General features: G+C 63.5%; 53 protein-coding genes and 1 pseudogene (2 of these 54 only partly in view). 23 read left to right on the top strand and 31 right to left on the bottom strand.

The features are described 5' to 3' along the window. The 3 genes in view from BTN82_RS01860 to BTN82_RS01850 are tightly spaced (each overlapping or abutting the next) and all read right to left on the bottom strand, a layout consistent with a single transcriptional unit that may run on beyond the window. Nucleotides 1-35, bottom strand: the start of a protein-coding gene (locus BTN82_RS01860; protein ID WP_075117478.1) for a type 4a pilus biogenesis protein PilO. Its footprint begins 583 nt before the window's first position; the window shows 35 of its 618 coding nt (coding positions 1-35); it begins with the start codon at nt 33-35; its stop codon lies beyond the left edge, outside the window. Next, nucleotides 32-598 (bottom strand): PilN domain-containing protein, encoded by a 567-nt coding sequence (locus BTN82_RS01855; protein ID WP_075117477.1) that lies wholly within the window; start codon nt 596-598, stop codon nt 32-34. Before BTN82_RS01855 ends, BTN82_RS01860 begins: the two co-directional genes overlap by 4 nt. After that, nucleotides 598-1650 carry a pilus assembly protein PilM gene (locus tag BTN82_RS01850; protein ID WP_075117476.1) on the bottom strand — a complete coding sequence of 351 codons (1053 nt, stop codon included), beginning with the start codon at nt 1648-1650 and terminating at the stop codon, nt 598-600. Before BTN82_RS01850 ends, BTN82_RS01855 begins: the two co-directional genes overlap by 1 nt. 216 nt (nt 1651-1866) lie before the next feature. On the opposite strand from BTN82_RS01850, the gene BTN82_RS01845 reads away from it, so the two are divergent. Beyond that, nucleotides 1867-4302, top strand: a complete 2436-nt coding sequence (locus BTN82_RS01845) for a penicillin-binding protein 1A (protein WP_186828345.1) — start codon at nt 1867-1869, stop codon at nt 4300-4302. A gap of 124 nt (nt 4303-4426) precedes the next feature. Here the strand turns inward: BTN82_RS01845 and BTN82_RS01840 are convergent, their stop codons facing one another. The 3 genes from BTN82_RS01840 to rpmE all read right to left on the bottom strand — a co-directional run bounded on the left by BTN82_RS01840 (nt 4427) and on the right by rpmE (nt 6923). Next, nucleotides 4427-5695 (bottom strand): malic enzyme-like NAD(P)-binding protein, encoded by a 1269-nt coding sequence (locus BTN82_RS01840; protein WP_075117474.1) that lies wholly within the window; start codon nt 5693-5695, stop codon nt 4427-4429. A 185-nt stretch (nt 5696-5880) separates the two neighbouring features. Further along, nucleotides 5881-6663: a thermonuclease family protein gene (locus BTN82_RS01835; protein WP_075117473.1), complete on the bottom strand. Its 783-nt coding sequence runs from the start codon at nt 6661-6663 to the stop codon at nt 5881-5883. Nucleotides 6664-6704: 41 nt separating this feature from the next. Further along, a complete protein-coding gene (gene rpmE / locus BTN82_RS01830) occupies nt 6705-6923 on the bottom strand; it encodes a 50S ribosomal protein L31 (protein WP_075117472.1) in 219 nt (72 codons plus the stop codon). A gap of 169 nt (nt 6924-7092) precedes the next feature. Here rpmE and BTN82_RS01825 point away from each other — a divergent pair, with 169 nt between their 5' ends. The 10 genes from BTN82_RS01825 (at nt 7093) to BTN82_RS01780 (ending at nt 19986) form a co-directional block, all read left to right on the top strand. Then, nucleotides 7093-9312 carry a primosomal protein N' gene (locus BTN82_RS01825; RefSeq protein ID WP_075117471.1) on the top strand — a complete coding sequence of 740 codons (2220 nt, stop codon included), beginning with the start codon at nt 7093-7095 and terminating at the stop codon, nt 9310-9312. 180 nt (nt 9313-9492) lie between these two features. Then, entirely contained in the window at nt 9493-11229 is a 1737-nt protein-coding gene (gene argS / locus BTN82_RS01820) for an arginine--tRNA ligase (RefSeq protein ID WP_075117470.1), read from the top strand. 1 nt (nt 11230) lies between these two features. Further along, nucleotides 11231-11950: an SPOR domain-containing protein gene (locus BTN82_RS01815; RefSeq protein WP_075117469.1), complete on the top strand. Its 720-nt coding sequence runs from the start codon at nt 11231-11233 to the stop codon at nt 11948-11950. A gap of 209 nt (nt 11951-12159) precedes the next feature. Further along, nucleotides 12160-12690: an ATP-dependent protease subunit HslV gene (hslV, locus tag BTN82_RS01810; RefSeq protein ID WP_003186641.1), complete on the top strand. Its 531-nt coding sequence runs from the start codon at nt 12160-12162 to the stop codon at nt 12688-12690. 49 nt (nt 12691-12739) lie between these two features. Beyond that, complete coding sequence (gene hslU / locus BTN82_RS01805) at nt 12740-14080, top strand: ATP-dependent protease ATPase subunit HslU (RefSeq protein WP_075117468.1); 1341 nt, start codon at nt 12740-12742, stop codon at nt 14078-14080. Nucleotides 14081-14228: 148 nt separating this feature from the next. Further along, nucleotides 14229-14609 (top strand): gamma-butyrobetaine hydroxylase-like domain-containing protein, encoded by a 381-nt coding sequence (locus BTN82_RS01800; RefSeq protein ID WP_075117467.1) that lies wholly within the window; start codon nt 14229-14231, stop codon nt 14607-14609. A gap of 257 nt (nt 14610-14866) precedes the next feature. Further along, on the top strand, nt 14867-16546 hold the full coding sequence (gene phaC, locus BTN82_RS01795) for a class II poly(R)-hydroxyalkanoic acid synthase (RefSeq protein ID WP_075117466.1): 1680 nt from the start codon (nt 14867-14869) through the stop codon (nt 16544-16546). 115 nt (nt 16547-16661) lie between these two features. Beyond that, complete coding sequence (gene phaZ / locus BTN82_RS01790) at nt 16662-17519, top strand: poly(3-hydroxyalkanoate) depolymerase (protein WP_075117465.1); 858 nt, start codon at nt 16662-16664, stop codon at nt 17517-17519. A gap of 107 nt (nt 17520-17626) precedes the next feature. Next, entirely contained in the window at nt 17627-19309 is a 1683-nt protein-coding gene (phaC, locus tag BTN82_RS01785; protein ID WP_075117464.1) for a class II poly(R)-hydroxyalkanoic acid synthase, read from the top strand. A 56-nt stretch (nt 19310-19365) separates the two neighbouring features. Further along, nucleotides 19366-19986, top strand: a complete 621-nt coding sequence (locus BTN82_RS01780) for a TetR/AcrR family transcriptional regulator (RefSeq protein ID WP_075117463.1) — start codon at nt 19366-19368, stop codon at nt 19984-19986. 72 nt (nt 19987-20058) lie between these two features. On the opposite strand, the gene BTN82_RS01775 is transcribed toward BTN82_RS01780, so the two are convergent. The 3 genes from BTN82_RS01775 to BTN82_RS01765 form a co-directional block, all read right to left on the bottom strand. Next, nucleotides 20059-20925, bottom strand: a complete 867-nt coding sequence (locus BTN82_RS01775; RefSeq protein ID WP_075117462.1) for a phasin family protein — start codon at nt 20923-20925, stop codon at nt 20059-20061. 10 nt (nt 20926-20935) lie between these two features. Beyond that, a complete protein-coding gene (locus tag BTN82_RS01770) occupies nt 20936-21358 on the bottom strand; it encodes a phasin family protein (RefSeq protein ID WP_075117461.1) in 423 nt (140 codons plus the stop codon). 206 nt (nt 21359-21564) lie between these two features. Then, entirely contained in the window at nt 21565-21840 is a 276-nt protein-coding gene (locus BTN82_RS01765) for a polyhydroxyalkanoic acid system family protein (RefSeq protein WP_075117460.1), read from the bottom strand. A 155-nt stretch (nt 21841-21995) separates the two neighbouring features. On the opposite strand from BTN82_RS01765, the gene ubiE reads away from it, so the two are divergent. The 11 genes and pseudogenes from ubiE (at nt 21996) to BTN82_RS31750 (ending at nt 30109) form a co-directional block, all read left to right on the top strand. After that, on the top strand, nt 21996-22766 hold the full coding sequence (gene ubiE, locus BTN82_RS01760) for a bifunctional demethylmenaquinone methyltransferase/2-methoxy-6-polyprenyl-1,4-benzoquinol methylase UbiE (RefSeq protein ID WP_075117459.1): 771 nt from the start codon (nt 21996-21998) through the stop codon (nt 22764-22766). Continuing rightward, nucleotides 22766-23389 (top strand): SCP2 domain-containing protein, encoded by a 624-nt coding sequence (locus BTN82_RS01755; RefSeq protein ID WP_075117458.1) that lies wholly within the window; start codon nt 22766-22768, stop codon nt 23387-23389. The genes ubiE and BTN82_RS01755 overlap by 1 nt, the downstream gene beginning before the upstream one ends. Beyond that, a complete protein-coding gene (gene ubiB, locus BTN82_RS01750; protein WP_075117457.1) occupies nt 23386-24990 on the top strand; it encodes a ubiquinone biosynthesis regulatory protein kinase UbiB in 1605 nt (534 codons plus the stop codon). Before BTN82_RS01755 ends, ubiB begins: the two co-directional genes overlap by 4 nt. 81 nt (nt 24991-25071) lie before the next feature. Beyond that, nucleotides 25072-25464, top strand: a complete 393-nt coding sequence (gene hisI, locus BTN82_RS01745; RefSeq protein ID WP_007925882.1) for a phosphoribosyl-AMP cyclohydrolase — start codon at nt 25072-25074, stop codon at nt 25462-25464. 2 nt (nt 25465-25466) lie between these two features. Further along, nucleotides 25467-25799, top strand: a complete 333-nt coding sequence (locus BTN82_RS01740) for a phosphoribosyl-ATP diphosphatase (RefSeq protein WP_044460753.1) — start codon at nt 25467-25469, stop codon at nt 25797-25799. Nucleotides 25800-25824: 25 nt separating this feature from the next. Then, nucleotides 25825-26103 carry a twin-arginine translocase TatA/TatE family subunit gene (locus BTN82_RS01735; RefSeq protein ID WP_075117456.1) on the top strand — a complete coding sequence of 93 codons (279 nt, stop codon included), beginning with the start codon at nt 25825-25827 and terminating at the stop codon, nt 26101-26103. Nucleotides 26104-26113: 10 nt separating this feature from the next. Next, on the top strand, nt 26114-26539 hold the full coding sequence (tatB, locus tag BTN82_RS01730) for a Sec-independent protein translocase protein TatB (RefSeq protein ID WP_075117455.1): 426 nt from the start codon (nt 26114-26116) through the stop codon (nt 26537-26539). Next, nucleotides 26536-27330, top strand: a complete 795-nt coding sequence (tatC, locus tag BTN82_RS01725) for a twin-arginine translocase subunit TatC (RefSeq protein ID WP_075117454.1) — start codon at nt 26536-26538, stop codon at nt 27328-27330. The genes tatB and tatC overlap by 4 nt, the downstream gene beginning before the upstream one ends. Next, nucleotides 27327-28034, top strand: a complete 708-nt coding sequence (locus tag BTN82_RS01720) for a 16S rRNA (uracil(1498)-N(3))-methyltransferase (RefSeq protein ID WP_075117453.1) — start codon at nt 27327-27329, stop codon at nt 28032-28034. The genes tatC and BTN82_RS01720 overlap by 4 nt, the downstream gene beginning before the upstream one ends. Before the next feature lie 158 nt (nt 28035-28192). Beyond that, nucleotides 28193-29206 (top strand): annotated as a pseudogene (locus tag BTN82_RS31755) (methyl-accepting chemotaxis protein); the annotation flags it as partial. Nucleotides 29207-29236: 30 nt separating this feature from the next. Beyond that, nucleotides 29237-30109 carry a methyl-accepting chemotaxis protein gene (locus BTN82_RS31750; RefSeq protein WP_410002779.1) on the top strand — a complete coding sequence of 291 codons (873 nt, stop codon included), beginning with the start codon at nt 29237-29239 and terminating at the stop codon, nt 30107-30109. A 123-nt stretch (nt 30110-30232) separates the two neighbouring features. On the opposite strand, the gene BTN82_RS01710 is transcribed toward BTN82_RS31750, so the two are convergent. The 19 genes from BTN82_RS01710 to hutC form a co-directional block, all read right to left on the bottom strand. Next, on the bottom strand, nt 30233-30967 hold the full coding sequence (locus tag BTN82_RS01710) for an amino acid ABC transporter ATP-binding protein (protein WP_075117451.1): 735 nt from the start codon (nt 30965-30967) through the stop codon (nt 30233-30235). Then, nucleotides 30960-31919, bottom strand: a complete 960-nt coding sequence (locus tag BTN82_RS01705; RefSeq protein ID WP_410002778.1) for an amino acid ABC transporter permease — start codon at nt 31917-31919, stop codon at nt 30960-30962. Before BTN82_RS01705 ends, BTN82_RS01710 begins: the two co-directional genes overlap by 8 nt. A gap of 135 nt (nt 31920-32054) precedes the next feature. Beyond that, nucleotides 32055-32852, bottom strand: coding sequence for a transporter substrate-binding domain-containing protein (locus BTN82_RS01700; protein ID WP_075117449.1), 798 nt, complete (start codon nt 32850-32852; stop codon nt 32055-32057). Nucleotides 32853-33207: 355 nt separating this feature from the next. After that, nucleotides 33208-35778 (bottom strand): glucans biosynthesis glucosyltransferase MdoH, encoded by a 2571-nt coding sequence (gene mdoH / locus BTN82_RS01695; RefSeq protein WP_075117448.1) that lies wholly within the window; start codon nt 35776-35778, stop codon nt 33208-33210. Continuing rightward, nucleotides 35771-37561 carry a glucan biosynthesis protein G gene (locus BTN82_RS01690; protein WP_075117497.1) on the bottom strand — a complete coding sequence of 597 codons (1791 nt, stop codon included), beginning with the start codon at nt 37559-37561 and terminating at the stop codon, nt 35771-35773. The genes mdoH and BTN82_RS01690 overlap by 8 nt, the downstream gene beginning before the upstream one ends. A 277-nt stretch (nt 37562-37838) precedes the next feature. Next, nucleotides 37839-38276: a D-aminoacyl-tRNA deacylase gene (dtd, locus tag BTN82_RS01685; protein ID WP_075117447.1), complete on the bottom strand. Its 438-nt coding sequence runs from the start codon at nt 38274-38276 to the stop codon at nt 37839-37841. Further along, nucleotides 38273-39244, bottom strand: a complete 972-nt coding sequence (gene pip, locus BTN82_RS01680; protein WP_075117446.1) for a prolyl aminopeptidase — start codon at nt 39242-39244, stop codon at nt 38273-38275. Before pip ends, dtd begins: the two co-directional genes overlap by 4 nt. A gap of 260 nt (nt 39245-39504) precedes the next feature. Continuing rightward, nucleotides 39505-40308, bottom strand: coding sequence for an N-formylglutamate deformylase (gene hutG / locus BTN82_RS01675; protein ID WP_075117445.1), 804 nt, complete (start codon nt 40306-40308; stop codon nt 39505-39507). 10 nt (nt 40309-40318) lie between these two features. After that, complete coding sequence (hutI, locus tag BTN82_RS01670; RefSeq protein ID WP_075117444.1) at nt 40319-41524, bottom strand: imidazolonepropionase; 1206 nt, start codon at nt 41522-41524, stop codon at nt 40319-40321. Between the two features lie 15 nt (nt 41525-41539). Further along, entirely contained in the window at nt 41540-42949 is a 1410-nt protein-coding gene (locus tag BTN82_RS01665) for an amino acid permease (protein WP_075117443.1), read from the bottom strand. Nucleotides 42950-43104: 155 nt separating this feature from the next. After that, nucleotides 43105-44643, bottom strand: a complete 1539-nt coding sequence (hutH, locus tag BTN82_RS01660; protein ID WP_148169438.1) for a histidine ammonia-lyase — start codon at nt 44641-44643, stop codon at nt 43105-43107. 147 nt (nt 44644-44790) lie between these two features. Next, the gene (gene hutH / locus BTN82_RS01655) at nt 44791-46314 is read right to left on the bottom strand and encodes a histidine ammonia-lyase (RefSeq protein ID WP_075117442.1); all 1524 of its coding nucleotides are present in this window, start codon (nt 46312-46314) and stop codon (nt 44791-44793) included. A 139-nt stretch (nt 46315-46453) separates the two neighbouring features. After that, complete coding sequence (locus BTN82_RS01650; RefSeq protein WP_075117441.1) at nt 46454-47284, bottom strand: glycine betaine/L-proline ABC transporter ATP-binding protein; 831 nt, start codon at nt 47282-47284, stop codon at nt 46454-46456. Then, nucleotides 47281-48132, bottom strand: a complete 852-nt coding sequence (locus tag BTN82_RS01645) for an ABC transporter permease (protein WP_075117440.1) — start codon at nt 48130-48132, stop codon at nt 47281-47283. Before BTN82_RS01645 ends, BTN82_RS01650 begins: the two co-directional genes overlap by 4 nt. A gap of 70 nt (nt 48133-48202) precedes the next feature. Then, the gene (locus tag BTN82_RS01640) at nt 48203-49171 is read right to left on the bottom strand and encodes an ABC transporter substrate-binding protein (RefSeq protein ID WP_075117439.1); all 969 of its coding nucleotides are present in this window, start codon (nt 49169-49171) and stop codon (nt 48203-48205) included. Between the two features lie 75 nt (nt 49172-49246). Next, the gene (locus BTN82_RS01635) at nt 49247-50716 is read right to left on the bottom strand and encodes a purine-cytosine permease family protein (RefSeq protein WP_075117438.1); all 1470 of its coding nucleotides are present in this window, start codon (nt 50714-50716) and stop codon (nt 49247-49249) included. Between the two features lie 156 nt (nt 50717-50872). Further along, a complete protein-coding gene (gene hutU, locus BTN82_RS01630) occupies nt 50873-52555 on the bottom strand; it encodes a urocanate hydratase (protein ID WP_075117437.1) in 1683 nt (560 codons plus the stop codon). A gap of 465 nt (nt 52556-53020) precedes the next feature. Then, nucleotides 53021-53593 carry a HutD family protein gene (locus BTN82_RS01625; RefSeq protein ID WP_075117436.1) on the bottom strand — a complete coding sequence of 191 codons (573 nt, stop codon included), beginning with the start codon at nt 53591-53593 and terminating at the stop codon, nt 53021-53023. Between the two features lie 9 nt (nt 53594-53602). Continuing rightward, nucleotides 53603-54271 (bottom strand): histidine utilization repressor, encoded by a 669-nt coding sequence (gene hutC / locus BTN82_RS01620; RefSeq protein WP_238437480.1) that lies wholly within the window; start codon nt 54269-54271, stop codon nt 53603-53605. A 188-nt stretch (nt 54272-54459) separates the two neighbouring features. On the opposite strand from hutC, the gene BTN82_RS01615 reads away from it, so the two are divergent. Next, entirely contained in the window at nt 54460-55824 is a 1365-nt protein-coding gene (locus tag BTN82_RS01615) for a formimidoylglutamate deiminase (protein WP_075117435.1), read from the top strand. Nucleotides 55825-55915: 91 nt separating this feature from the next. Here BTN82_RS01615 and BTN82_RS01610 read toward each other — a convergent pair whose 3' ends face one another. From BTN82_RS01610 to BTN82_RS01600, 3 genes are all read right to left on the bottom strand, one after another. Continuing rightward, nucleotides 55916-56485 carry a lipocalin family protein gene (locus BTN82_RS01610; RefSeq protein WP_075117434.1) on the bottom strand — a complete coding sequence of 190 codons (570 nt, stop codon included), beginning with the start codon at nt 56483-56485 and terminating at the stop codon, nt 55916-55918. Between the two features lie 37 nt (nt 56486-56522). Further along, nucleotides 56523-56777, bottom strand: coding sequence for a lipoprotein (locus tag BTN82_RS01605; RefSeq protein ID WP_020299511.1), 255 nt, complete (start codon nt 56775-56777; stop codon nt 56523-56525). A gap of 341 nt (nt 56778-57118) precedes the next feature. Further along, nucleotides 57119-57201: the 3' portion of a DUF924 family protein gene (locus BTN82_RS01600; RefSeq protein ID WP_075117433.1), read on the bottom strand. Its footprint extends 520 nt past the window's final position; the window shows 83 of its 603 coding nt (coding positions 521-603); its start codon lies beyond the right edge, outside the window — the gene reads right to left on this strand; it ends in the stop codon at nt 57119-57121.

Genomic DNA, 57201 nt, shown 5'->3' with positions numbered 1-57201 from the left:
CGGCGTAGGTGCGTCCAGCCACCAGACAGATTCATAACCCGTCCTCGTCCATGGCGGGCCGGGTCTGATGGACGGTCAGCTGAAACAGATTGCGCTGATCGGCGCTGTCCGCCGCGGCCGCCTTGACCTCCGTCAGGCTCGGCGCATCGAACCAGTAGGAGGCGTCCAGATTGCGCATCAGCTCGGAAACCCGGCGGTTCGACTCGGCCGCCCCGGTAATGGAGAGGGTCTTGCCGCTCATCCTGACCTCAGTGAAATACACCCCGTCCGGCAAGGTGCGGGCCAACTGGTCGAACACTCGCGCGCTGGTGGAACGGTTGCCCTGCAAGTCCTGGATGATCTTCATCCGTTCCACCAACTGCTCGCGGTGCAACTTCAGTTCGCCGATCTTGGCGATCCGCTGATCGAGCAGGCTGATCTGCGCGCCGACATGGTTGTTGCGCGCCAGCTGCCTGTCGATTGCCCGGCCGATGATCCGGTCACCCGCCAACACCGCCGCCAATGCCAGCGCCACGGCCGCCACCAGGATCAGGACAAAGTGCCGACGCCGCCGCTCGCGCCGCTCGTCGCGCCAGGGAAGAAGATTGATCCGCGCCATCAGTCGAAACTCCGCAAAGCCAGCCCGCAGGCAATCATCAGGGCCGGCGCATCGTTGGTCAGCGCGGCAGCATCGACCTTGGCGCCAAGGCTCATGCCCGCGAACGGGTTGGCGATCAGGACAGGCACCCCCAGGCGCCGCTCGAGCAAAGGAGCAAGCCCCGGCACCGAAGCGCTCCCCCCTGCCAGCAAGAGCGAATCGACCGGACGCTGCGGCGCCAAGGTCCGATAAAACTGCAACGCCCGCGCCACCTGCTCGGCGAGTGCATCCAGGAAAGGTTGCAACACCTCGCTGGCATAGTCGTCCGGCAAACCGACCTGCCTTTTCGCCAGGCCGGCCTCCTCCGCCGACAGCCCGTAACGACGCTGGATCTGCTCGGTAAGCTGCTGACCGCCAAACAGCTGCTCGCGGGAATAGACGACCTGCCCTTCCTGCATGACGTTCAGGGTGGTCAGGGTGGCGCCGATATCGACCAGCGCCACGCCTGCCGAGGCCGTCGAACCGGCCGCCAGGGCGAACGAGCGCTCCAGCGCGCCGACTTCCAGGTCCACTACCCGGGCATTCAGCCCGGCAAGTTCGAGCGCTGCCTGGCGCACCTCGATGTGTTCCTTGCGGCAAGCCGCCAACAGCACGTCAACGCGCTCGGGGTTGCGCGCCGAATAGCCGAGGACGTCGAAATCGATGGCGGCCTCGTCCAGCGGATAGGGGATGTACTGGTCGGCGTCGACCTTGAGCAGGCTTTCGCGATCGTCGTCGGACAGCCCGGCCTCCATCTCGATGACCTTGCTGATCACCGCGGAGCCGGCCAGCGCCAGCGCCGCGCTCCTCGTGCCCGGCCGGACCCTGGCCAGCAGACGGGACAGAGCGTGCCCCACCCCATCGGGCTCGACGATATTCTTTTCGACCACGGCGTTGACCGGCAGCGCCTCCACCCCATGGGCCTCGACCCGAAACCGGTTGCCGGAACGGCTCAGTTCGAGAAGTTTGATCGAGGTGGAACCGATATCGATCCCGAGAAGGGAACTCGCCTTTTTGCTGAAGAGTCCTAGCACTACCAATTCCCTATGACTATCCGTGACTTACGGACTCTGTAATGTCCATTGCGTTCAATCACCACGTCTTGACAGACGGGCAAATGATGCCCTTGGCGGAAAAGTGCTTATAATGCCCGGCGATTTTTCCGCTTTTTTCTGCCGCGTGGGCCACTCTCCGACCGTGAATGCCCTGACGCCAAATTCATTCCTTTCTCTGGAAATCCAAAAGCCTTGATTCGTCTGCTGAAGTTTTTCGGGTGGTCCATCGTCGCTGTGTTCTGCGGGCTGCTCCTCGCGCTCTCCGGCGCGTTTCTCTATCTTAGCCCTGGCTTGCCGTCGGTAGAGGCGCTCAGAAGTATCCAGTTGCAGATTCCCCTGCGGGTGTACAGCAGCGACGGCAAGTTGATTGCAGAATTCGGCGAAATGCGCCGTACTCCGATCCGTTTCGCCGACATTCCCCCCAACTTCATTAATGCGTTACTAAGTGCTGAAGACGACAACTTCGCCAATCACTACGGCGTCGATCCCAGCAGCCTGATGCGCGCCGCGACCCAGCTGGTCAAAAGCGGGCACATCCAGTCCGGCGGCAGCACCATCACCATGCAGGTGGCGAAAAACTTCTTCCTGAGCAGCGAACGCAGCTTCTCGCGCAAGACCACCGAGATCCTCCTGGCCTTGCAGATCGAACGCCAGCTGACCAAGGACGAGATCCTCGAGCTGTACGTCAACAAGATCTACCTGGGCAACCGCGCCTACGGCATCGAGGCCGCGGCCCAGGTGTACTACGGCAAGTCGATTCGCGATGTCAGCCTGGCGCAGATGGCCATGATCGCCGGCCTGCCCAAGGCCCCGTCGCGTTTCAACCCGCTGGCCAACCCGGCGCGCAGCAAGGAGCGCCGCGACTGGATCCTCGGGCGCATGTACAAGCTCGGCAAGATCAGCGAGACCGACTATCAGGCCGCCATCGCCGAACCGCTGAACGCCAGCTATCACGTACCGACGCCGGAAGTGAACGCACCGTACGTCGCTGAAATGGCCCGCGCCGAAATGGTCGGTCGTTATGGCAGCGACGCCTACACCGAAGGCTTCCGTGTCACCACCACGGTACCAAGCGACCTGCAGGAGCTGGCCAATACCGCCGTCCACGAAGGCCTGATCACCTACGACCAGCGCCATGGCTATCGCGGCCCCGAGTCGCGCCTGCCGGGCAAGACCCGCGCCGCCTGGGCCACCGAGCTGACCAAGCAACGCGCCATCAGCGGCCTGGAGCCGGCGATCGTCACCCAGGTCGACAAGAACGGGCTGCAGGTACTGACCCGCACCGGCGAAGAACACGTGGGCTGGGACAGCATGAAATGGGCGCGCCCGTTCCTGAACACCAACAGCATGGGCCCCGCGCCCAAGCAGCCGAGCGATGTCGCCCAGGTCGGCGACCTGATCCGCGTGCAGCGCCAGGCGGACAACTCGCTCAAGTTCCGCCAGATCCCGGTGGTCCAGGGCGCGCTGGTATCCCTCGACCCGCAAAACGGTGCCATTCGTTCGCTGGTGGGCGGTTTCGCTTTCGAGCAAAGCAACTACAACCGCGCGATGCAGGCCAAGCGCCAGCCGGGCTCGAGCTTCAAGCCGTTCGTTTATAGCGCCGCGCTGGACAATGGCTACACCGCCGCCAGCCTGGTGAACGATGCACCGATCGTGTTCGTCGACGAGTACCTGGACAAGGTCTGGCGTCCGAAGAACGACACCAACACCTTCCTCGGCCCGATCCGCATGCGCGAGGCGCTGTACAAGTCACGCAACCTGGTGTCGATCCGCCTCCTGCAAAGCCTGGGCGTGGACCGCACCATCGACTACATCAGCAAGTTTGGCTTCAACAAGCAGGACCTGCCGCGCAACCTGTCGCTGGCCCTGGGCACCGCGACCCTGACACCGATGGAAATCGCCACCGGCTGGAGCGTGTTCGCCAACGGCGGCTACAAGGTCACGCCGTACATCATCGACAAGATCGAAAGCCGCAACGGCGAAACCCTGTTCACCGCCAACCCGCCGAGCGTACCGGCCGGCGACATGGCCAGCAGCGGGATCGCCGCACCGGCGCAACCGGGCTTCACCGTGGACAGCGTCCCTGGCGAAACCCCGGGCCAGGCCCCGGTACAGGCGCCTGCGGTGGCCGAACGGATTATCGACGGTCGCACCACCTACATCCTCAACAGCATGCTGCAAGACGTGATCAAGCTCGGCACCGGGCGTCGCGCCCTGGCCCTGGGCCGCACCGACCTTGCCGGCAAGACCGGGACCACCAACGAGTCCAAGGACGCCTGGTTCTCCGGCTACAACGCCGACTACGTGACCACCGTCTGGGCCGGTTTCGACCAGCCGGAAAGCCTGGGGCGCCGCGAGTACGGCGGCACCGTGGCCCTGCCGATCTGGATGAGCTACATGGGCGCCGCCCTCAAGGACAAGCCAGCCCACACCCAGGCAGAACCGGAAGGCATTCTCAGCCTGCGGGTGGACCCGGTCAGCGGTCGCGCCGCGACGCCGGGCACGCCGAACGCCTATTTCGAACTGTTCAAGAGCGAAGACACCCCGCCTTCGGTCAACGAACTGGGCAACGGCTACGCCCCGGGCAGCCCGCTGCCGGCGGACGAAGCGGCGCCGATCGATCTGTTCTGATGCAAGGGCCGCCCCTGGCGGCCTTATCGCGAGCTCCCGACCGACACTGCCCCACAAAAAAGCCCCGGCTCTCGCGAGCTGGGGCTTTTTGTTTAACGCGACTGCCCGTCAGGGCAGCGACGGCTTAACCGTTGAACACGTCGTCCACGCTTTTCAGCGGGTAGTTCTTCGGATACGGCAGGGTCGCCACGCCGGTCTCGATCGCGGCCTTGGCCACGGCATCGGAAACCACGGTGATCAGACGAGCGTCCATCGGCTTCGGAATGATGTACTCACGGCCGAATTCCAGGGAGTCGACGCCGTAGGCTGCGCACACTTCCTTCGGCACTGGCAGCTTGGCCAGGTCTTTCAGGGCGTTGGCGGCGGCCACTTTCATTTCTTCGTTGATGCGCTTGGCGCGAACATCCAGGGCACCGCGGAAGATGAACGGGAAGCCCAGTACGTTGTTGACCTGGTTCGGGTAGTCCGAACGGCCGGTGGCCATGATCACGTCGTTACGGGTGGCGTGCGCCAGTTCCGGGGCGATTTCCGGATCCGGGTTCGAGCAGGCGAACACGATCGGGTTGGCCGCCATGGACTTCAGGCCTTCAGCGCTCAGCAGGTTCGGACCGGACAGGCCAACGAACACGTCCGCGCCTTTCAACGCATCAGACAGGGTGCGCTTGTCGGTCGCGTGGGCGAAGACCGCCTTGTACTGGTTCAGGTCGTCGCGCTCGGAGTGGATCACGCCGGTACGGTCGACCATGAAGATGTTTTCGATCTTGGCGCCCATGCTTACCAGCAGTTTCATGCAGGAAATGGCGGCGGCACCGGCGCCCAGGCAGACGATCTTCGCGTCCGGCAGGGTTTTGCCAGCGATTTCCAGGGCGTTGATCATGCCGGCCGCGGTCACGATCGCGGTGCCGTGCTGGTCATCGTGGAATACCGGGATGTCGCACTGCTCAATCAGGGCGCGCTCGATCTCGAAGCACTCAGGTGCCTTGATGTCTTCCAGGTTGATGCCACCAAAAGTGATGGAAATGCGCTTGACGGTGTCGATGAAGGCTTGCGGGCTTTCGGAGTCGACTTCGATGTCGAAGACGTCGATGCCGGCGAAGCGCTTGAACAGCACGCCCTTGCCTTCCATTACCGGCTTGGAGGCCAGTGGGCCGAGGTTACCCAGGCCAAGAATCGCGGTGCCATCGGAAATGACTGCAACCAGGTTGCCCTTGCCGGTGTATTTGTAGGCCAGTTCAGGATCGCGGGCGATTTCGCGTACCGGTTCGGCTACGCCGGGGCTGTAGGCCAGCGACAGGTCGCGGGCGGTAGCGGTGGCCTTGGTGAGCTCGACACTCAGTTTCCCTGGACGGGGATTGGCGTGATATTCGAGAGCGGCAGTTTTCAAATCAGACATGTGGGCATTCCGCTTTTTACTGTTGGACAGACGGACCGCCGAGGATACGCGTGTCGCAAAGTCCCCACAAGACTGACCGGTCACCCCTGTCAAGGCCTCTGCCCTACGACTTTGGGCCAAGAGCCGCGGAATACAAGGCCTGCAACTGTTCACAATCCAAATAAAAAATGTCTACAATTTTTCATTTATTGAACCAATTGGAACATTCCGGGGTGAGTCAGCGGCAACATCCAGCGCGCCTGCCCCGACTTCAGTCCCCCCTTGCGTGCCCGGTCGAGTACCCAGCCCCGCGCCTCGATCCGCTGCCCCGGCAGGCGTTCCAGCTGCGCGACATCGAATTGGCCAAGCAGATTGGGTGCAATGCGCAATACAACCGAGTCCTGCAATTCGATCCAGACCCCGCCCCGATTACGCTGCACCTTGCTCACGCGGCCGCTGAGCAGGGCAAACCCGGACATTTTGATCTGATCCGCTTTCAGTACAGACGGTTGCCGCCATAGCCCGAGACGAGCCTGGCGAGCGCTGCGCTCGGCGGCTTGCTGGCAACCGAACAAATCGACGTTCGGCGCTATGGCCACCTGATAACCCAGGCCTTCGGCAAGCAGTTGCGCTTCGAAGTTGGCGCCGTCGGCGCCGTAGACGTGGGCCAGGGTCCGCCCATAACGGTCCTTGCCTTCCCGGCCGGGAAGCAGGCTCACCCGACCGTCGTTGGCCTGCACCAGCGCCTGCAGGCGTTGGCGGGCGGCGACCGCGAAGGGTTCGTCGGTACGGCCGCGCTTGCCCAACTCCGGCGCGTTGAGGCCGATCATCCGCACGCTGCGGCCATCGGCGAGACGCAAGGTGTCGCCGTCGACCACTCGCTGGACCTGCGCAGAGGCCAGCCCAGCCGGCGCCGGGCAGAACGCCTGGGCGCTGGAGAGCCAAATCGCGGACATAAAAAAGGCGCCCGCAAGGGACGCCTTTTTCATCAGCGAGGAAAAGCTGCAGCAGCTTTCCAGACCGATCAGCCTTAGGCCTTTTTCGCGCCGAAAGCGCCAAAACGGTCGGCGAACTTCTGAACGCGGCCGCCGGTATCCAGAGTTTTCTGCTTACCGGTGTAGAACGGGTGGCATTCGTTGCAAACGTCGATCGCCAGCGGCTTAGCGAAGGTCGAACGAGTTTCGAACTTGTTGCCACAGCTGCAGGTTACAGCGATGGCTGGGTATTCTGGATGGATATCGGCTTTCATGGTGTCTTCCTCAGGCTAGCGTGCCGCCACCCAACACAATTGTTGAATACCGCACGGAAATAGGCCGCGGATTCTACCAGACCTTTGCAATCACGCAAGCTGTCCCTCGCACCGACCGTCTGCTAGGCTCCGGGCCTTCTTTACCGCCCGATCGATGAGAACTCCCCGCGTGCCCGACGCCATTTTGCGCCTCGCCCTGCCTTCGCCCCTGCGCCGCCTGTTCGACTATCGGGCCCCGGCCGGCATGCGGCGCAACCAGCTGCATCCGGGCATGCGCCTGCGGGTGCCGTTCGGGCGCCGGGAGATGATCGGCATCCTGGTCGAGGTCACCGACAACAGCGACGTGCCGGCGGAAAAGCTCAAGCCGGCCCTGGCCCTGCTCGACGCCACCCCGCCGCTGCCGCCCGCGCTGTTCAAGCTGTGCCTGTGGACCGCGCAGTATTACCAGCACAGCCTGGGCGACACACTGAGTTGGGCGCTCCCGGTCCTGCTGCGCCAGGGCGAGCCGGCCGAAGCGCGGCAGGAACGTTTCTGGTCGGCCAGCCCCGGCGCCAGCCTCGACGACCCGCGCATCGCCCGCGCCCCGCGCCAGCGCGAAGCCCTGGCGACCCTGGCCCAGCACCCCCACGGCGTCGCCCACCAATTGCTCAGCAAGCTGATGCTGAGCAAGGACAGCCTGGACCTGCTGCTGGCCAAGGACCTGGTGCAGGTGAAAGTCCGCCGGCATGCCCCCGGCGAACGCCACGAGCACTGGCTGGCCCAGCCGGAACTGCCGCTCAACGCCGAGCAGCGCGCCGCCTACGAGGCCATCCGCTCGGGCTTCGACAGTTATCACGCGTTCCTGCTGGCCGGGGTCACCGGCAGCGGCAAGACCGAGGTCTACCTGCAACTGATCCGCGAAACCCTGGAGGCCGGCAAACAGGCGCTGGTGCTGATCCCGGAAATCAACCTAGGGCCGCAGACCCTGGCGCGTTTCGAGCAGCGCTTCAACGCCCGCATCGCCCTGCTGCATTCGGCGGTCAACGACCGTGAACGCCTGGATGCCTGGCTGGCCGCCCGCGACGGCGAGGCCGACATTATTATCGGCACCCGCTCGGCGCTGTTCACGCCGATGAAGAACCCCGGGCTGATCATCATCGACGAAGAACACGACGGCTCCTATAAACAGCAGGAAGGCCTGCGCTACCACGCTCGCGATCTGGCCCTGGTGCGCGCTCGCCAGGAAAACATCCCGATCGTCCTGGGCTCCGCCACCCCGTCGATGGAAAGCCTGCACAACGCCTACACCGGCCGCTATGGCCTGTTGCGGCTCAACGAGCGGGCCGGCGGCGCCCAGCAGCCGCGTTTCCTGCGCCTGGACGTAAAGAGCCGGCCGCTGGACAGCGGTATTTCCGGGCCCATGCAACAAGCCATCGGCCAGACCCTGGCGGCGGGCCAGCAGGTACTGGTGTTCCTCAACCGTCGCGGTTTCGCGCCGACCCTGCTGTGCCATGACTGCGGCTGGATGTCCGAGTGCGAACGCTGCGACGCGCGGATGACCGTGCACCAGCGTTACGGCGAGCTGCGCTGCCACCATTGCGGCCACTCCGAACGAGTGCCGCGGCATTGCCCGCAGTGCGGCAAAGTCGACCTGCGCCCGGTCGGCGCCGGCACCGAGCGCGCCGAAGAGCGGCTGGCAATCCTGTTCCCGGACTACCCGGTGCTGCGGGTCGACCGCGACAGTACGTCGCGCAAGGACGCGATGAACCAGTTGTTCGCCACCATCCAGAAAGGCCAACCCTGCATCCTGGTAGGCACCCAGATGCTTGCCAAGGGACACCATTTCCCGCGGGTGACCCTGGTTTCGATCCTCGACGCCGACGGCGGCCTGTTCTCCGGCGACTTCCGCGCCAGCGAACGCATGGCGCAACTGATCGTCCAGGTCGCCGGCCGCGCCGGCCGCGCCGAAGAACCGGGCAAGGTGATCATCCAGACCCACCTGGCCGACCACCCGTTGCTGGTGCAACTGACCGAACAGGGTTATTTCGCCTTCGCCGAACAAGCCTTGAGCGAGCGCCGCGCCGCCGGCCTGCCGCCGTTCGCCCACCTGGCCCTGTTGCGCGCCGAAGCGCACAAGCCGGGGCAGGCCGAAGGTTTTCTCGACGAAGCCTGCAGCGAGGCCGAGCGCCTGCTGGCGGACATGAACCTGGGCGGCATCGAACTGCTGGGCCCGGTACCCGCGCCGATGGAGCGCCGCGCCGGACGCTATCGCGCGCAGCTGTTATTGCAGGCCAACGCCCGGGCTCCGCTGCACAAGCTGCTCAGCCACTGGCTGCTGGTCCTGGAACAAATGCCCAGCGGGCGCCAGGTACGCTGGTCGCTGGATGTTGACCCTGTGGACCTGTATTGATAGAAAAACCGCTACCGCGAGCACGCGCTTTTCTGTAGGAGCGAGCGTGCTCGCGATAAAGCTCGAATCCTCACCGCACAGCCGGCTACAGTTGGCAAGCCCGTCTTCGCAACGGATAATGCCCAGTTTTTCCACCTGCGCATCGAAGCGCCGCCGCGCCAGCGGTCGAAAGAGAAGACCATGAAAGACACCATTCGCCAGCTCATCCAGCAAGCCATCACCCAACTCGTCACCGAAGGTGTGTTGCCAGAAGGCCTGACGCCGGCGATCCAGGTAGAAAACTCCCGCGACAAGACCCACGGCGACTTCGCCAGCAACATCGCCATGATGCTGGCCAAGCCGGCCGGCATGAAGCCGCGCGACCTGGCGGAAAAGATCATCGCCGCCCTGCCCGCCGACGAACAGGTCAGCAAAGCCGAGATCGCCGGCCCCGGCTTCATCAATTTCTTCCAGAACACCCAGGCCCTGGCTTCGCGCCTGGACGCCGCCCTGGCCGACGATCGCCTCGGCGTGCGCAAGGCCGGCGCGTTGCAGCGCACCGTGATTGACCTGTCGGCGCCGAACCTGGCCAAGGAAATGCACGTCGGCCACCTGCGCTCGACCATCATTGGCGACGGCGTGGCACGGGTCCTGGAGTTCCTCGGTGACGAAGTGATCCGGCAGAACCACGTCGGCGACTGGGGCACCCAGTTCGGCATGCTGATGGCCTACCTGCAGGAAAATCCGATCAACAGCGACGAGCTGTCGGACCTGGAGAACTTCTACCGCGCCGCCAAGCAGCGCTTCGACGAGTCCGAAGAGTTCGCCGACCGCGCCCGCGGCCTGGTGGTCAAGCTGCAAGCCGGCGATGCGGATTGCCTGGAGCTGTGGACCAAGTTCAAGGACATCTCCCTGTCCCACTGCCAGAAAATCTACGAGCTGCTGAACGTCAAGCTGACCATGGCCGATGTGATGGGTGAAAGCGCCTACAACGACGACCTGATCAACGTGGTCAACGACCTTCGGGCCAAGGGCATGCTGGTGGAGAGCAACGGCGCCCAGTGCGTGTTCCTCGACGAGTTCAAGAACGCCGAAGGCGAACCGCTGCCGGTGATCATCGTCAAGGCCGACGGCGGCTATCTCTACGCCACCACCGACCTGGCCGCCGTGCGCTACCGCAGCGGCACGCTCAAGGCCGACCGCGCGCTGTATTTCGTCGACCAGCGCCAGGCCCTGCACTTCCAGCAGGTGTTCGCGGTCGCTCGCAAGGCCGGCTTCGTGACCCACCCGATGGAAATGGAGCACATGGGCTTCGGCACCATGAACGGCGCCGACGGCCGTCCGTTCAAGACCCGCGACGGCGGTACCGTGAAGCTGATCGACCTGTTGACCGAAGCCGAAGAGCGCGCCTACAGCCTGGTCAAGGAAAAGAACCCGGAACTGGCCGAAGCCGACCTGCGCAACATCGCCAAGGTGGTGGGCATCGACTCGGTGAAATACGCCGACCTGTCCAAGCACCGCACCAGCGACTACAGCTTCAACTTCGACCTGATGCTGAACTTCGAAGGCAACACCGCGCCTTACCTGCTGTACGCCTACACGCGTGCCGCCGGTGTGTTCCGCAAGCTGGGCAAGGATTTCAGCGAAGTCCAGGGCCAGATCAGCCTGCAAGCCGCCCAGGAACTGGAGCTGGCGGCCCGCCTGGCGCAGTTCGGCGAAGTGCTGAACAACGTGGCCGAAAAAGGTACGCCGCATACCCTGTGCACCTACCTCTACGACGTGGCCGGGCTGTTCTCCAGCTTCTACGAAAACTGCCCGATCCTCAGTGCTGAATCGCCGACGCAGATGCAGAGCCGCTTGCGCCTCACCGAGCTGACCCGTCGTACCCTCAAGCAAGGCCTGGAATTGCTGGGCCTGAAAGTCCTGGAGCAAATGTAAGTTGGCTGCCAAGAAAAAACCTGCACCCAAGCGTGGCGCCAGCCGTTACCAAGCTCCTGCGAAGCAACCGATCCCGGGTTGGTTGTGGATGGCCATCGGCCTCGCCGTGGGCGCCTTCATCGTCTTCCTGATGAAGCTGGAGCCAGGCAAGGGCGCTGACAGCGTCAAGCGCGAGCGGCTGGAGCAGCAGAAAACCACCAAGATCGCCGAGGCTAACAAAACCCCGCCGAGCCCCCAGCAGCCGGTGAAGCCGAAGTACGATTTCTACACCCTGCTGCCGGAATCGGAAGTGATTGTGCCGCCCGAAGCGGTGCCGGAAAAAACCCTGCCGACGCCGCAGACCGCGCCTGTGGTTCCGACCACGCCGGTGACCCCGGCGGAAGCGGCGAAGATCGATACCGCACGTGCCCAGGCGGCCCTGGCCGGTATCACTCCACCGCCCGCGCCGCCGGTGGCCCAGGTGGCGAAGGCCGCACCGGTGACCAAGTTCTTCCTGCAGGCCGGTTCGTTCCGCAAGCAGGCGGATGCCGACAAGGTCCGCGCGCAGATCATCCTGCTGGGACAATCGGTGTCCGTCGAGTCGGGCACGGTCAAGGACGAAACCTGGTACCGCGTCCTGGTCGGCCCGTTCAGCAACCGCGAGCAGCTGACCACCGCGCAGAAACAACTGTCCGGCGCCGGCTTCAGCAACCTGTTGTTACAACAGCGCCAGAGCCGCTGACGCGCGCCATCGCGAGCAAGCTTGCTCCTACAAGGAATACGCAGCCCCTGTAGGAGCGAGCTTGCTCGCGATGCGCTCTCGCCGAAGCCCTCTTTCCAGTGGGAAATACCGCTCGTCCCACCACCCCCGCCGCAGTTGAAAAACCCCACGCCACCCCCATATGAGTTTCCATCAGGGCATTTTCGCCCCGCAGCGTGGAGACTCTCCCCTTGACCACCATCGTTTCAGTCCGCCGCCACGGCAAAGTCGTCATGGGCGGCGACGGCCAGGTTTCCCTCGGCAACACCGTGATGAAAGGCAACGCGAAAAAGGTTCGCCGCCTGTACCACGGTCAGGTCATCGCCGGCTTCGCCGGGGCCACGGCTGACGCCTTTACCCTGTTCGAGCGCTTCGAAGGCCAGCTTGAGAAACATCAGGGGCACCTGGTGCGCGCCGCCGTCGAACTGGCCAAGGAATGGCGCACCGACCGTTCCCTCAGCCGCCTCGAAGCCATGCTGGCGGTCGCCAACAAGGACGCCTCCCTGATCATCACCGGCAACGGCGACGTGGTCGAACCGGAAGACGGCCTGATCGCCATGGGTTCCGGTGGCGCCTACGCCCAGGCCGCGGCCAGCGCCCTGCTGAAGAAAACCGACCTGTCGGCCCGCGAAATCGTCGAAACCGCCCTGGGCATCGCCGGCGACATCTGCGTATTCACCAACCACACCCAGACCATTGAGGAGCAGGATCTCGCGGAATGAGCCTGTGCCCGCCACGGCATTCATTCTTGCTTGAGGACCGCCAATTACTATGTCCATGACTCCCCGCGAAATCGTCCACGAACTCAACCGCCACATCATCGGCCAGGACGATGCCAAGCGCGCCGTCGCCATCGCGCTGCGCAACCGCTGGCGCCGCATGCAGCTGCCTGAAGAGCTGCGCGTCGAAGTGACCCCGAAGAACATCCTGATGATCGGCCCGACCGGCGTCGGCAAGACCGAGATCGCCCGGCGCCTGGCCAAGCTGGCCAACGCCCCGTTCATTAAGGTCGAAGCGACCAAGTTCACCGAAGTCGGGTATGTCGGCCGCGACGTCGAATCCATCATCCGTGACCTGGCCGACGCAGCGATCAAGCTGTTCCGCGAACAGGAAATGATCCGCGTGCGCCACCGCGCCGAAGACGCCGCCGAAGAGCGCATCCTCGATGCCCTGCTGCCACCGGCGCGCATGGGCTTCAACAACGAAGACGCGGCCCCGGCCCAGGACTCCAACACCCGTCAGCTGTTCCGCAAGCGCCTGCGCGAAGGTCAACTGGACGACAAGGAAATCGAGATCGAAGTGGCTGAAGCCAGCGGCGTCGACATCTCGGCCCCGCCGGGCATGGAAGAGATGACCAACCAGCTGCAGAGCCTGTTCGCCAACATGGGCAAAGGCCAGCGCAAGAACCGCAAGCTCAAGGTCAAGGACGCGCTCAAGCTGGTCCGCGACGAAGAAGCCAGCCGCCTGGTCAACGATGAAGAACTCAAGGCCAAGGCCCTGGAAGCGGTCGAGCAGCACGGCATTGTGTTCATCGACGAAATCGACAAGGTCGCCAAGCGCGGCAATGCCGGCGGTGTCGACGTATCGCGCGAAGGCGTGCAGCGTGACCTGCTGCCGCTGATCGAAGGCTGCACCGTCAACACCAAGCTGGGCATGGTCAAGACCGACCACATCCTGTTCATCGCTTCCGGCGCGTTCCACCTGAGCAAGCCGAGCGACCTGGTACCCGAGCTGCAAGGCCGCCTGCCGATCCGCGTCGAACTCAAGGCGCTGTCGCCGGAAGATTTCGAGCGCATTCTCAGCGAGCCTCACGCCTCCCTGACCGAGCAATACCGCGAACTGCTGAAGACCGAGGGCCTGGCCATCGAATTCCAGGCCGACGGTATCAAGCGCTTGGCCCAAATCGCCTGGCAAGTCAACGAGAAGACCGAGAACATCGGCGCCCGTCGCCTGCACACCCTGCTCGAGCGCCTGCTCGAAGAGGTGTCGTTCAGCGCCGGCGACCTGGCCAGCGCCCACAGCGAAGAGCCGATCCGCATCGACGCTGCCTACGTCAACAGCCACCTGGGCGAATTGGCGCAGAACGAAGACCTGTCCCGTTATATCCTGTAACGAGCACCTCTTCTGTAGGAGCGAGCTTGCTCGCGATGGCTTCAGAAACGCCGCGTCTCTTCGAGGCTCGGCGTTGTTATTGAGACCTATCGCGAGCAAGCTCGCTCCTACAAGGGGGTTTCTTGTACAGACGGACGCAGGCTGCCCCATGACCACTCGATTCCCCACCGCCATCAACCTGCACAAAGCCTCGAAAACCCTGACGCTGACCTACGCGCCGGACGAGGTCTACCACCTGCCCGCCGAATTCCTGCGGGTGCACTCTCCCTCCGCCGAGGTCCAGGGCCACGGCAAACCCATCCTGCAATTTGGCAAGATCGGCGTCGGCCTGAGCAAGGTCGAACCCGCCGGCCAGTACGCACTGAAACTGACCTTCGACGACGGCCATGACAGCGGCCTGTTCACCTGGGATTACCTGTACCAGTTGGCGGTGCGCCAGGACGACCTGTGGAGCGATTATCTTGCCGAGCTCAAAGCGGCCGGAAAGTCCCGCGATCCGAACGAGTCGATCGTCAAGCTGATGCTCTAGATCAGAGCTCTGACGCATTAGAGCGCATTTTCTAAATTCATCTGCTTGAATGCTGGGCTGCATGGCCAATGATTGGCCTGCTTGCGAAAAAAATTAAACTCGGGTAACCAATGGAGCTGGCAAGTTCCCTGCAGTGTTCTGTGAACTAAAAAGCAGCGATGCAGAATCAACGGTCACCCGAGCAGTAGTACCTGGCATCTTGCTGTGTGGCTACACAGCAGGTCCGGTACTCGTCTCAGGACAATGGAGCGTCGTAGATGAGTAACAAGAATAACGATGACCTGAAACGCCAAGCCTCGGAAAACACTCTGGGCCTGAATCCCGTCATCGGTTTACGCCGGAAAGACCTGCTTACCTCTGCTCGTATGGTGCTGACCCAGGCCATCAAACAACCGCTGCACAGCGCCAAACACGTGGCTCATTTCGGTATCGAACTGAAGAACGTGATGCTCGGCAAATCGACGCTGCACCCGGAGAGCGACGACCGTCGTTTCAACGATCCGGCCTGGAGCCAGAACCCGTTGTACAAACGTTATCTGCAAACCTATCTGGCGTGGCGCAAGGAGCTGCACGACTGGATCGGCCAGAGCAACCTCTCGGAACAGGACATCAGTCGCGGCCACTTCGTCATCAACCTGATGACCGAAGCCATGGCGCCGACCAACAGCGCGGCCAACCCGGCGGCGGTCAAACGCTTCTTCGAAACCGGCGGCAAAAGCCTGCTCGATGGCCTCTCCCACCTGGCCAAGGATCTGGTGCACAACGGCGGCATGCCGAGCCAGGTCAACATGGACGCCTTCGAGATCGGCAAGAACCTGGGCACCAGCGAAGGCGCGGTGGTGTTTCGCAACGATGTGCTGGAACTGATCCAGTACCGCCCGGTGACCGAACAGGTGCACGAGCGCCCGCTGCTGGTAGTCCCGCCGCAGATCAACAAGTTCTATGTCTTCGACCTGAGCCCGGACAAGAGCCTGGCGCGCTTCTGCCTGCGCAACAACGTGCAGACCTTCATCGTCAGTTGGCGCAACCCGACCAAGGCGCAGCGCGAGTGGGGCCTGTCGACCTATATCGAAGCGCTGAAGGAAGCGGTCGACGTGGTCTGCGCGATTACCGGCAGCAAGGACGTGAATATGCTCGGCGCCTGCTCCGGCGGCATCACCTGCACGGCGCTGATGGGGCACTACGCGGCATTGGGCGAGAAGAAGGTCAACGCCCTGACCCTGCTGGTCAGCGTGCTCGACACCACCCTGGACACCCAGGTGGCGCTGTTCGTCGACGAGCAGACCCTGGAAGCCGCCAAGCGCCACTCCTATCAGGCCGGCGTGCTGGAAGGCAAGGACATGGCCAAGGTGTTCGCCTGGATGCGCCCCAACGACCTGATCTGGAACTACTGGGTGAACAACTACCTGCTGGGCAACGAGCCGCCGGTGTTCGACATCCTGTTCTGGAACAACGACACCACCCGGTTGCCCGCGGCCTTCCACGGCGACCTGATCGAGATGTTCAAAAACAATCCACTGACCCGCGCCAATGCCCTGGAAGTGTGCGGCACGCCGATCGACCTGAAGCAGGTCACCGCCGACATTTTCTCCGTGGCCGGCACCAACGACCACATCACGCCGTGGAAGTCCTGCTACAAATCGGCCCAGTTGTTCGGTGGCAAGGTCGAATTCTTGCTGTCCAACAGCGGGCACATCCAGAGCATCCTCAACCCGCCGGGCAACCCCAAGGCGCGTTACATGACCAGCGAAGAGATGCCGGTCAACGCCGACGACTGGCAGGAAAACTCGACCAAGCACACCGACTCCTGGTGGCTGCACTGGCAGGCCTGGCAGGCGGAACGCTCCGGCAAACTGAAAAAAACCCCGAGTACGCTCGGCAACAAGGCGTATCCGGCAGCCGAAGCGGCGCCAGGTACTTATGTCCATGAACGTTAACCGATAGCTACCTGCGATCTGTAGGAGCGGGCGTGCTCGCGAAGCATCAGCGACCGACGCCATCGCGGGCAAGCCCGCTCCTACGCAGGTATTGATCCACCAACAGGGCCCAGGCATGCCACAACCGTTCATATTCCGCACCGTCGACCTGGATGGCCAGACCATCCGTACCGCGGTACGTCCCGGCAAGCCTCACTTGACCCCCTTGCTGATCTTCAATGGCATCGGCGCCAACCTGGAACTGGTATTTCCGTTCGTCCAGGCCCTGGACCCGGACCTGGAAGTCATCGCCTTCGACGTCCCCGGCGTCGGCGGTTCCTCCACGCCCAGCCGGCCCTACCGTTTTCCCGGCCTGGCCAAGCTGACCGCGCGCATGCTCGATTACCTCGACTATGGGCAGGTCAATGCCATCGGCGTGTCCTGGGGCGGGGCGCTGGCCCAGCAGTTCGCCTACGACTACCCCGAACGCTGCAAGAAACTGGTGCTGGCCGCCACCGCCGCGGGCGCCTTCATGGTGCCGGGCAAACCCAAGGTGCTGTGGATGATGGCCAGTCCGCGGCGCTACATCCAACCCTCCCACGTGATCCGCATCGCCCCGCTGATCTATGGCGGCTCGTTCCGCCGCGACCCCAACCTCGCCGCCGAGCACGCCAGCAAGGTCCGCTCGGCGGGCAAGATGGGCTACTACTGGCAACTGTTCGCGGGCTTCGGCTGGACCAGCATCCACTGGCTGCACAAGATCCATCAGCCGACCCTGGTGCTGGCCGGCGACGACGATCCGCTGATCCCGTTGATCAACATGCGGATGCTGGCTTGGCGAATTCCCAACGCCCAGCTACACATAATCGACGACGGTCATTTGTTCCTGATAACCCGGGCCGAGGCCGTCGCGCCGATCATCATGAAATTCCTCGAGGAAGAACGGCAACGGGCCGTGATGCACCCGCATCCGGCACCGTTCAGCGGCACGTAGCAAAAAGCGTCTGCCGACAGGATCGTCGCGCGCGCAGGATGGTTCAGGACCGACTATGGTGTTTGTCTTGGGTGCTTGTTGATGGCTTGACGAAGGAGTGTTGACGCATGCGAGACAAACCAGCGACGGGCTCGTTGCCCACACCCGCCGCGTACATCAATGCCCAGAGTGCCATTACCGGCCTGCGTGGCCGTGACCTGCTGTCGGCGCTGCGCAGCGTGGCCTCCCATGGCTTGCGCAACCCGGTGCACAGCGCCCGCCACGCCCTGGCGCTGGGAGGCCAGCTGGGCCGTGTGCTACTGGGCGAAACCCTGCACAAGCCCAACCCCCAGGACGGCCGGTTCGCCGATCCGGCCTGGAGCCTGAACCCGTTTTACCGACGCGGCCTGCAGGCCTACCTCAGTTGGCAGAAACAGGTCAAAAGCTGGATCGACGAAAGCGGCATGAGCCCCGACGACCGAGCCCGCGCGCACTTCGCTTTCAGCCTGCTCAACGATGCGGTCGCCCCCTCCAACACCCTGCTCAATCCGTTGGCGATCAAGGAAATCTTCAACTCCGGCGGCAACAGTGTGATCCGCGGCATCGGCCACCTGCTTGACGACCTGCTGCACAACAACGGCCTGCCCAGCCAGGTCACCAAGCAGGCCTTCGAGGTCGGCCGGAGCCTGGCTACCACTCCTGGCTCGGTGGTGTTTCGCAACGAACTGCTGGAACTGATCCAGTACAAGCCGATGAGCGAAAAACAGTACGCCCGGCCCCTGCTGGTAGTGCCGCCACAGATCAACAAGTTCTATATCTTCGACCTCAGCCCCGCCAACAGCTTTGTGCAGTTCGCCCTGAAAAACGGCCTGCAGACCTTCATGATCAGCTGGCGCAACCCCGATGTGCGGCATCGCGAGTGGGGCCTGTCCAGCTATGTCGAGGCGGTGGAGGAAGCCATGAACGTCTGCCGGGCGATCACCGGCAGCCGCGACGTGAACCTGATGGGCGCCTGCGCCGGCGGCCTGACCATCGCCGCCCTGCAAGGCCATCTGCAAGCCAAGCGACAATTGCGCCGGGTCGCCAGCGCCACCTACCTGGTCAGCCTGCTGGACAGCCAATTGGACAGCCCGGCCACCCTGTTCGCCGACGAGCAGACCCTGGAAGCCGCCAAGCGCCGCTCCTACCAACAAGGCGTGCTCGATGGCCGCGACATGGCCAAGGTGTTCGCCTGGATGCGCCCCAACGACCTGATCTGGAATTACTGGATCAACAACTACCTGCTGGGCAAGGAGCCGCCGGCGTTCGACATTCTCTACTGGAACAACGACAACACCCGGCTGCCGGCGGCCTTGCACGGCGACCTGCTGGACTTCTTCAAGCACAACCCGCTGAGCCATCCGGGCGGCCTGGAAGTCTGCGGCACACCAATCGACCTGCAGAAAGTCACGGTCGACAGCTTCAGCGTCGCCGGGATCAACGATCACATCACCCCCTGGGACGCGGTGTATCGCTCGACCTTGCTACTGGGCGGCGAGCGACGTTTTGTACTGTCCAACAGCGGCCATGTGCAGAGCATCCTCAACCCGCCGAGCAACCCCAAGGCCAACTATGTCGAAAACGCCAAGCTCAGCAGCGACCCGCGAGCCTGGTACTACGACGCCAAACACGTCGAGGGCAGTTGGTGGACGCAATGGCTGGAATGGATCCAGCAGCGCTCCGGCGCCCAGCGCGAAACCCTGACGACCCTGGGCAACCAGAACTACCCACCCATGGAGGCGGCGCCTGGCACCTACGTGCGCGTACGCTGAATTTTTCGCGCCGCGGCCCCAGGGTCGCGGCCTGACCGAACAGCCAAGAAGACTGGATGAAAACCCGCGACCGGATACTCGAATGTGCCCTGCAGTTGTTCAATCACAAGGGCGAACCCAACGTCTCGACCATGGAAGTTGCCAACGAAATGGGGATCAGCCCCGGCAACCTCTACTATCACTTCCACGGTAAGGAACCGTTGGTCCTCGGGCTGTTCGAGCGTTTTCAGAACGAACTGACGCCCCTGCTCGACCCTCCCGCCGACGCCCAACTGACCCCGGAAGACTACTGGCTGTTCCTGCACCTGATCGTCGAGCGCCTGGCGCACTACCGCTTCCTGTTCCAGGACTTGTCCAACCTGGCCGGACGCCTGCCGAAGCTGGCCAAGGGCATTCGCAACCTGCTCAACGCCCTGAAGCGCACCCTGGCCTCGCTGCTGGCCAGACTCAAGGCGTCCGGGCAACTGGTCAGCGATACCCAGGCCCTGGGGCAGTTGGTGGAGCAGATCACCATGACCCTGCTGTTCTCGCTGGACTATCAGCGCATTCTCGACCGCGAAGGCGAAGTGCGGGTGGTGGTGTACCAGATCATGATGCTAGTGGCGCCGCACCTGCTGCTACCGGCAAAACTGGCCACCGAGCAGATGGCCCTGCGCTACCTCGACGAGCAGGATTGAGCGGCTTCGAAAGCCCCCAAACAAAAACGCCCGACCTTGGCAGGCCGGGCGTTTTTGCAGGTCCCGAAAGAATCAGGACTGACTGGTTGGCGTCGTTGTCGGCGCGGCAGTCGGGGTGACGACAGGGGCTGGCGCCGCTGCGGAGTTCGCGGAGCTGGCCGCTGCTGCCGGCTTGGCGGCAACTGCAGGCTTGGGCGCGGAAGCCTTTGGAGCTACCGGCTTTTTCACCGCTGGCTTCTTCGCCGCTGCCGGTTTCGCGGCAGGTTTGGCCGCTGCGGTTTTAGCGACTGGCTTGGCAGCCGGTTTGGCCGCAGGTTTTGCCGCTGGCTTGGCCGCTACCGGCTTGGCCGCAGGTTTTGCAGCCGGCTTGGCCGCCGCGGTTTTGGCTACAGGTTTAGCTGCTGGCTTGGCCGCGGGTTTGGCCGCAGCCTTGGCAGCCGGCTTGGCTGCTGCCTTGACCAGAGGCTTGGCCGCGGGTTTGGCTGCTGGCTTGGCCGCCGCAGTCTTGGCTGCGACCGGAGCCACCTTGGCGCCTGTAAGTTTTTCGATCTGTTTGGTCAGGGTGTCGACTTTGCTGTGCAACGCCTTCACTTCATTGCGGCTAGGCACGCCCAGACGCGAAATGGCACTGTTCAAGCGTTTGTCGAATGCGCCTTCCAGCTCATCCCACTTGCCCAGCGCGCGGTCTTTGACACCGCTGATGCGCGACTTCGCCGAACTCGCGGAATCCTTGGCGGCGTCGACTGTCTTGCCGACAGCGCTTTTGGTGAGTTTCTCGGCTTTTTCGCCGTCTTTGACCAGCGTCTCGAAAAGCTTGCTGCCGTCAGTGTCGATTTTCGAGTACACGCCTAAACCAGCAAGCCAGATTTTACGGGAGTAGTCTTCGACTTTCCCGATCCACGAGCTGCCTTCTTTTTCAGTATTCTTTTTACCAGCCATCCCGTTCTCCTTAATGTTTACGCGCGACACGTTCGAGCAATGCCGTCAGCTCATCGAGCTTAGCAGAGAGTGTCTCAACGTCATGTTTAGACGGAATGCCGATGCGATTCAAGGCACTTGCGACGCGCGTGTCGAAAGCCTTTTCGACTTTATCCAACTGCACTTCGACTTTGCCTTTGAGACTGGTGACATCACCCTTCACGCTTTCAATCTGACTGTTGGCGGCCTCAAGTTGTTCAGTCACAACTTTTTTGCCTTTCTTTTCAACGCCTTGACCGGCCTTTACCAACTCTTGAAAGTACTCGCTGCCTTCCTGGCCGACCTTGGTGTAGGCACCCAGGCCAGCCAGCCAGATCTTGCGGGCATAGGATTTGACTTCGCTCAGAGTGGTTGATGCGGCATCAACTTTTTTCTTCAGAATTACTTTGGCCATGGTGCACCTCACGCGCGGAAGGTTTGAGGAACTGCCCGCAGGAAAGTGGGCTCAGGCACAAAGTAGTGAGAAAAATTAGAATCGGCACCCTAACCAATGTCATGAAAGGCGGGTAACCACGGCAGCGATCGACGGCCCGGCAATCCCTTCGCGGGCGCCATTGCAACGCCCGGAACCGCCGGTAGACCGACCGCCGCACAAAAGGCTCAGACCAGGGCTTTATCCAGGGCCTTTTCGATTTCCGACTTGATCATGCCGCTCATGGCGGACATCAGCAGGCCCAGCTCGACATCGACCCGGATCGAGTCGTCGCGCACCTGCACCGCTCCTTTGACCCCGGAACGCTTGAGGTTCAGGGTATCGCCCGCCCACTGCGGCTCCAGGCCATATTGATCGGCCAGTTTCTGCGCCAACTGGTCAGCCTTTTCGCGGGCTGCTTCCTTACCCAGGCCATGGGCACGCTCAACACTTATACGGGCCATTGAATGACTCCTGTTTTATCGGGACTTGCCTGGAGCGTCTTGAGCTGAGCTGCGTCAAAACGCCCCGGCGCTTCACTATCTTACATTCAGCCTTGCCAAGACAAAGACCGCCACCGGGATTAGAATGTCCCGCATTCTTTTTTGGTGACAGCGATATGACTGATCAGCGCAAAGGCAGCGATGCCGAACCCACCACGCACTTCGGCTTCAAAAACGTTCCGGAAAGCCAGAAGGCGGAAAAAGTCGCCGAGGTGTTCCACTCGGTAGCGGCCAAGTACGACCTGATGAACGACGTTTTGTCCGGTGGCATGCATCGCCTGTGGAAACGCTTCACGATCGAGCTGTCCGGCGTTCGTGCCGGCAACCGCGTGCTGGACATCGCCGGCGGCACCGGCGACCTGACCCGCAAGTTTTCCCAGCTGGTGGGCCCTACTGGCCAGGTAGTGCTGGCGGACATCAATGCCTCCATGCTCAAGGTCGGTCGCGACCGCCTGCTCGACAAGGGCGTGGCCGGCAACATCGAATTCGTTCAGGCCGACGCGGAAAAACTGCCGTTCCCGGACAACCATTTCGACGTTGTGACCATTGCCTTCGGCCTGCGCAACGTGACCCACAAGGAAGATGCCCTGCGCTCGATGCTGCGCGTGCTCAAGCCCGGCGGTCGCCTGCTGGTGCTGGAGTTCTCCAAGCCCACCAACGCGCTGATGTCCAAGGTCTACGACGCCTATTCGTTCGCCTTCATGCCGCTGGCCGGCAAGCTGATCACCAACGACTCGGAAAGCTATCGCTACCTGGCCGAATCGATCCGCATGCACCCGAACCAGGAAACCCTGAAGTCGATGATGGTCGAGGCCGGTTTCGATCGCGTGACCTATCACAACATGACCGCGGGCATCGTCGCCCTGCATCGCGGCATCAAGCCCTGATGTTGTTCAGCGGCCTGCTTGCCAGCGTCGAGCACGGCCTCAACCGTGTATTGCGTCTCGACAGCACGGCTTTGCCACGCTTGCAGCACTTGAACGGCAAAGTCATCGCCGTCGATTGCCGCAGCCCCAGCGTGCAGCTGTTCGTCATCCCCAGCGACGAGGGCCTGACCCTCGCCTCGCACTGGGCGGCCGACGCCGACTGCACCCTCCGGGCTCCGGCCGCGAGCCTGGTGCGCCTGGCCCTGAGCCAGGACAAGACCTCGGTGCTGCACGGCCCCGAGGTCGAGCTGGAAGGCGACAGCGGTGTATTGCTGGAGCTGGCGGCGGTCCTCCAGGACCTGGAGCTGGACTGGGAGTACGAACTCTCGCGCTGGCTCGGCCCGGTGGCCACCCAGCTGTTCAGCGGCCATGTGCGCAGCCGCGCGCGCTGGTATCGCCAGGGTTTCGCCAGCCTGAACCAGAACCTCGCCGAGTACCTGGCCGAGGAATCGCGCACCCTGGTGGGCCAGCGCGAAGCCGAAGCCCGCTTCAGCGAACTGGACCGGGTCAAGCTCGACCTGGAACGCCTCGAGGCGCGCTTCGAGCGCCTTTCCCGATCCCTTGACCCAAGCGATAACGCATGAAGCTGCTTGCCGTCCGCCGTTTGTTGCGCATCCAGCGCGTCGTGATCCGCTACCGCCTCGATGACCTGCTGTTCGCCCTGCCCCTACCCTGGTTCCTCCTGGCACTACGCTATGCCTTGCCCTGGCGCTGGTTCCCGCGCAAGCCGCTGGAGTTGAGCCGCGGCGCACGCCTGCGCCTGGCCTTGCAGGACCTGGGGCCGATCTTCATCAAGTTCGGGCAGATTCTCTCGACCCGCCGCGACCTGCTGCCCGAAGACATCGCCGACGAACTGATGCTGCTGCAGGACCGCGTGCCGCCCTTCGACTCGAAGAAGTCGGTGGCGTTGATCGAGGAACAACTGGGCAAGAAAATCAGCGACGTCTTCAGCCGCTTCGATATCGAGCCCCTGGCCTCGGCCTCGGTGGCGCAAGTGCACGCCGCCCAGCTCAAGAGCGGCGAAGAAGTGGTGGTCAAGGTCATCCGCCCGGGCCTCAAGCCGATCATCGCGCAAGACCTGGCCTGGCTGTTCATCCTCGCCCGCGCCGCCGAAAAGCTCTCGGCCGACGCCCGCCTGCTGCACCCGGTGGACGTGGTCAGCGATTACGAAAAGACCATCTACGACGAACTCGACCTGTTGCGCGAGGCGGCCAACGCCAGCCAGCTCAAACGCAACTTCGAAGGCTCGCCGCTGCTTTACGTGCCCCAGGTCTACTGGGACTGGTGCCGGCCGAAAGTACTGGTCATGGAGCGCATCTACGGGATCCAGGTCACTGACCTGGCGACCCTCGCCGACCAGCGCACCGATATGAAAATGCTCGCCGAGCGCGGGGTGGAAATCTTCTTCACCCAGGTGTTCCGCGACAGCTTCTTCCACGCCGACATGCACCCGGGCAACATCTTCGTCAGCACCGTGCAGCCGTGGAGCCCGCAATACATTGCCATCGACTGCGGCATCGTCGGCAGCCTGACCCCCGAGGACCAGGATTACCTGGCCCGCAACCTGTTCGCCTTCTTCAAGCGCGATTACCGCCGCGTGGCGCAGTTGCACATCGACTCGGGCTGGGTGCCAGCCGAGACCAAACTCAACGAATTCGAAGCGGCGATCCGCACCGTGTGCGAGCCGATCTTCGAAAAACCGTTAAAGGATATTTCCTTCGGCCAAGTGCTGATGCGCCTGTTCCAGACCGCTCGCCGCTTCAACATGGAAGTGCAGCCGCAGCTGGTCCTGCTGCAAAAGACCCTGCTGAACATCGAAGGCCTGGGCCGCCAGCTGTACCCGGACCTGGACCTGTGGAACACCGCCCAGCCGTTCCTCGAACGCTGGATGCGCGAGCGCGTCAGCCCGAAAGCCTTGCTGGGCAACCTGCACAGCCAGGTCGAGCAGCTGCCGCACCTGGCCAACATGACCCGCGACCTGCTCGAGCGCATGTCCCAGCCCCACGCCCACGACCCCGCGCCACCCTGGCAGCGGCGCAAGGACGACTGGCTCCTGCGGCTTATCGGCGCGGCGCACCTGGGCGGCGGCGCGATCCTCGCGGCCGGCGGACCGCTGCACGAACTGGGTCACTGGCCGGCCGGCATCATGCTTGCCGTGGGCTTGTATCTGGTCGTGCGCCGATAGCCAGCGGGGCTAGCGGCTGGCACACTGTTTCCCATCGCCGAGGCTCGACGAGCGCGTCGAACCCTGTTGTCGGAGTCGAAGATGAAAGATTGGCTGGACGAGATCAAATGGGACGCTGACGGCCTGGTGCCGGCCATCGCCCAGGATCACAAGACCGGGCGCGTGCTGATGATGGCCTGGATGAACCGCGAGGCGCTGAGCCTGACCGCCGCTGAAAACCGTGCCATCTACTGGTCACGTTCGCGTGGCAAGCTGTGGCGCAAGGGCGAAGAGTCCGGGCACGTGCAAAAGCTCCACGAAATGCGCCTGGACTGCGATGCCGACGTCATCATCCTGATGGTCGAACAGATCGGCGACATTGCCTGCCATACGGGCCGCCAGAGCTGCTTCTACCGCGTCTACGAAAACGGCGACTGGAAAACGGTCGACCCGGTACTCAAAGACCCGCACGCGATCTATCAAGCAGGACACTGAACATGAGCGATACCCTGACCCGTCTGGCCCAGGTGCTGGAAGAGCGCAAAGGCGCCGCCGCCGACACCTCCTATGTCGCCAGCCTGTACCACAAGGGCCTGAACAAGATTCTGGAAAAGGTCGGCGAGGAATCGGTGGAAACCATCATTGCCGCCAAGGATGCCGCGAGCAGCGGCGACTGCAGCGATGTAATCTACGAAACCGCCGACTTGTGGTTCCATACCCTGGTCATGCTCGCCCAGCTGGGGCAGCACCCGCAGGCCGTTCTCGATGAACTGGACCGGCGCTTCGGCTTGTCCGGACACGCCGAGAAAGCCTCGCGCCCGTCCGCCTGAACATCATTTAGAGAGGAAACGCAGCATGGGCATTTTTGACTGGAAACACTGGATCGTCATTCTGGTTGTCGTGGTGCTGGTATTCGGCACCAAGAAACTGAAAAACCTCGGTACCGACGTCGGCGAATCGATCAAGGGCTTTCGCAAGGCCATGAACGACGACGAGAAGCCCGCCGAACCTGGCGTGCCGCCGACCGCCCAGGCTGCTTCGCCAGCCCAGCCGCAAAGCGCGCCGCTGAGCCAGCCGCACACCATCGACGTGCAGGCGCAAAAAGTCGAAGAGCCGACCCGCAAAGACTCGTGAGCACTGACTAATGTTTGGTATCAGCTTCTCTGAACTGCTGCTCGTCGGCCTGGTGGCCCTGCTGGTACTCGGCCCCGAGCGCCTGCCGGGCGCCGCGCGCACGGCCGGCCTGTGGGTCGGCCGCTTGAAGCGCAGCTTCAACGCGATCAAACAGGAAGTTGAACGGGAAATCGGTGCCGACGAAATTCGTCGGCAACTGCACAACGAACACATTCTGTCGCTGGAACAGGAAGCCCGGAAAATCCTCAATCCGACCCAGCAACAGCCGACGCCGGTCGAGCCCGTGGCCGAGCAGAGCATCCAGGCACCCGTTGCGGCACCTGAAACTGCTAGCCCTGTCGCCGCGGCGCCTGCACCGGCCGAACCGGTTGCGCCTGTGACCCCAGCCGTCACGCCAGCCCCCCACGACCCTACTTTGCCGCCGCGAGCCCCATGAGCGAAATTCCGGAAAACGACCAACACATGCCGCTGGTGTCGCACCTCACCGAGTTGCGCACCCGGTTGCTGCGCTGCGTGGCGGCGATCTTCCTGATCTTCGCCGGGCTGTTCGCCTTCACCCAGCAGATCTACACCATCGTCTCCACGCCGCTGCGCCAGTACCTGCCGGCGGGCGCGACGATGATCGCCACCGACGTCGCGTCGCCGTTCCTGACCCCGCTCAAGCTGACGATGATGGTGTCGCTGTTCCTGGCGATCCCGGTGATCCTGCACCAGATCTGGGGCTTCATCGCCCCCGGCCTGTACAAGCACGAAAAGCGCATTGCCGTGCCGCTGCTGGTCTCCAGCATCCTGCTGTTCTATATCGGCATGGCTTTCGCCTACTTCCTGGTGTTCCCGCTGATCTTCAAGTTCTTCGCCGCCGCCACCCCGGCCGGCGTGGAAATGATGACCGACATCACCAGCTACCTCGACTTCGTCATGACCCTGTTCTTCGCCTTCGGCGTGGCGTTCGAGATCCCGGTGGCCGTGGTGTTGCTGGTGTGGATCGGCGTGGTCGACGTCGCCTACCTGAAGAAGATCCGTCCGTACGTGATCATCGGCTGCTTCGTGGTCGGCATGATCCTCACCCCGCCGGACATCTTCTCCCAGACCCTGCTCGCGGTACCGATGTGGCTGCTGTTCGAGATCGGCATCCTGTTCGGTAGCCTGATCAGCAAGCGCGGCGACCACCCGGACGACCAGCCGGCCGAAGACCACGACGACCAGCCGCCAGCGACCCAAGCGTGAACCTGCTCTTACTCGAAGAGGCCGACTTCATCGCGGCCGACCGTGTCGTCCTGCGCGATCGGCGCCTGACCCACATGCAGGAAGTGCATCGCGCCGCGGTGGGCGACCGCCTGCGGGTCGGCCGGATCGGCGGCCTGATGGGCTCGGCCGAACTGCTGCGCCTGGAGCCCGGCGAAGCCGAACTGCAAGTCAGCCTCGACCAACCGCCGCCGGCCAAGCTGCCGCTGACCCTGGTGCTGGCCCTGCCACGGCCTAAAATGCTCCGCCGGGTGCTGCAGACCGTCGCCGCCATGGGCGTCCCCCGGCTGGTGCTGGTGAACAGCTACCGGGTCGAGAAAAGCTTCTGGCAAACCCCCTTCCTCGAACTCGAGGCGATCCGCGAGCAACTGATCCTCGGCCTGGAACAGGCCCGCGACAGCGTGCTGCCGGAAGTGCTCATTGAGAAGCGCTTCAAGCCCTTCGTCGAAGATCGCCTGCCGGCGCTGGCCGAAGGCACCCTCGGGCTGGTCGGCCATCCCGGCCAGTACCCGGCCTGCCCGCGCGGCCTGGACGAGCCGGTGACCCTGGCCATCGGTCCGGAAGGCGGCTGGATTCCCTACGAAATCGACCTGCTGGGCAAATCCGGCCTGCAACCGGTACAACTGGGCGAGCGCATCCTGCGCGTCGAAACCGCCGTCACCGCCCTGCTCGCCCGCCTGTTCTGACCCCACCGCCCCTGTGTAGGAGCCAGCTTGCTGGCGATAGAGACAACGCGGTGTCTCTGCAAGGACGCTATCGCGAGCAAGCGCGCTCCTTCAGATTTATCTGATTCTGCCGATATTCTCCGAACAAAACCTGTTAATGGTCCAAGGGAGTTCACGGCATGTACCGTTGGTTAACCCAAAGTCTGGGAAATGTGAGCGTCAACCTCAAACTCGGCGTTGGCTTCGGTCTGGTGCTGCTATTGACCCTGCTGATTACCGTAACCGGTTGGATGGGCCTGGGCAGCGTGATCGAGCGCGGCGACAAGCTGGGCTACATCTCAAGCCTCAACGAACTGACCAAGGACCTGCGCAACGCACGCCTGGACTATGAAATGCGCCGCGGCGAACAGGGCCCGGGGCCGGTCAGCGACCTGCTGAACAAGCTCGACGAAGGCCTGCAAAGCGCGCGCAAGATGCTGGAGATGCCTGAAAGCATCGCCATGATCGACCAGCAGCTCGCCGCCGTCAGCGAATACAAGCTGGCGTTCACCGACATCACCCGCGCCACTGCCAGCCGCGAAGCCGCCCGCGCCAAGCTCGGCGCCACCGCCGACAACGCCGTGGCCCGGGTCGCCGAAGTGGAAAAAGCCCTGCTGCAGGGCGACAGCGTGGCGCAGTTCAACAGCGTCATCGACCTCAGCAAGCTGATCCAGCAAGCGCGCTTCCAGGTCCGCGGCTACACCTACAGCGGCAAGGCCGAGGCCGAACAGCCAGCACTGGACGCCATCGACAACGCCCTGAACAACCTCGCCAGCCTGCCGGCCAGATTGCCGGAGCAACACCTGCCCAATCTGCAACAAGCCACCGACTCCCTGAAGGGTTACCGCACCGCCGTCAGCGAGTTCCGCGACTCCCAGGTAGCCAGCGCCGCCGCGCTCAAGCGCATGGCGGCCCAGGGCGATCGCCTGATGGAAATCAGCAAGCAGCTGACCGCCGCGCAGACCGAAAAACGCGACAGCGACGCCGCCCAGGCGAAAAGCACCCTGGCCATCGTCACCGTGCTGGCCCTGCTGTTCGGCCTGGTCGCCGCCTGGAGCATCACCCGGCAGATCGTCATCCCGCTGCGCCAGACCCTCAAGGTCGTCGAGCGCGTGGCGTCGGGCGATCTCAGCGAGAACCTGCAAGTCGAGCGGCGCGACGAACTCGGCCAGCTGCAACGCGCCATGCAACGCATGACCCAGAGCCTGCGCGAGCTGATCGGCGGTATCGGCGACGGCGTGACCCAGATTGCCAGCGCCGCCGAGCAGCTGTCGGCCGTGACCGAGCAGACCAGCGCCGGGGTCAACAGCCAGAAGGTCGAGACCGATCAGGTCGCTACCGCCATGAATGAAATGGCCGCCACGGTCCAGGAAGTCGCGCGCAACGCCGAAGAAGCCTCGGAGGCAGCCGTTGCCGCCGACCAGCAGGCCCGCGAAGGCGACAAGGTGGTCGGCGAGGCCATCGCGCAGATCGAACGCCTGGCGGCCGAGGTCGGCAACTCCACCAACGCCATGGGCCACCTGAAGCAGGAAAGCGACAAGATCGGCAGCGTGCTCGACGTGATCAAGTCGGTGGCCCAGCAAACCAACCTGCTGGCCCTCAACGCCGCTATCGAAGCCGCCCGCGCGGGCGAAGCCGGGCGCGGTTTCGCCGTGGTCGCCGACGAGGTGCGCAGCCTGGCGCAGCGCACCCAGAAGTCCACTGAAGAGATCGAGGAGTTGATCGTCGGCCTGCAGAACGGCACCCAGGAAGTGGCGACCATCATGGACAACAGCCGCAACCTCACCGAGAGCAGCGTCGAGCTGACCCGTCGCGCCGGCGGCTCGCTGGAAAACATCACCCGCACCGTCTCGGCGATCCAGGCGATGAACCAGCAGATCGCCGCCGCGGCCGAACAGCAGAGCGCGGTAGCCGAGGAAATCAACAGGAGCGTGCTGAACGTGCGCGACGTGTCCGAGCAGACCTCGGCAGCCAGCGAGGAAACCGCGGCCTCCAGCGCCGAGCTGGCGCGCCTGGGGACCCATTTGCAGGGCCTGGTCGGGCGTTTCCGGGTTTGATCTGGCCTGCATGAGCCGGGTCGCTTGAATCCGGGGTGATGCAATCGCGGGCAAGCCTCGCTCCTACAGGTGGGTGTCCTGTAGGAGCGAGGCTTGCCCGCGATAGGTTCCGCCGGTGGAAACCTACAGGACCTGGCGCAGGAAGGCCTGGGCCCGCGGGTCTTTCGGGGCGTCGAAGAACTCGGCCGGGGCGGCGTCTTCCAGCAGTTTGCCGTGGTCGAAGAACAGCACCCGGTCCGCCACTTCCCGGGCGAAGCCCATTTCGTGGGTCACGCAGACCATGGTCATGCCTTCCAGGGCCAGGGTCTTCATCACGTCCAGCACTTCGCCGACCATTTCCGGGTCCAGCGCCGACGTCGGCTCGTCGAACAGCATGACCTTGGGCTCCATGGCCAGCGCCCGGGCGATGGCCACCCGCTGTTGCTGACCGCCGGAAAGGCGCGACGGAAATTCATGGGCTTTCTGCGCGATACCGACCTTTTCCAGCAACGCCAGGGCCTTGGCCTCGCGCTCCTGCTTGCCGCGCTTGCGCACCACCTTCTGCGCCAGGCAGAGGTTTTCCAGTACGGTCATGTGCGGGAACAGGTTGAAGTGCTGGAACACCATGCCGACTTCGCGGCGATAAGCGTTCACGTCGGTCTTCGGGTCGGCCAGTTGCAGGCCGTCGATGCTCACCGAGCCGGAATCGAACTGCTCCAGACCGTTGAGACAGCGCAGGAAGGTCGACTTGCCGGAACCGGACGGGCCGATCACCACCAGCACTTCGCCCTTGGCCACCTGGGTGGTGACGTTATCCACCGCACGGACCACCTGGCCGCGGGTGTCGAAGACTTTTACCAGATCGCGGACTTCAATCACTTTGCGCGAGCCTCCGCTCAAGCCGGCTGGCCATCTTCGACAGCGGCAGGTTGATCAACAGGTACAGGGCCGCCACGCAGAACAGGATCTCGAACGGCGAAAACGAGGTGGTGATGACTTCCCGACCGCTCTTGAGCAGCTCGGTGATAGCGATCACCGACACCAGCGAGGTGTCCTTGACCAGGCTGATGAACTGCCCGGCCAGCGGCGGCAGCACACGCTTGAAAGCCTGGGGCAGCACCACGTGACGCATCGACTGGCTGGCATTCAGGCCCAGGGAACGGGCCGCTTCGTTCTGCCCGCGGGCAATCGACTGCACGCCGGCGCGGACGATTTCCGCCACATAGGCCCCGGTGAACAACGACAGCGCGGCGACCCCGGCGAACTCGCGGGACAGGTTCAGCACCGTGCCGATGAAGAAATAGAAAATGAAGATCTGCACCAGCAGCGGCGTACCCCGCACCAGTTCGACGTAGATCGTCGACAGGTCGCGCAGGGTCGGGTTGTTCGACAGGCGGCAAAGCCCGGTCGCCAGACCGATGAACAGGCCCAACACTCCAGACACCACCGACAGCCACAGGGTGGTCCACAAGCCCCACAGCAGCGGGCCGGCCGCCCAGTGCCGGGTCACGCCGATCACATCGCCTTCGGCCACATCGTCGCCGCGGGCCACCTGCAGGCTGCTCTCGTCGACCGTCAGCCGCTGCTCGCCGCCCGCGTCGTTGCGCAGCGTGACCTCGGCTTTGCCGCCTTGGCGCACCAGCTCGCTGACGGTGGAGATCTCCGACGCCCGCTGCGACTCCTCGGCCTGATAGGCGAAGTACTGCGGCACGCGGTTCCAGCGCCATTCGTAGGACATCAGCGAGGTGGCGTAATACAACGCGCCAGCCAGGCCGATCAGCACCAGCACGGTCAGGACGTGCCAGGGCCATTGGGCTTTTTTATGTTTGATCACGGTGCAAGTTCCGAATGTTGTGTCGCGAGGATTACCGCCTTCGCGGGTAAGCCTCGCTCCTACGGATTCATCAATCCCTGTAGGAGCGAGGCTTGCCCGCGAACGAGGCGACCCGATCTGTCCGACCGAGCCTTATTCCATGTCCTTGAGCCACTCGGTGCTCTTGAACCACTTGTCATGGATGCGATCGTAGGTGCCGTCTTCGTGGATCTGGTGCAGGAAGTTGTTGATGAAGTTGAGGCTGTCGTAGTCGCCCTTCTTCAGGCCGAACGCCAGCGGCTCGTAGGTGAACGGCTTGTCGAGGAAGACCAGTTTGCCGTTGCCGACCTTGCTCAGCGCCACCACGTTGTACGGGGCGTCGTAGATGAAGGCGTCGGCCTTGCCGTTGACCACGTCGAGCACGGCTTCCTGCTCGTTGTCGTAGCCGTGGTACTTGGCCTTGGCAATCAGCTTCTTGGCGACCATTTCGCCGGTGGTGCCCAACTTGGAGGTGATGCGGTAATCGGCAGTGTTCAGGTCTTTATAGGACTTGATGGTGCCTTCCAGCTCCTTGCGGATCAGCAGGGTCTGGCCGACCACGATAAAGGGTTCGCTGAAGTTCAGGCGCAGGTTGCGTTCCTGGGTCAGGGTCATGCCGCTGCCGATCATGTCGAACTTGTCGGTCAACAGGGCCGGGATGATGCCGTCGTAGCCGGTGGAAACCAGTTCCAGCTTGACGCCCATGGCCTTGGTCATGGCCTTGAGCAGGTCGACCTCGAAACCGATGATCTCGCCGCGCTTGTTGGTCATTTCGAACGGCATGTAGGTCGGGTCCATGCCGACTTTCAGCGTGCCGCGCTTGACCGCGTCGTCGATGGCGCCAGCCTGGGCTGCATTGACCGCCACCATTGCCGTGACGCCGAGCAGCAGCATCGAGAGATACTTCTTCATCTTCAAGTCCCCTGAACCCATTTTATTGTGAGGCGAACCCGCGGCCGGTTTTCCCTGGGAAATCGACAGACACGAACACCCGGGGTGTCCGCTCGCGGCAATTCGGGGTGCGATGCTAACTCACCCGACCATTTGCACAAGGGTTTAGCCAGGATTTGTTGTTACAGAGTCGCCCTGTAGCCGCTGCCACAAGCTGCGATCGCCCCGAAGGGGCGTAAAGATCTCAAGGCCGCCAGAGCTTCGTCGGGCAATCGAGAACCAAGGCCCTGCGGGCCTTATCGCAGCCTCGCGGCTCGGCAGTGGCTACAGGCCCCATAAACAACAACGCCCTTGAGCGGGCTCAAGGGCGTTGTCGTCAGGCCGGTTGGGCGATTGCCGTTTGCGGTCGCAACGGCAGCAGCGGCGCATGCGGATCTTCATCCACCGATTGCCGCCAGGCGCCCAGCCATTCGGCGTGACCTTCGCTCCAGACCTGCTCGTGCAGGCGGGCCAGGGCCACCGGGTCGCTCAGCAGCGCCAGGCGCTCGCCGTTGTTCAGCGCCGCCGGTCCGACTTTCAGGGCATGCCGGACCCGCTCGATGCGCAGCCACTCGATCGGCTCAGCCACCCCGTGCCGGGACGTCGCCAGGGCACAGGCCAGGGCGTTCTGCTGCGGATCGACCACCGCCCGGACGAAACCGTCGTTCAGCGCATGCCAACGGTTTTCATGGGTGTACTGGTCGGTATTCACCAGTTCCTGGGGCGGCGCGTATTCCTCGGGGATCAGGAACAGCTTTTCGTCGCGGGACTTCAAGCCCAGGCCGACCCGGCTGGAAATCACCGACACCGGAATCGACAGCATCAACGAACCGACGATCGGCACCAGCCACCAGAGGAAGCTCGGGTTCAGCCAGATCACCAGCAGCGCCCAGCAGAAGCCCAGCAAGGTCTGCGGACCATGGCGGCGCACCGCTTCGCTCCACGGCGTGGAGTCGTCGTCACGCTGCGGCGAGTTCCAGGTCGCGGCCCAGCCAAGGAACGCAGCCAGCACGAAACGGGTGTGGAAAATCATCCGCACCGGCGCCAGCAGCATGGAGAACAGCATCTCCAGGAGCATCGACAGGGTCACCTTGAACTTGCCGCCGAACTCTTTCGCGCCCTTGGCCCAGATCAGGATGATACTCAACAGCTTCGGCAGGAACAGCAGCACGATGGTGGTCGAGAACAACGCGATGGCCTTGTCCGGGTGCCATTGCGGCCACAGCGGATAAAGCTGGCGCGGTTCGAGGAAGTACTGCGGCTCCATCAGGGTATTGACCGCCAGCAGCGCGGTCGACAGCACCAGGAAGAAGAACCACAGCGGCGCCGACAGGTAGGACATCACCCCGGTAAGGAACACCGCGCGGTGCACCGGGTGCATGCCCTTGACCAGGAACAGGCGGAAGTTCATCAGGTTGCCGTGGCACCAGCGACGGTCGCGCTTGAGCTCGTCCAGCAGGTTCGGCGGCAGTTCTTCGTAGCTGCCCGGCAGGTCGTAGGCAATCCACACGCCCCAGCCGGCGCGACGCATCAGCGCAGCTTCGACGAAGTCGTGGGACAGGATCGCACCGGCGAAGGCGCCTTTACCGGGCAACGGCGCCAGGGCGCAGTGCTCGATGAACGGCTTCATGCGGATGATCGCGTTGTGGCCCCAGTAGTGGGATTCGCCCAGCTGCCAGAAGTGCAGGCCGGCGGTGAACAGCGGACCGTAGACGCGGGTGGCGAACTGCTGCATGCGCGCATACAGGGTGTCCATGCCTGAGGCTTTCGGCGCGGTCTGGATGATGCCCGCGTCCGGCGTGGCTTCCATCAGGCGCACCAGGCTGGTCAGGCATTCGCCGCTCATGACGCTGTCGGCGTCGAGCACGACCATGTACTTGTAGTCGCCGCCCCAGCGCCGGCAGAAGTCGTCGAGGTTACCGCTCTTACGCTTTACCCGACGGCGACGGCGGCGATAGAAGATCTTGCCGAAACCCTTGGTTTCGCGGCAAACGTCCAGCCAGGCCTGTTGCTCGGCCACGCAGATATCGGTGTCGTTGCTGTCACTGAGGACGAAGAAGTCGAAGCGGTCCAGGTCCCCCGTGGCGGCGACCGACTCGAAGGTCGCTCGCAGGCCGGCGAACACCCGCGGCACGTCTTCGTTGCAGATCGGCATCACCAGCGCGGTGCGGGCATCTCGCGGAATCGGCTCGTTGCCGGCGCTTTTGCCGGAAATGCGGTATTTGTCGTGCCCGGTGAGCAGCTCGAGGAAGCCCATCAGCGCAGTCCAGAAACCCGCCGAGACCCAGCAGAACAGAATGCCGAACAGAATCAGGATGCTGGTTTGCAGGGCATACGGCAGGACCTGGGTCGCGGTCTGCATCAATGGCTGATGCATGATTTCTTCCAGGTCGACGAACGACCAGCCCTGGTACGGCATGATGCCTTTCATGTACCAGCCAGCGACGATGGTCTGGCCGAGCATCAGCAGCAGCAGGATGTAACGGCGGATCGACCCCACGGTGCGCCAACGCGCGGCCGGCAGCACTCGTTCATCCTTCGGCGGCGCCGGCGGGTTGGTGCGCCCGGTCAGGCGCCGCCAGCCGCGCACCAGGATATTGGTGCGCCAGGGCTCGGGAACGACCTTGGTCCGACGGATCGGCGGCGTCGCCTTGAGGCACACGCGACCGCTGGCATCGACCGCCAGCATCTCGGCCTCCTCCAGCGCTTCGGCGGAGTCCAGGGTCAGCCGACGGCCTACCGAGGCCTGGGCGGCATCGGCAGGCGCGTCGAATGTCGAGGACGACAGGCGCTCGTGCAATTCACTGAAGGACTTGCAGCCCGCGAGTTCCGCGCGCTGCTCATCGGTCATCGGCAGGTGTGCCAGATACTCGGCAAGAGTCTCTGGCTGTGCTTGAGAATTACTCATCGGCAGGCAACTGGTAGCTCCAGGTCTCGGTCAGGACTTGCTCGGTCGGGACGGATTCCGGTGTGGCTGGGGCCGCCTCGGCAGCAGGCTGCTTGGCGTCTTTGTGGTTCTTGGCGTCCTTGGCAGGCTTGGCGTCGGCTTGCTTGGCATCCGCCTCTTTCTTCTCCTGCTGCTTGGCCGCGACCTTGTCGGCCTTGGCGATGGAGGAGCTGGAGGCCGCCGGCGCAGACTTGGACGGCTCGACGGGAGCGGCGTTCTTGACCAGGGCCGCGCGCATTTCAGTGGCTTTGCCTGGGTCCTTGATCTTCATCCGCAGGGTCAGGCGCCAGCCCTTGGTTTCAGGGTTGTAGCGCACGCTGTTTTCCACCAGCTCGGCGTTGTCGCCGACGCTGACCTGGCTGCGCACTTCGGTGTCTTCCGGCAACGCCGCGAGGGACGGGCCTTCGAAGTCCACCAGGTATGCCACGCTGCCGTCCGGCTGACGGATCAGGTTGGATTGCTTGACGTCGCCCGTGGAACGCAGGGTCTGTTCGACCCAGGAGCTGTCCGGCGAATGCAGCGACGCTTCGTCCATGGTCCAGTGCAGGCGATAGGCGAAGTCGAACGGCTGGCCTGGCTCAGGCTGCTTTTCCGGGCTCCAGAAGGCCACGATATTGTCGTTGGTTTCGTCGGCAGTCGGGATCTCTACCAGGTCGACGGTGCCTTTGCCCCAGTCGCCCTTCGGCTCGATCCAGGCGCTTGGGCGCTTGTCGTAGCGGTCGTCGAGGTCTTCGTAGTGGCTGAAGTCGCGGCCACGCTGCAGCAGGCCGAAACCGCGCGGGTTCTCCACCGAGAAGTTGCTCACGGCCAGGTGTTTCGGGTTGTTCAGCGGACGCCAGATCCACTCGCCATTGCCGGCATGGATCGACAGGCCGCTGGAGTCGTGCAGTTCGCGACGGTAGTTGAGGACTTTCGACGGCTGGTTGGCGCCGAACAGGAACATGCTGGTCAGCGGGGCGATGCCCAGCTTGCCGACCTTGTCACGCAGGAACATCCGCGCCTTGACGTCGACGATGGTGTCGCTGCCCGGACGCAGGATCAGGCGATAGGCGCCGGTCGCGCGCGGCGAATCCAGCAGGGCGAAGATCACCAGGTGCTTGTCGGTCGGCTTGGGTTGCTGGATCCAGAACTCGGTGAAACGCGGGAATTCCTCGCCCGACGGCAGCGCGGTGTCGATGGCCAGGCCACGGGCCGACAAGCCGTAGACGTGACCCTTGCCAACGACGCGGAAGTAGCTCGCGCCGAGCATGGTCATGATTTCGTCTTGCTTGTCCGCCTTGTTGATCGGGTACAGCACGCGGAAACCGGCGTAGCCGAGCTGCTCGGTCGCCTTGGGGTCGAACTTGAGGTCGCCGAAATCGAAACGCGTCGAGTCGTACTTGATCTCTTCGACGGTGCTCGCCGTGACTTCGTTGATTTTCACCGGCGTGTCGAAATGCATGCCCTGGTGATAGAAGGACAGCTTGAACGGGGTTTTCTGCTTGGCCCATTCGGCCTTTTCGGGAAGGAAGCGGATCTTCTGATAGTCCGCGAACTTCATCTCACGAAATTCGTTCGGCAGGTTACTGCGCGGGGCCTCGTACTTCTGCCCGGCCAGATCCTTAGCCTTGGCCGATACATCATCCAGATTGAAAGCCATGAGTTGGCCGGCGCTGAACAGGCACAGCAGCGCAGAGCCTGTCACCAGTGCGTTTCGTAACCGTTTGGCAGACAATTTTGGTGCATTACAGGGACTAACAATCACGAGCAACCCTCGCCGAAAACAGATCAAAAAACCAACGGCCAGCTATCTATATGCCAGGTTGGCGAGCATTGTTCCGACTCCGATGGGGCTAAATGATTCCCCAAACGGTCCTGAACAAGTCTCTACCTAAGTCAAAAACGGACCAACGAACGCTGATCCCCGTAGCGCGCGATTATCTAGTAGGCCGCGTTACAACGCATCAGGGGCGACCAAGTATTTATCGCGAAAAACGCCTATTTTCGGCTGGTTTCGCTCGAAAAAGATGTTTCAAGCACTTTCAGGTCTGTAACAGGAAGGTTACCGGGCCATCATTGACCAGATGGACCTGCATATCCGCCCCGAAACGCCCTGATGCCACTTTGCCATGCAACTGTTGCGCCTTGCACAATAAATAGTCAAAAAGTTCTTCGCCCAGGGCCGGCGGCGCCGCTGTGGAAAAGCTCGGGCGCAAACCGCTCTTGGTGTCCGCCGCCAGGGTGAACTGCGAAACCAGCAACAGACCGCCGTCCACATCGGCCAGGGACAGATTCATCTTGCCCTCGGCGTCACTGAACACCCGATAGTTAAGCAGCTTGTGCAGAAGTTTGTCGGCGCAGGCCTGGGTGTCCTCGGGTTCCACCGCGACCAGCACCAGCAATCCCTGGTCCACCACACCGACGATTTCGCCCGCCACCTCGACCCGCGCGCCGCGTACGCGCTGCAACAGGCCCTTCATGCTTCTTCGGGCGGCAGGTCGAGCAGGCGCCGGGCCATCTGATCGGCGGCGCGCACCAGCGCATCGGTGATACCCGGTTCGGACGCGGCGTGACCGGCATCGCGGATCACTTGCAGCTCGCTGTTGGGCCAGGCCTGGTGCAGTTCCCAGGCGTTGTCCAGCGGGCAGATCACGTCGTAGCGGCCATGCACGATCACGCCCGGCAGGTGGGCGATCTTGCCCATGTCGCGGATCAGCTGGTTCGGTTCGAGGAACGCCTGGTTGGTGAAGTAGTGGCATTCGATCCGGGCGATCGACAGCGCGCGCTGCGGCTCGGAGAAACGATCGACCACCAGCGGGTTCGGCCGCAGGGTGGCGGTGCGCCCTTCCCAGATCGACCAGGCCTTGGCCGCATGCATCTGGGCGATCTGGTCGTTGCCGATCAGGCGTTTGTGGAAGGCGCCGAGCAGGTCGTCGCGCTCATCCAGCGGGATAGGCGCCACGTAGTCCTGCCAGTAATCGGGGAACAGGCGGCTGGCGCCGGCCTGGTAGAACCATTCGATTTCCTGCGGACGGCACAGAAAGATCCCACGCAGAATCAGACCGTGCACGCGCTCCGGATGGGTTTGCGCGTAAGCCAGGGCCAGGGTCGACCCCCAGGAGCCGCCAAACACCACCCATTTCTCGATACCCAGGTGCAGGCGAATCCGCTCGAGGTCGGCGACCAGGTCCCAGGTGGTGTTGTTTTCCAGGCTGGCGTGCGGCGTGGAGCGCCCGCAACCGCGCTGGTCGAAGGTAATGATGCGGTACAGATTCGGATCGAAGTAGCGACGGCTCTGGGCATCGCACCCGGCGCCCGGGCCACCGTGGATGAACACCACCGGCAAGCCTTCCGGGGAACCGCTTTCGTCGACATACAGCACATGGGGTTCGTCGACAGCCAGATCGTGCCGGGCATAGGGTTTGATCTGCGGGTACAAAGTCTGCATTGCGCGCTCCGTAAGGGGTTGAGGTCAGCCCTGGGGGGACTTCAATTATTCTGCCGTCCGGCATCATAAACCCGAATTACGGAATGAGCATGTCCTTGGAAAAAATGCGGTTGTTTGCCAGCCCGCCGCACAGCATGGCGCACCCGTAGCCGCTGCCGCAGGCTGCGATCGACTGCGCAGCAGGCGCAGGATCTCGAGATCGCTGAAGGCCTGCGGCCTTGGCGCAGCCTGCGGCAGCGGCTACAGATTTGCCCTCGGCCTCAGCGCCCGTAGCGCTGCTGCCCCCAGGCCAGCAGCCCTTGCAGCAACTGCTTGAGCACCGCCTGGGTCGGTGCCGCCAGGTCCTCGCGGTAACGGAACGGCTCGAACTCTTCCATATAAGTGCTCTGCGCCAGCTCCAGCTGCACCGCATGGATGTTCTCGGCCGGGTTGCCGTAGTGCCGGGTGATGTGGCCGCCCTTGAAGCGACCGTTGAGCACATGGCTGTAGTTGTCGTGGCGGGCGCAGATCGCCTCCAGCTGGCTGGCTAGCTCGACGTCGCAACTGGCACCATTGAAGGTGCCCAGGTTGAAGTCCGGCAGCTTGCCCTCGAACAGGTGCGGGATCAGCGAGCGGATCGAGTGGGCATCGAACAGCAAGGCGTAGCCGAACTCGGCTTTCAGCCGTGCCAGTTCCTGCTGCAGGGTGCCGTGATAAGGCGTCCAGACCTGTTCCAGGTAAGTGGCACGCTCCTGCTTCGACGGCTCCAGCCCTTCGCGGAACAGCGGCACGCCATCGAACAGCGTGGCCGGGTACAGCCCCGTGGTGGCGCCGACATATAAAGGCTTGTCGTCGGACGGCCGGTTGAGGTCGATGACGAACCGCGAATACTCGGCCGCCAGGGTGCTGGCACCCAGCTCCTCGGCGAAGGCGTAGAGCTGCGGGATGTGCCAGTCGGTGTCCGGCAGGCTTTGCGCCTCGGCGATCAGCCCGGCCTCGACCGCGGGTGTCAGACGCAGGCCGGCGTGGGGCATGCTGATCAGCAGCGGCACCCGGCCTTGTTTGAAGTTCAGAACCTTATCCACAACCGTTCTCCTATAAATCCACTTCAACGCCGTGGCGCACGACGCGTTTTTCCAGGTCGCCGCCCAGCCAGTAGGCCAGGTCGGCGGGACGATCGATCTGCCAGGCGACGAAATCCGCCACCTTGCCGACCTCCAGCGAACCGTGGGTCTTGTCCATGCCCAGCGCGGTGGCCGCGTGCAGGGTCACCCCGGCCAGGGCTTCTTCCGGGGTCATGCGAAAACAGGTGCAGGCCATGTTCAGCATCAGCCGCAGGGACAACGCCGGCGAAGTGCCGGGGTTGAGGTCGCTGGCGACGGCGATCTTCACCCGGTGCTTGCGCAGCGCGTCCATCGGCGGCAACTGGGTTTCGCGCAGGAAATAGAAAGCGCCCGGCAGCAGCACGGCGACGGTGCCGGCCTCGGCCATGGCGATGGCGTCTTCCTCGGTCATGAACTCCAGGTGGTCGGCCGACAACGCGTGATACCGCGCCGCCAGGCTGGAGCCGTGCAGCGACGACAGTTGCTCGGCGTGCAGTTTCACCGGCAGGCCGAGCCGCTGCGCCACGATGAACACCCGCTCCACCTGTTCCGGCGAGAACGCCAGGTATTCGCAGAAGGCATCCACCGCGTCCACCAGGCCCTCGGCGGCCAGCGCCGGGAGCATCTCGGCGCAGATGTGTTCGATGTAATCGTCGGCGCGCCCGGCGTATTCCGGCGGCAGGGCGTGGGCCGCCAGGCAGGTGCTGCGCACGCTGACCGGCAGTTCGGCGCCCAGGCGCCGGATCACCCGCAGGATCTTGCGTTCGCTGGCCAGGTCCAGGCCGTAGCCGGACTTGATCTCGACGCTGGTCACGCCGTCGCGCAGCAGGCTCTTCAAACGCTTGCGGGCGCTGTCGAAGAGTTGGTCTTCGCTGGCCGCGCGGGTGGCCCGCACGGTGCTGGCGATACCGCCACCGGCGGCGGCGATCTCGGCATAGCTCACCCCTTGCAGGCGCTGCTCGAATTCGCCGCTGCGGTTGCCGCCGAACACCGTGTGGGTGTGGCAGTCGATCAGGCCCGGGGTGACCCAGGCCCCCGCCAGGTCATGCAGTTCGGCATAGTTGCCGGCCGGCACTTCGCTGCGTGGGCCGATCCACTCGATGAGCGCTCCTGACGTCACGATGGCCGCGTCCTCGATGATCGAGTAAGTGCCTTGCGCCATGCTTGCGACGTGGCAGTGTTGCCAGAGAGTTTTCATCCGGGCCTCCATGGGCTATCGATGGGAAAAAGAAGGGTCGCGATTGACCAGGGCCGCCTGCCCGGCAGCCGGCTTGACCCAGATCAGGTACGCCAGCACCAGCAGGACGATCCACACCAAGCCGACGATCAGCGCGGCCTGGGTGTCCGGGAAGTAGCCCAGCACACCGAAGATGAACAGCATGAAGGCAATCGCCGCCATCGGCGCATACGGCCAGAACGGCACCGGGAACTTCAGCTGGGCCACCTGCTCGGCGGTCATGGAACGGCGCATGGCCACCTGGGTGAAGAGAATCATCAGCCAGACCCAGACCGTGGCAAAGGTCGCGATCGAGGCGATCAGCAGAAACACATTCTCCGGAATCAGGTAGTTCAGCAATACCCCCAGCAACAAGGCGATGCTCATGACCACCACGGTCATCCACGGCACACCGTAACGCGACAGCTGGGCGAAGCCCTTGGGCGCATGCCCCTGCTGCGCCAGGCCGTACATCATGCGGCCGGCGCCGAAGATATCGCTGTTGATGGCCGACACCGCCGCCGAGATCACCACGATATTGAGGATGGTCGCCGCCGAGCCGATGCCCAGGTTGGAGAAAATCTGCACGAACGGGCTGCCCTGGCTGCCGATCTGCTGCCACGGGTAGATGGCCATCAGGACGAACAAGGTCAGTACGTAGAACAGCAGGATGCGCAGCGGCACCGCGTTGATCGCCCTGGGCAGCACGCGTTCCGGGTCCCTGGCTTCACCGGCGGTGACGCCGATGATTTCGATCCCGCCGAAGGCAAACATCACCACGGCAAACGAGGCGATCAGCCCGCCGACGCCGTTGGGCATGAAACCGCCGTGCTCCCAAAGGTTGCTCAGGCCGATGGTCGCCGACCCCGTCGAACTGCCGATGCCGAACAGCATGATGCCGAAACCGCCCAGGATCATGGCGACGATGGCACCGACCTTGAGCAGCGACAGCCAGAACTCCATCTCGCCAAATACTTTGACGTTGCACAGGTTCAGCCCGCCGATCAGCGAAACGATACCGAGGACCCAGATCCAGCGCGGCACGTCCGGGTACCAGAAGCCCATATAGATGCCGAAGGCGGTGACGTCGGCGAGGCCGACGATGACCATCTCGAAGGCATAGGTCCAGCCCAGCAGGAAACCCGCCATCGGCCCCAGGTAGGTGCTGGCGTATTGGCCGAACGAACCGGATACCGGGTTGCGCACGGCCATCTCGCCCAGCGCGCGCATCACCATGAACACCGCCGCGCCGCCGATCAGGTAGGCCAGGAGCACCGCGGGGCCGGCCATCTGGATGGCCGAGGCAGAACCATAGAACAGCCCGGTGCCGATCGCCGACCCCAGTGCCATGAAACGAATATGTCGGGCGGACAGCCCGCGCTTTAACGCTTGAGCTTGCTGTTGCATTTCTCGTCCCTAGTTATTTTTATCGGAGAAAACCCAAACCATTGCTATAGCCGCTGCCGAGGCACGAGGCTGCGAAGCGGTCCGCAGGACCGCCCTCGGGGGCCGCTTCGCAGCCCATCGCAGCCTCGTACCTCGGCAGCGGCTACACATGGTCGTTACAGGCTCGGCAGCAACTTGGCCGGCACCAGCTCGTTCAGGCAACGCGAGGCCAGCAGCTCGCTCGCGGCGTTGATGTCCGGCGCGAAGAAACGGTCTTTTTCGTAGAACGGCACTTTGCTGCGCAGGGTCGCGCGGGCTTTCTCCAGCTTGGTCGAGGTCTTCAGGCCGTCGCGCAGGTCCAGGCCCTGGCAGGCCGCCAGCCATTCCACGGCGAGGATGCCGCGGGTGTTGTCGGCCATTTCCCACAGGCGCTTGCCGGCGGCCGGGGCCATGGACACATGGTCTTCCTGGTTCGCGGACGTCGGCAGGCTGTCCACCGAGTGCGGGTGGGCCAGCGCCTTGTTTTCGCTGGCCAGGGCCGCGGCGGTCACCTGGGCGATCATGAAGCCGGAGTTGACCCCGCCATTGGCCACCAGGAACGGCGGCAGCTGGGACATGTGCTTGTCCATCATCAACGAGATGCGACGCTCGCTCAGGGAGCCGATTTCGGCGATGCCCAGGGCAATGTTGTCGGCGGCCATGGCCACCGGCTCGGCGTGGAAGTTGCCGCCGGAGATCACGTCGCCCTCGGCGGCGAACACCAGCGGGTTGTCCGAAACGGCGTTGGCTTCGACCACCAGCACCTCGGAAGCCTGGCGGAACTGGGTCAGGCAGGCGCCCATGACCTGGGGCTGGCAGCGCAGGGAATACGGGTCCTGGACCTTGTCGCAGTTCTGGTGCGACTTGGAGACTTCGCTGCTGTCGCCCAACAGGTCGCGGTAGGCCGCGGCGGTGTCGATCTGGCCTTTCTGGCCGCGGGCGGCATGAATCCGCGCGTCGAACGGCGAACGCGAGCCCAGCACCGCCTCTACGGTCAAGCCGCCGCAGGCCAGGGCGCCGGCGAACAGGTCTTCGCCCTCGAACAGGCCGCGCAGGGCAAAGGCAGTGGAGACCTGGGTGCCGTTGAGCAGCGCCAGGCCTTCCTTGGCCGCCAGGGTCAGCGGCTTGAGGCCGGCCACGCTCAGCGCTTCGGTCGCGTCCAGCCATTGGCCCTTGTAGCGGGCCTTGCCTTCGCCCAGCAGCACCAGGGACATATGGGCCAGCGGCGCGAGGTCGCCGGACGCGCCCACCGAACCCTTGAGCGGGATGTGCGGGTACACCTCGGCGTTGATCAAGGCGATCAGCGCGTCGATCACCTGGCGGCGGATCCCGGAGAAACCGCGGCTCAGGCTGTTGACCTTGAGCACCATGATCAGGCGCACCAGAGCATCGCTGATCGGCTCGCCGACGCCGGCGGCATGGGACAGCACCAGGGAGCGCTGCAGGTTTTCCAGGTCTTCGCTGGCGATGCGGGTCGAGGCCAGCAGGCCGAAACCAGTGTTGATGCCGTAGGCAGTGCGGTTCTCGGCGAGGATCTGCTCGACGCAAGCGACGCTGGCGTCGATCTGCGCTGAAGCGCTGTTATCGAGGCTGAGGGTTACCGGCTGTTGGTAGACGGCACGCAGTTGGGCCAGGGTCAGTTGGCCGGGGATCAGATTTAGCGCAGTCACATTCATGCTCCTTTTGAGAGTTTTGTTTTTAAACACCAGTCGCTCCGGAAGCTTCCGTTATCCGTCGCAGCCCGCTTTTTGAACGGGTGGCGCCTTGGCACGCTGGTTGGGGGAACTGTGGGTGGTTGACGTTCTGTTCTTTCAAGGCGCGGCTCAGCGCACGCCCGGTAAAACCTCTTGCAGCAAGGCCGGGCTCTTGAGCAGTGCCGCAGCGCTGGCGATGTCCGGCGCGAGCCAGCGGTCCTGATCATAGGCCGGGACCTTTTCGCGCAAGAGTTTCCAGGCCTTGTCGGTGCCGGCGCCGAAACGTTGCGGCTTGAGAAATTCGAAGGCCTGGGCGGCCAGCAGGTACTCGATGGCGAGGATCTGGGTGCAGTTTTCCAGCGCGCGGGAAAGCTTCAGCGCGGCGTTGGTGCCCAGGCTCAGGTGGTCTTCCTGCAAGCCCGAGGTGACGTAGTTGTCGAGCACCGCCGGTTGCGCCAGCTGGCGGTTTTCCGCGCACAGCGAGGCAGCCACGTACTGCACGATCATCATTCCGGAGTTGACCCCCGGGTTGCTCACCAGGAACGCCGGCAGGCCGCTGACATGGGGATTGATCAGGCGATCCAGGCGACGCTCGGCAATCGAGCCGATCTCGGCCATGGCGATGGCCAGCAGGTCCGCCGCCAGTGCCACCGATTGGCCGTGGGGGTTGGCCTGGGACATCACCCGGTAGCTGTCCGGGGTGCCCAGCAGCAACGGGTTGTCGGTGGCGGCGTTGAGTTCGGTCTCGATCTGCCGGGTCGCGTGCGCCAGCTGGTCGCGGGCGGCGCCGTGGACCTGCGGGATAGAGCGGATGCTCAGGGCGTCCTGGGTCCGGATGCCCTTGCTGCCGGCAATCACTTCGCTGCCGTCGAGCAAGGCCCGCAGGTTGCTGCCGACCTGTTGCATCCCCGGGTGCGGCTTGAGGGCGATGATCTCGGCGTCGAACGCGGCGATCTGCCCGCGCTGCGCCTCGAAGCTCATGGCGCCGACCACGTCGGCCCACTGCACCAGGCGCGTGGCGTCGGCCAGGGCCAAGCAGCCAAGACCGGTCATGCACGGCGTGCCGTTGACCAGGCACAGGCCGTCCTTGGCCCCCAGCAGCACCGGTTCCAGGCCTTCCGCCGCCAGCGCTTGTTGCGCCGGGACGACCTGCCCGCGGTAGCTGACCTGGCCGACGCCGAGCAAGGCAATGCTGATATGGGCCATGTGGGTCAGGTAGCCCACCGACCCCTGGGACGGCACCTGCGGGGTGATCCCGCGGTTGAGCAGGGCCAGCAGCGCCTCGACCACCTGGCGGTGCACGCCGGACTTGCCCTGGCTGAAGTTGACGATGGCGGCGCAGAGAATCGCCCGGGTCTGCTCGTCGCGCAGCGGCGCGCCCACGCCGCAGGCATGGCTGAGCAGGGTATTGCGCGACAGTTGGCTGAGCTGTTGGTCTTCCAGCGAAACGTTGCACAGCGCGCCCAGGCCGGTATTGACGCCATAGGCGCGCTCGCCGCTGGCGACGATGCGCTGGACGATGGCCTGGGCGTTGTCGATCCGCGCCCAGGCCTGGGCCGCCAGCTCGAGCTGCGCCCCGTGGCGCGCCACCGCGACTACATCCTGCCAACGCAACGGGGCGTCGGCGATAACGATTTTTTCAGCCAGCGACATGCCAGATGTCCTCATGATTCGTTGTGGCGACCGCTTTGCGGTCTATCGCGAGCAAGCTCGCTCCTACAGGGTTCGAGGTTGCTTTTCTGTAGGAGCGAGCTTGCTCGCGATAAGGCCCCTACAGGCAGACCCGCCGTGGTTAAACCGTCGCCGCGCGCCGCTGGACGAAACGGTCGACGTATTCGTCCGCCGGCGAATGCAGGATCTCTTTCGGCGTGCCGACCTGGATCAGCCGGCCGTCCTTGAGGATCGCGATGCGGTTGCCGATACGCACGGCTTCGTCGAGGTCGTGGGTAATGAAGACGATGGTCTTGTGCAGGGTCTTTTGCAGCTCCAGCAACTGGTCCTGCATCTCCGCGCGGATCAGCGGGTCGAGGGCACTGAAGGCCTCGTCCATCAGGATGATGTCGGTGTCCGCCGCCAGGGCCCGGGCCAGGCCGACGCGCTGGCGCATGCCGCCGGACAGCTGGTGCGGGTATTTGTTTTCGTAGCCCTTGAGGCCCACGGTGTTGATCCAGTGCTGCGCGCGCTCGGCGCAGACCTGCTTGCTCTCGCCGCGCACCTTGAGGCCGTAGGCGGTGTTTTCCAGCACGGTCTTGTGCGGCAGCAGGCCGAAGCTCTGGAACACCATGCTGATCTTGTGCCGGCGAAATTCGCGCAGGGCTGGCATGTCGTATTGCAGGATGTCCACGCCGTCCACCAGGATCGCGCCGCTCGTGGGATCGATCAGGCGATTGAAGTGGCGCACCAAAGTCGACTTGCCGGAACCGGACAAACCCATGATCACGAAGATCTCGCCGGTGCCGATGCTCAGCGACAGGTCGTTGACCCCGACCACGCAGCCGGTCTCGGCCAGCACCTGGTCCTTGGTCTTGTTCTGGCGAATCATGTTCAGCGCGTCGGCCGAACGGTTGCCGAAAATCTTGAAGACGTTCTTGACTTCGATCTTGCTTACGCTTGGGTTGCTCATTTGCTCACCTCATGGCGTGGACGACCATAGGCTTGGGTAATACGGTCGATAACGACGGCCAGGATCACGATCGCCAGGCCGGCTTCCAGGCCGCGACCGACGTTGAGGGTCTGGATGCCCACCAGCACGTCTTCGCCCAGGCCACGGGCACCGATCATCGAGGCGATCACCACCATCGACAGGGCCATCATGGTGGTCTGGTTGATCCCGGCCATGATGCTCGGCAGGGCCAGCGGCAGTTGCACGCCGAACAGCTGTTGCCAGCGGTTGGCGCCGAAGGCGTTGATTGCCTCCATGACTTCGCCGTCGACCTGGCGAATCCCCAGGTCGGTCAGGCGGATCAGCGGCGGCGCGGCGTAGATCACGGTGGCGAAGATCGCCGGTACCTTGCCCAGGCCGAACAGCATCAGCACCGGGATCAGGTACACGAAGCTCGGCATGGTCTGCATGATGTCCAACAGCGGCATCAGCACCGAACGCAGGCGGTTGCTGCGCGCCGAGAGAATGCCCAGCGGCACGCCGATCAGCACCGAGATCACCGTCGCCACCATCATCAGCGCGAGGGTCTGCATGAGTTTGTCCCACAGGCCGACGGCACCGACCAGGAACAGCAGGCCGACGATCACGGCCGTGGTCGCGATCTTGCGGGTGGCGTGCCAGGCAACGCCCGCCACGATCGCCAGCATCAGCCACCAGGGCGCCGCGCGCAGCAGGCCTTCGAGGTTGACGATGGCCCAGAGCAGGGTGTCGGAGATGTGGCGGAACACGTCGCCGTAGTTGGTGACCAGCGAATCGACCCAACCGTTGACCCAGTCGGCGATGGAAAAGGTAAAGCTTTCGGGAAACATAAGGGACTCTCAATCAAGGGGTTGCGATCAAGCATCCGACTGCCGCGGTCGGCAGCCGGAGAAGCTCGACCTACAAGGCCGCGTCGATCTTTTTGGCTGCGTCTTCGCTCACCCATGCGTGCCAGACTTCAGGATGTTCCTTGAGGAAGATTTTCGCCAGTTTCGGCGACTCGATACGCTCCTTGGCCATGCGTCCCAGGTTCTGGTTCAGCAGGTCGATCGGCAGGTTGACCTTTTCCAGCACGGCCACCAGTTCCGGGGCTTCGTCGTGGAAAGTCTTGGACAGACCGACCTTGATGCTCACGCTCTTGTCGACGCCGGCTTTCTCTTCCAGTTTCACCGCGTCGATCTGGCCCATCAGCGGGGTCGGCGACCAGTAGTAGAACAGGATCGGCTCGCCGCGCTTGTAGCTCGACAGCACCGCGGCATCCAGCGCCGGGCCGGTGCCCGGACGGAAGTTGGTGTAGCTGTTTTCCAGGCCGTAGCTTTTCAGCATTTCGCTGTTGTCCAGCTCGCAGGTCCAACCGGCCGGGCAGTTGTAGAAACGGCCCTTGGAAGGTTCTTCGGCGTCCTTGAACACGGCGGCGTATTTACCCAGGTCGGCGATGTTCTTCAGGTCCGGGGCCTTGGCTTCCAGCTTGCGCTTGGCGTCGCCTTCGATCACGTAGCGCGGCACGTACCAGCCTTCGATGGCACCCACCACCGGGGCGCCGACGCCGACCACCTTGCCGGCCTTCTCGGCCTTGTTCCAGACCTCGCTGCGGCCGACCCACTCCTCGGCGAAAATCTGGATGTCGTTGCTGCTCAGGGCGTTTTCCATGGTGATGGAGTTGCCTGGCAGGCTGTCGGTCTTGCAGCCGTAACCTTTTTCCAGCACGACCTGCATTACGTCGGTCAGCAACATGCCGCTTTCCCAGTTCAGGCCGGCGAATTTCACCGGTTTGCCAGACTCGCACCAGCCGGCCGCCTGGGCGGCGCCGGCACTGGCCAACAGGCCCATGGAAAGCAAGGTGGTCAGCAGGGTCTTATTCGTTTTCATTGTGTGACGCTCCCAATCATTGAAATGGATTACGGCAGTTAAGAGGCATCCAGCCCGTCCACGTCCAATTCAGGTCTAGACCGCCGTTGCGCGGTCTGCCCCACTCAGCTTTTGTTCTGTGACCGAGTCCTGCTCTACCGGCAGGATCAGGCGATCGGGTACGGCGCCATGCCATTTCTTCGCGCAGAGGTAATACAGGGCCGCGGGAACCACCAGGCCGATGATCCACGAGATGTCGGTATCGCCGAGGCCCGCGACCAGGGGGCCGGTGTAGAAATGCGTGGCGATGAACGGCATCTGGATCAGCACGCCGAACACATAAATGGTGATGCCCATGACGTTCCAGCGACCGTAGCGCCCGTCCGGGTTGGACAACGCGGGAATGTCATAGCGCTCCTTGGTGATGCAGTAAAAATCCACCAGGTTGATCGCGCTCCACGGCGTGAAGAACGCCAGCAGGAACAGGATGAACGCGGAGAAATCCTTGAGGAACGAGTCCTTGCCCAACAGCGCCAGCGCGGCCGCGAGCGACACCATCAGGAAGATGTACAGCAGGCGCACGCCGCTGGAGATATGCCGGCTGCCGCGGAAACCGCTGATGATGGTAGCGATCGACATGAAGCTGCCGTAGGCGTTGAGCGTGGTCACGGTGACCTTGCCGAAGGCCACGGCGAAATACAGCAGGCCGGCGACGACGCCGGTGCCGCCCAGGCTGACGATGAACGACACCTCGTGGTGGGCGAACTGCGAACCGGCCAGGGCCGCGGCGAACACGCCGAAGACCATCGAGGCCTGCGCGCCGATCACCGACCCCAGCCCCACCGCCCAGAAGGTTTTCGAGGCCGAGGTGCTGCGCGGCAGGTAACGCGAGTAGTCGGCCACATAAGGGCCGAACGCGATCTGCCAGGAGGCGGACAGGGAAATCGCCAACAGGAAACTCGCCAGCGAGAAGTGCTTGTTGCCCAGCAACGCGCCAATGTCGTTGCCCGCCAGCAGCTTGTAGAACAGGTAGATGAAGGCGATCACCCCCAGCACGCTGGCCACCCGGCCGATGCCGTGGATGACCCGGTAGCCGAAAATGGTGAAGACCATGATCGAGCCGGCGAACAGCACGATGCCGACCCAGTCCTCGACCTGCAGCAACTGCGCCACCGCCTGCCCCGCCAGCAGCGAACCGCTGGCGGAAAAACCGACGTACATCAGGCACACCAGCACCAGCGGGATCACCGCCCCGTAGACGCCGAACTGCACCCGGCTGGAAATCATCTGCGGCAGCCCCAGTTGCGGGCCTTGCGCCGCGTGCAGCGCCATCACACCGCCGCCGAGCAACTGGCCGACCAGCAAGCCGATCAGCGACCAGAACACATCGCCGCCGAGCACCACCGCCAACGCGCCGGTAACGATCGCCGTGATCTGCAGGTTGGCACCCAGCCACAGGGTGAACTGGCTTAACAGACGACCGTGTCTTTCCGCTTCCGGGATGTAGTCGATCGAACGTTTCTCGATCAACGGCTTACTGCTTGCACGATCGTCATGGACTGCCATGTTTCAACCTCTGTGGATTGTTATTGTTCTCAAACCTCAACCACCGCCTCTGCAGGAGCGAGCTTGCTCGCGAAAAACGGGTACATCCAACGCAACTCCTGTGTCTGGACGATCCCATCGCGAGCAAGCTCGCTCCTACAGGGATGTAGCCAGCGCTTACTTGCCGGTGATCATCGGCAGGTTCAGGCCTTGTTCCTTGGCGCAGTCGATGGCGATCTGGTAACCGGCATCGGCATGGCGCATGACGCCGGTACCCGGGTCGTTATGCAGAACGCGGGCGATACGCTCGGCCGCTTCGTCGGTGCCGTCGCAGACGATGACCATCCCCGAATGCTGGGAGAAGCCCATGCCGACGCCGCCGCCGTGGTGCAGGGAAACCCAGGTCGCGCCGCTGGCGGTGTTCAGCAGGGCGTTGAGTAGCGGCCAGTCGGACACGGCGTCGGAACCGTCCTGCATCGATTCGGTTTCGCGGTTCGGGCTGGAGACCGAGCCGGAGTCCAGGTGGTCGCGGCCGATGACGATCGGCGCCGACAGCTCGCCGCTGCGCACCATTTCGTTGAACGCCAGGCCGAGCTTGGCGCGCAGGCCCAGGCCAACCCAGCAGATACGCGCCGGCAGGCCCTGGAAGCTGATGCGCTCGCGCGCCATGTCCAGCCAGTTGTGCAGATGAGCGTCGTCCGGGATCAGTTCCTTGACCTTGGCGTCGGTCTTGTAGATGTCCTGCGGGTCGCCCGACAGCGCGGCCCAACGGAACGGCCCGATACCGCGGCAGAACAGCGGACGGATATAAGCCGGTACGAAACCTGGGAAGTCGAACGCGTTCTCGACACCTTCTTCCTGGGCCATCTGGCGGATGTTGTTGCCGTAGTCGAAGGTCGGGATGCCCTGCTTCTGGAAGTCGAGCATGGCCTTGACGTGCACGGCCATCGATTGCTTGGCGGCTTTCACCACAGCGGCCGGCTCGGTCTTGGCGCGGGCGCGGTACTCTTCCCAGGTCCAGCCGGCCGGCAGGTAGCCGTTGAGCGGGTCGTGGGCGCTGGTCTGGTCGGTGACCATGTCCGGACGCACGCCGCGACGGACCATTTCCGGAAGGATTTCAGCCGCGTTGCCGCACAGGGCGATGGAGATCGCGCGGCCTTCGGCGGTGTACTTGGCGATACGCGCCAGGGCGTCGTCCAGGTCCTTGGCTTGCTCGTCGACATAACGGGTCTTGAGGCGGAAATCGATGCTGGTCTGCTGGCATTCGATGTTCAGCGAGCAGGCGCCAGCCAGGGTCGCGGCCAGCGGCTGGGCGCCGCCCATGCCGCCCAGGCCCGCGGTCAGGACCCACTTGCCGGTCAGGTTGTCGTTGTAGTGCTGGCGACCGGCTTCGACGAAGGTTTCGTAGGTACCCTGGACGATGCCCTGGCTGCCGATGTAGATCCAGCTGCCGGCGGTCATCTGGCCGTACATGGCCAGGCCCTTGGCATCCAGTTCGTTGAAGTGTTCCCAGGTGGCCCAGTGCGGCACCAGGTTGGAGTTGGCGATCAGTACGCGCGGCGCGTTGCTGTGGGTCTTGAATACGCCGACCGGCTTGCCGGATTGCACCAGCAGGGTCTCGTCGTCATTCAGGTTGGTCAGGCTCTCGACGATCTTGTCGTAGCATTCCCAGTTACGCGCGGCGCGGCCGATGCCGCCGTAGACCACCAGTTCTTTCGGGTTCTCGGCGACTTCCGGGTCGAGGTTGTTCATCAGCATGCGCAGCGGCGCTTCTGTCAGCCAACTCTTGGCGGTCAGCTTGTTGCCGCGGGCAGCGCGAATTTCGACGTTCCGGTATTTCGTAGGTTTGTTCTCAGTCACGAAAAAACTCCTCAGCGATCAATCCAACCAACCCAGCCAGTGGGCGAGCATGCCTGCGCGCAGGGGCTGCGCAGCAAGCGAATCAGGGGAGACGCTGCGACTCATACGCATACGTCTTTACTTGTACATACAAGCATATGCAATCAAGCGGCCAACTCGCCGAATGCGCCCTCAGGAAAATGTTGGAATGGCTGGAGAGGCCCTTGGATCAAGGGCTGCAGCGTCGATTATTTTTTTCCGAGGAGTGTCGCGAGAAGAGTGAGGGCTGTTACTTCAGCAGGGCTTTGCGCCACGCTGGGGCATTCGGTAACAAAATGGTGCGCGAGGGAAACACCATCGAGGAAGGGAGAGAAACAAGCTTGTGTAGCCGCTGCCGAAGGCTGCGATCGGCTGCGCAGCAGCCGTGCTCTGGAAACCGCAGGAGGCCCTCCAGGCCTCATCGCAGCCTGCGGCAGCGGCTACAGGTCAGATGGCGGTCAGTTCGATCACGCAGCAGGCGCCACCGACCGTGACTTCGCGCAAGCCGGGGTTATCGAGCAGTTGCAGGCAATCATGATGCTCGAGCAAGGCGGCGACGCCGCCGCCCAACTCGACCCGCGCGGCCTCGGCCACGTTGAAGATCAGCAGCGTGCCGGCCTGGGTGAAGAAGCGCTGGCCCGCTGACAGCCACTGCAAGCGCGCGCTGTAGCGGTCCGGGGCATAGATCAGGTTGAAATCGCGAATCGGCCCGTCGATCAGGGTGCAGGCGACTTGGCTCGCGCCGCTGAAGGCAAAGGGGTCCAGCGGCAGCAATGCGCGGCTGTCCTGGCCATCCACGTTGAGGGTCATGCCCGCGCCTTGCAAGACGGTGATGATCCGCTGGTAGCCGGCGAAACTGGAGAAGCCGCCCGACTCACCGATATCGGCGATCGACAGCCGCCAGCCGAAACCTTCCAGGCCAATACCGGCATCCCGGGCGATCTCTTCGGTACTGCCGCCGCCGTTCTTCCACGGCATGCGCGGGTAGTCGGCCGCGCGCAAAACGTTCAACTGAGTCATGTAGGGACCTTATTTATGAAACCGCCCTTCCAGGCTATGGCGGGAACCGGGGTGGATCAGGCGCGCGGCGGTCACCGGCTGGCGGCCGGACCAGGTCCGGCGACGAATCAGCAGGCACGGCTCGCCGCGTTCGATCTGCAGCAACTTGCATTCTTCCGGCTCGGCCAGAATCGCCTCGACCACGTGCTCGCCCTCGGTCAGCGGCGCCACCTGGTTCAAGTAGGCATAAGGGGTTTGCAGGGTGAAATCCTGCTTGAGGTAGTCCGGCGCCACCAGCGCGTTGACGAAACGATCCTCGATCTGCACCGGGATATCGTTCTCGAAATGCACGATCAGCGAATGGAAGACCCGCTGGCCTTCGCGCATTTCCAGGGCCACGGCACGTTCCGAGCCCGCCGCTTCTTCGCCCAGGGTGATGACCTTGCAGGTATGCCGGTGGCCGCGCGAGGCGATCTCGTCGGCGATGTTGTGCACCTCGAACAGCGCGGACTGGCTCTTGGGTTCGGCAACGAAGGTGCCGACGCCCTGCATTCGCACCAGCAGGCCCTCGGCGGTCATTTCGCGCAGCGCGCGGTTGATCGTCATGCGGCTGAAACCCAACTGGCTGACCAGCTCGCTTTCCGAGGGCACGCGGTAGTGCGGCGGCCAGTTTCCGCTCTCGATCTGCTGGGTGATCATCTGCTTGACGCGGGCATACAAGGGCGCCGGACTATCGCCCAGATGGGCGGCCAGCGGGGAGTTGGCGGGCGGAGTCGGCACAGGAAATCCTTGATAGTCAGTAAAGATGGCTAGCTTGCCGGAGTTTACCGAGCAGGCAAACGTCTGTATATGTATATACAAATAACACACGACGGGGTGCTTGAACCATGTCCGCCTTCTTTGCCGAACGCGCACTGCTGCCTAACGGATGGGCCAACAACGTACGTCTCGAGGTCGGTGCCGACGGCCTGCTGACCCACATCCAGGCCGACGCCAGCGCAGAAGGCGCCGAACGGCTGCAAGGTCCGCTGCTGCCGGGCATGCCCAACCTGCACTCCCACGCCTTCCAGCGGGCAATGGCCGGGCTGGCCGAAGTCGCGGGCAACCCCAACGACAGCTTCTGGACCTGGCGCGACCTGATGTATCGCCTGGTGGGCAAGATCAGCCCGGAGCAACTGGGCGTCATCGCCCGCCAGCTGTATATCGAGATGCTCAAGGCCGGCTATACCTCGGTAGCCGAATTCCATTACGTGCACCACGACACCAGCGGCCAGCCCTACGCCGACCCGGCCGAACTGGCCCTGCGCATCAGCCAGGCCGCCAGCGCCGCCGGTATCGGCCTGACCCTGCTGCCGGTGCTGTACAGCCACTCGGGGTTTGGCGGCCAGGCGCCCAATGACGGCCAGCGCCGCTTCATCAACAGCACGGAAAACTACCTCAAGCTGCAAAGCCGCCTGCAACCGCTGCTGGCCGGGCAACCGGCACAACAGCTGGGGCTGTGCTTCCACTCGTTGCGCGCGGTGACCCCGCAGCAAATCAGCGAAGTCCTGGATGCCAGCGACAAGCAATGCCCGGTGCATATCCACATCGCCGAACAGCAGAAGGAAGTCGACGACTGCCTGACCTGGAGCGGGCGCCGGCCGCTGCAATGGCTGTATGAAAATACCCAGGTCGATCAACGCTGGTGCCTGGTCCACGCCACCCACGCGAACCCCGAAGAAGTCCGCCTGATGGCACAAAGCCGGGCCATCGCCGGCCTGTGCCTGACCACCGAGGCCAACCTCGGCGACGGGATTTTCCCGGCGGTGGATTTCCTCGCCCAGGGCGGGCGCATGGGTATCGGCTCGGACAGCCATGTATCGCTGAGCGTGGTGGAAGAGTTGCGCTGGCTGGAGTACGGCCAGCGTCTACGCGACCAGCGACGTAACCGCCTGTACCGCGGCGACCAGCCGATGGTCGGCCGCACGCTCTACGACGCCGCGCTCGACGGCGGCGCCCAGGCCCTGGGGCAACCGATCGGCGCCCTGGAAGTCGGCAAGCGCGCCGACTGGCTGGTGCTCGACGGCAGCGACCCGTACCTGGCCACCGCCGACGGCGACGGCATTCTCAACCGCTGGCTGTTCGCCGGCGGCGATCGCCAGGTGCGCGATGTGCTGGTCAACGGTCAGTGGGTGGTACGCGACGGTCGCCACGCGGGCGAGGAAGAAAGCAATCGCGCCTTTACCCAGGTGCTGCGCGACTTGCTCGGCTGAACCCCATCCCTTGTAGGAGCCAGCCTGCTGGCGATAGCGATCTCGCGGACGCCATCGCCAGCAAGCTGGCTCCTACAGGCAAAGGCCAGACTCATTTCGAGGTCTTGGCCATCGCCTTGTCCGACACGCGCCAGATCAGGCGGGTGGTGTCGTAGCCCTGCTGGCGCGCCCGGCTCAGCAGGTCCTCGCGCACTGCCTCGCTGACGTTCGGCCGGCGCGACAACAGCCACAGGTAACGACGATCCGGGTTGCCGACAATCGCGGTCTTGTAGTCGTCGCTCACGTACAGCACCCAGTAATCGCCCTTGGCCAAGCCCGGTATCAGCCGGGAAAACCAGGTATCGAACTCGACCCACAGCTTGTCGGTTTTATCCGGTGCTTGCGGCGTTGCCGTACCCCGTACTTCTTCCCATTGCCAGCCGGCCGTCAGGCAGCGGTTGAGTACCGCCATATTGCCTTCGGGCAACAGGGTGTAGCGGGCTTCGGACTGGGCGCAATTGCGCTGGAAATACATCGGTAAACGCGCCAACTCGTACCAGGTTCCTTGGTAACGCTTGAGATCGACGTGGTTAACGGTCTTGGGTGCCAGCGAATCGTCCCGGGACGTGGCGCAGCCGGCCAACAACAGGCCGGCCAGAAGAGTGACTACCAAACGCATCATTATTTTTCTCCCGCGGGCCCATGGCCCCGGTTTTCTTTTACTTCAGGCCTTGCCCGGAAAACATCAGCACTTTGTCGCCGGCGTACTGCACGCTGATAAAGCTGTTCTTGTCGCCCCAGGTGCAACTGGACATGCCCAGCGCGCCGGAGCAGTCGGTCGGTTTGCCCAACAGGTTTTCAACCTCGGCCTTGGGCATGCCGGCGGACAGCTTGGAATAGTTTTCCTGATTGACCTTGCTGCATGCAGCCAACAGCACGCAGAACGACAACAGAGCGAGAGAACGCAGGGACATGGTGAAACTCCTGGGCGGACGGGGGATGGCATGCTGCCAACCAGAAGCTTAGAAGAGAAAAGCCCCATCTGGTTCCCCACCCCGGCGGCTATTTATTGTCAGGCGACGCCCAGCATTTCCTCCGGAATCAACCACTTTGCGACGGCAAACGGCATTTCGTCGGCCAGGCTGCGGCGGGGCCAATTTTCAGTAATGGCCAGTCGACATAAACCCAGAGCAAATGCCGCTGATGTGGCAAATTGACGACCCCTCGCTGGCACTAGAGACAGGCCACTACCGGCAGATACTCTCGGGGTCGACGCCCGATTGCTCGCGATAGCGGTTTGCAGAACGCAGAAAGACTAGAAGCTGGAACCCGGCTCGCGCAGGAACGCCAATTCTTCCGGCGTCGATTCGCGCCCCAGGATCCGGTTGCGATGGGGGA

Source organism: Pseudomonas chlororaphis, from assembly GCF_001921865.1.
In the GTDB taxonomy this organism is placed as follows: domain Bacteria; phylum Pseudomonadota; class Gammaproteobacteria; order Pseudomonadales; family Pseudomonadaceae; genus Aquipseudomonas; species Aquipseudomonas chlororaphis_D.
The sequence above is the reverse complement of the archived record's forward strand: the minus strand, read 5'-3'. Positions and strand labels throughout refer to the sequence as shown.

What these genes read in the sequence shown, in the direction of transcription:
- BTN82_RS01855 (WP_075117477.1), bottom strand. Translation starts at nt 598, where the DNA reads ATGGCGCGGATCAATCTTCTTCCCTGGCGCGACGAGCGGCGCGAGCGG.
- BTN82_RS01840 (WP_075117474.1), bottom strand. Translation starts at nt 5,695, where the DNA reads ATGTCTGATTTGAAAACTGCCGCTCTCGAATATCACGCCAATCCCCGT.
- BTN82_RS01835 (WP_075117473.1), bottom strand. Translation starts at nt 6,663, where the DNA reads ATGAAAAAGGCGTCCCTTGCGGGCGCCTTTTTTATGTCCGCGATTTGG.
- rpmE (WP_075117472.1), bottom strand. Translation starts at nt 6,923, where the DNA reads ATGAAAGCCGATATCCATCCAGAATACCCAGCCATCGCTGTAACCTGC.
- argS (WP_075117470.1), top strand. Translation starts at nt 9,493, where the DNA reads ATGAAAGACACCATTCGCCAGCTCATCCAGCAAGCCATCACCCAACTC.
- hslU (WP_075117468.1), top strand. Translation starts at nt 12,740, where the DNA reads ATGTCCATGACTCCCCGCGAAATCGTCCACGAACTCAACCGCCACATC.
- BTN82_RS01800 (WP_075117467.1), top strand. Translation starts at nt 14,229, where the DNA reads ATGACCACTCGATTCCCCACCGCCATCAACCTGCACAAAGCCTCGAAA.
- phaC (WP_075117466.1), top strand. Translation starts at nt 14,867, where the DNA reads ATGAGTAACAAGAATAACGATGACCTGAAACGCCAAGCCTCGGAAAAC.
- phaZ (WP_075117465.1), top strand. Translation starts at nt 16,662, where the DNA reads ATGCCACAACCGTTCATATTCCGCACCGTCGACCTGGATGGCCAGACC.
- phaC (WP_075117464.1), top strand. Translation starts at nt 17,627, where the DNA reads ATGCGAGACAAACCAGCGACGGGCTCGTTGCCCACACCCGCCGCGTAC.
- BTN82_RS01780 (WP_075117463.1), top strand. Translation starts at nt 19,366, where the DNA reads ATGAAAACCCGCGACCGGATACTCGAATGTGCCCTGCAGTTGTTCAAT.
- BTN82_RS01775 (WP_075117462.1), bottom strand. Translation starts at nt 20,925, where the DNA reads ATGGCTGGTAAAAAGAATACTGAAAAAGAAGGCAGCTCGTGGATCGGG.
- BTN82_RS01770 (WP_075117461.1), bottom strand. Translation starts at nt 21,358, where the DNA reads ATGGCCAAAGTAATTCTGAAGAAAAAAGTTGATGCCGCATCAACCACT.
- BTN82_RS01765 (WP_075117460.1), bottom strand. Translation starts at nt 21,840, where the DNA reads ATGGCCCGTATAAGTGTTGAGCGTGCCCATGGCCTGGGTAAGGAAGCA.
- ubiE (WP_075117459.1), top strand. Translation starts at nt 21,996, where the DNA reads ATGACTGATCAGCGCAAAGGCAGCGATGCCGAACCCACCACGCACTTC.
- BTN82_RS01755 (WP_075117458.1), top strand. Translation starts at nt 22,766, where the DNA reads ATGTTGTTCAGCGGCCTGCTTGCCAGCGTCGAGCACGGCCTCAACCGT.
- ubiB (WP_075117457.1), top strand. Translation starts at nt 23,386, where the DNA reads ATGAAGCTGCTTGCCGTCCGCCGTTTGTTGCGCATCCAGCGCGTCGTG.
- hisI (WP_007925882.1), top strand. Translation starts at nt 25,072, where the DNA reads ATGAAAGATTGGCTGGACGAGATCAAATGGGACGCTGACGGCCTGGTG.
- BTN82_RS01740 (WP_044460753.1), top strand. Translation starts at nt 25,467, where the DNA reads ATGAGCGATACCCTGACCCGTCTGGCCCAGGTGCTGGAAGAGCGCAAA.
- BTN82_RS01735 (WP_075117456.1), top strand. Translation starts at nt 25,825, where the DNA reads ATGGGCATTTTTGACTGGAAACACTGGATCGTCATTCTGGTTGTCGTG.
- tatB (WP_075117455.1), top strand. Translation starts at nt 26,114, where the DNA reads ATGTTTGGTATCAGCTTCTCTGAACTGCTGCTCGTCGGCCTGGTGGCC.
- tatC (WP_075117454.1), top strand. Translation starts at nt 26,536, where the DNA reads ATGAGCGAAATTCCGGAAAACGACCAACACATGCCGCTGGTGTCGCAC.
- BTN82_RS31750 (WP_410002779.1), top strand. Translation starts at nt 29,237, where the DNA reads ATGCAACGCATGACCCAGAGCCTGCGCGAGCTGATCGGCGGTATCGGC.
- BTN82_RS01700 (WP_075117449.1), bottom strand. Translation starts at nt 32,852, where the DNA reads ATGAAGAAGTATCTCTCGATGCTGCTGCTCGGCGTCACGGCAATGGTG.
- mdoH (WP_075117448.1), bottom strand. Translation starts at nt 35,778, where the DNA reads ATGAGTAATTCTCAAGCACAGCCAGAGACTCTTGCCGAGTATCTGGCA.
- dtd (WP_075117447.1), bottom strand. Translation starts at nt 38,276, where the DNA reads ATGAAGGGCCTGTTGCAGCGCGTACGCGGCGCGCGGGTCGAGGTGGCG.
- pip (WP_075117446.1), bottom strand. Translation starts at nt 39,244, where the DNA reads ATGCAGACTTTGTACCCGCAGATCAAACCCTATGCCCGGCACGATCTG.
- hutI (WP_075117444.1), bottom strand. Translation starts at nt 41,524, where the DNA reads ATGAAAACTCTCTGGCAACACTGCCACGTCGCAAGCATGGCGCAAGGC.
- BTN82_RS01665 (WP_075117443.1), bottom strand. Translation starts at nt 42,949, where the DNA reads ATGCAACAGCAAGCTCAAGCGTTAAAGCGCGGGCTGTCCGCCCGACAT.
- hutH (WP_148169438.1), bottom strand. Translation starts at nt 44,643, where the DNA reads ATGAATGTGACTGCGCTAAATCTGATCCCCGGCCAACTGACCCTGGCC.
- hutH (WP_075117442.1), bottom strand. Translation starts at nt 46,314, where the DNA reads ATGTCGCTGGCTGAAAAAATCGTTATCGCCGACGCCCCGTTGCGTTGG.
- BTN82_RS01650 (WP_075117441.1), bottom strand. Translation starts at nt 47,284, where the DNA reads ATGAGCAACCCAAGCGTAAGCAAGATCGAAGTCAAGAACGTCTTCAAG.
- BTN82_RS01645 (WP_075117440.1), bottom strand. Translation starts at nt 48,132, where the DNA reads ATGTTTCCCGAAAGCTTTACCTTTTCCATCGCCGACTGGGTCAACGGT.
- BTN82_RS01640 (WP_075117439.1), bottom strand. Translation starts at nt 49,171, where the DNA reads ATGAAAACGAATAAGACCCTGCTGACCACCTTGCTTTCCATGGGCCTG.
- BTN82_RS01635 (WP_075117438.1), bottom strand. Translation starts at nt 50,716, where the DNA reads ATGGCAGTCCATGACGATCGTGCAAGCAGTAAGCCGTTGATCGAGAAA.
- BTN82_RS01625 (WP_075117436.1), bottom strand. Translation starts at nt 53,593, where the DNA reads ATGACTCAGTTGAACGTTTTGCGCGCGGCCGACTACCCGCGCATGCCG.
- hutC (WP_238437480.1), bottom strand. Translation starts at nt 54,271, where the DNA reads ATGATCACCCAGCAGATCGAGAGCGGAAACTGGCCGCCGCACTACCGC.
- BTN82_RS01615 (WP_075117435.1), top strand. Translation starts at nt 54,460, where the DNA reads ATGTCCGCCTTCTTTGCCGAACGCGCACTGCTGCCTAACGGATGGGCC.
- BTN82_RS01610 (WP_075117434.1), bottom strand. Translation starts at nt 56,485, where the DNA reads ATGATGCGTTTGGTAGTCACTCTTCTGGCCGGCCTGTTGTTGGCCGGC.
- BTN82_RS01605 (WP_020299511.1), bottom strand. Translation starts at nt 56,777, where the DNA reads ATGTCCCTGCGTTCTCTCGCTCTGTTGTCGTTCTGCGTGCTGTTGGCT.